We start from the raw sequence: 55,303 nt of genomic DNA on the forward strand, positions 1-55,303 counted from the left end.
CGACCCGAACCCGCGTTCGGGTCGACCCCGGTGTCGCCGCCGACGCCTCAGCGGGCCTCGGCCAGCAGCTTCTGGATGCGGGAGACGCCCTCGACCAGGTCGTCGTCGCCCAGCGCGTAGGAGAACCGCAGATAGCCGGGCGTGCCGAACGCCTCACCCGGCACCACGGCCACCTCCGCCTTCTCCAGCAGGACTTCCGCCAACTCCAGCGTGGTGGAGGGGCGCTGGCCGCCGATCTCGCGGCCGAGCAGCGCCTTGACCGAGGGGTAGGCGTAGAACGCGCCCTTGGGCTCGGGGCAGTCGACGCCCTCGATCTCGTTGAGCATCCGCACGATGGTGGTGCGGCGCCGGTCGAACGCCTCGCGCATCCTGACCACCGCGTCCAGGTCGCCGGAGACGGCGGCCAGCGCGGCGGCCTGGGCGACGTTGCTCACGTTGGAGGTGGCGTGCGACTGGAGGTTGCTCGCGGCCTTGACCACGTCCCGCGGGCCGACGACCCAGCCCACCCGCCAGCCGGTCATGGCGTAGGTCTTGGCGACGCCGTTGACGATCACGCAGCGGTCGGCCAGCTCGGGCACCAGCGTCGGCAGCGAGCTGAACTGGGCGTCCCCGTAGACCAGATGTTCGTAGATCTCGTCGGTGAGCACCCACAGGTCGTGGTCGACGGCCCACTGGCCGATGGCGCGGGTCTCCTCGGGGGAGTAGATCGCGCCGGTCGGGTTGGAAGGCGAGACGAAGAGCAGCACCTTGGTGCGCTGCGTGCGAGCGGCCTCCAGCTGCTCGACGGTGGCCAGGTAGCCGCTGGTCTCGTCCGTGTCGACGAAGACCGGCACGCCGCCGGCCAGCCGGATCGACTCCGGGTAGGTGGTCCAGTACGGCGCGGGGACGATCACCTCGTCACCCGGGTCGAGCAGGGTGGCGAACGCCTCGTAGATCGCCTGCTTGCCGCCGTTGGTGATCAGCACTTGGCCGGCCTCGACCTGGTAGCCGGAGTCCCGCAGCGTCTTGGCCGCGACCGCGTCCTTCAGCTCCGGCAGCCCACCGGCCGGGGTGTAGCGGTGGAAGCGCGGCTCCCGGCAGGCGGCCTCGGCCGCGGCGACGATGTAGTCGGGGGTCGGGAAGTCCGGCTCGCCGGCACCGAATCCGATCACGGGCCGCCCGGCGGCGCGCAGCGCCTTGGCCTTGGCGGTCACGGCCAGCGTCGCGGACTCGGAGATGGCGCCGATCCGCGCGGACACCCGGCGCTGGGCCGGCGGCGCGACGGGCGGTTGGGCAGGGGGTGGGGTTGCGGCACTCATGGGTGCATCGTTCCAGACGGCTGTGCGAGGCGGCACGCGAGTTGCGCGGGATGACCCCATACGTCACACCCGTCACGCCGGAACGCCCGGTACTTCCCGTTCGACGCCCGGCCTTTGAGCACGTACACTCCTCAGCGGTGGCGCCGGATGCGGTAGGTTGTCCGGGCCACACGGTAAAGGGTCGTAGCTCAATTGGTAGAGCACTGGTCTCCAAAACCAGCGGTTGGGGGTTCAAGTCCCTCCGGCCCTGCTGCACGAAAGTGAAAGAGCCGTCCGGGTGGCCGGGCGGCTTATGACCATGACCGGGATCGGGTGAGGACGAGTGGCTGGGATCACGGACTCCGTTGAGGCGCCGGAACCCCGGGGCGAGGGCGGCGCCGGCCGTCGCGGCCGGCGAGCCAAGAGGGGTCCGCTGGGCAAGCTCGCGCTCTTCTACCGGCAGGTCGTCGCCGAGCTGCGCAAGGTCGTCTGGCCCACCCGCAAGCAGCTGGCGACCTACGCGACAGCGGTGATCGTTTTCGTCGTCGTCGTCATCTGCATCCTGACCGTGCTTGACTGGGGATTCAGCCGAGTCATCGAGTACGTCTTCGGCTGATGTGCCATCCCTCGCAACGAAAGTCAGGAAGAAGCAGCTACCGTGTCTGACCCGAACCTGAACGACGCCTCCCCCGAGACCGAGGACGAGGCCACCGTGCGCGACGAGGTCCGCGACGAGGTCGAGGCGGACGCCGCGCCCGGCGATGTCGAGCAGGCGGAGGCTGCCGATGACCCCGCGGACGAGCCCACCGAGGCGCCCGCGGACGAGGACGAGCCCGCCGAGGCGGAGGCCGCCCCGGAGCCGGTCGACCCGGTCGCCGCGCTCCGCGAGGAGCTGCGGACCCTCCCCGGCGAGTGGTACGTGATCCACACCTACGCGGGCTACGAGAACCGCGTGAAGACCAACCTCGAACAGCGCGCCGTCTCGCTCAACGTCGAGGACTACATCTTCCAGGTCGAGGTGCCGCAGGAGGAGGTCGTCCAGATCAAGAACGGCGACCGCCGCACCATCAAGCAGAACAAGCTCCCCAGCTATGTGCTGGTCCGCATGGACCTGACCAACGAGTCCTGGGGCGTCGTGCGGAACACCCCGGGCGTCACCGGCTTCGTCGGCAACGCCTACGACCCGTACCCGCTGACCCTCGACGAGATCGTCAAGATGCTCGCCCCCGAGGTCGAGCAGCAGGCCGCCGCCGAGGCCGCGGCCGAGGGCGGCGCCCCCAGCTCCGGCCGCCGCGTCGAGGTGCAGGTGCTGGACTTCGAGGTCGGCGACTCGGTCACCGTCACCGACGGCCCGTTCGCCACCCTCCAGGCCACGATCAACGAGATCAACGCCGATTCCAAGAAGGTCAAGGGCCTGGTGGAGATCTTCGGCCGCGAGACCCCGGTCGAGCTGAGCTTCGACCAGATTCAGAAGAACTAGGCGCCACGCCGTTCCGACCCGGGTCCACGCCCCGGGTCGGAGCGCGCGGGGCCCCGTCCGTTCCGCGAGGCACCCGTCCCTTGGAGTCGAGGCATTGGACGCACAGGACGCGCGGGACGGCACTTACGACGCGCGGGACACGGCTAGGCGGCTGAGGGCGATCACCGGTGAGCTGTCGGACCGGTTCTACGAGCGGGACGACGTCGTACGGACGCTGGTGGTCGCGCTGCTCGCCGGGCAGCACTCGCTGCTGCTCGGGCCGCCGGGGACGGCGAAGTCCGAGCTCGCCCGCGAGCTGACCGGCCGGGTGGAGGGGGCCTCCTACTGGGAGATCCTGCTGTCGAAGTTCACCGCCCCGACACGGATGTTCGGCCCCATCGACGTCGCCGCGCTCGCCCGCGGCGAGTACCGCCAGGTGTACGAGGGACGCGCCACCACCGCGCATGTCGCGTTCATCGACGAGATCTTCAAGTGCTCGACGGCGGCGCTGAACGAGACCCTGGGCTATCTCAACGAGCGGATCTACCACCCGGAGAACGGCGGCGAGCCGATCCGCTGCCCGCTGATCGCGGCCATCACGGCGAGCAACGAACTGCCGGGCGGCGACGACGCCGCGGCGATCTACGACCGGCTGCTGGTGCGGATCGAGGTCGGCTACCTGGAGGAGCCGTCGAACTTCGCCGCGCTGGTCCGCTCCGCCGTCAGCCGCCCGACGCCACCCGCGCGCACCACGGTGGAACTGGCCGCGTTACAGAACGCCGTGACGGAGGCCGTCCCGGAGGTGGAGGTCCCTGACACGGTCGTGGACGCGGTCTGCGCGCTGCGCGCCGCCCTGCGCCGCGCGGAGCTGGTCGCCTCCGACCGCCGCTGGCGGCAGGCGGTGCGCCTCCTCCAGGCGTCGGCCTGTCTTGACGGCCGCGCGACGGTCACCGAGGCCGATCTCCCGGTGCTGACCCACGTGTTGTGGAACGCCCCCGACGAACGCCCGGTCGTCGAGCGCGAGGTGCTCCAGCTGGTCAACCCCGACGCCAGGGAGGCGCTCGACGTGGCGGCCACCCTCGACGCGTTGGAGAACCGGCTCGAATCCATGGCCGGCCAGTCCCGCGAGGCGCTGAGCGAGTGGGTGATCAGGGACGCCCACCAGAAGCTCGCCGTCGCGGGGAAGCGCCTGGAGCGGCTGCGCGGGGAGGCCGAGCGCGCGGGCCGTTCCACCGCCACCGTCGACCGGGTCACCGAGCGCCAGCACGCCGTCCGGGCCCGGGTGCTCACCGAGGCCCTCGGCCTGGACACCAGCATGGTGCGGGACCAGCTCCCGGGGGTCGGACAAACGCCGTGAGTCGGGCGCCGGAAGGGGGGAACGAGCCACCGGCCGCCGCGTACGCCGGTCACGGGGTCTGGCTGGCCCGTTCCGCCACCACCGTCCCGCGGCACACGTCGTGCCTGGTCGCGGACCGATTCGACCTCATGAACTGGCACGACACCCGTGCCCGCGCGTCGGCGCTGCGCGAGCTGGCGGAGGAGCTGGGGGCACGGCACGAGGGCGCCGACGACCTGGTGGCGGACGTCTTTCTCGCCGCGTACCAGGCCGGCGAGCCCAGGCCGCGCCGGCGGGCCGAGATGGACCCCTCCCGCTGGGTCAACCACCAGGTCGTCACCGCGCTGACGGAGGCGCCCGACCTCGACGAGCTGCGCCGGACCACGGCCGGCGACCCCTACGCCGCCGCGCTCGCCGTGCTCGCGCTGGCGCCGGAGCTGCGTCGGATGCTGGAGCACACCCGGCAGGCGAGGAGCTGGGCGGAGCGGGCGGGCGAGGCCGGGCGGAGCGCGGAGAACGCGGCCACCGCCGTCGCCGAGGCCCTCCGCGAAGCCGCCGACGCGGCGGACGGGAGCGACGCGGCGGACGACGCCGTGGGGCGGGCCGTCCGGGCGGCCGAGGCCGCCGAGGCCGCCTCCCGTGAGGCTGCCCACCGGGCCGCGCAGGCGCTCGAAGCGGTGGCCCCCGGCGTCCGCGCCGCCACCCGCGCCGCGACCGCGCGGGCCGTCGCGCTGGCGCGCGAGGAGGCCGCGCTGATGCTGGCCTGGGGCGTCGCGCCGGGGGAACGGGAGCGGATGCCGTTCGACCAGCGTCTCCGCCTCGCCGGGCGGCTCGGCACCAGCCGGCTCGCGCGGTGGGCCGACCTGATCGGCCGCTTCCGGCGGATGGCCGAGGGCGAGCGCGCCCGCGGGGTGCGCGACGCCTCGGGCGAGCTGGTCGGCGTCACGCTCGGCGACGACCTGTCCCGCGTCATCCCCTCCGAGCTGGCCCACCTCGGTCTGCCCGCGCTGCGCGCGGTGTTCGCCGCCCGGTATGCCGCCGGCGAGCTCATGCTCTACGACCAGCGGGGCGAGGCGCCCACCGGCCGGGGCGCGATCGTCGCCTGCGTCGACACCTCGCACTCGATGTACGCGGCCGGGCCCGACGGCGTCACCAGGGAGGCGTGGGCCAAGGGCTGCGCCCTGGCGCTCCTGGACCAGGCGCGGCACGCCCGACGCGACTTCGTCGGCATCGTCTTCTCCGCCGCCGACCAGGTCGAGGTCTTCCGCTTCCCGGCCGGCGCCGGGGGCGCCACCGGCCTGGTGGTGGAGTTCGCCGAGACCTTCCTCGGGGGCGGCACCAGCTACGAGACGCCGCTGACCGCCGCCGTCGAGGTGCTGGAGCGGGAGTACGACGACGAGGGCCGCGCGCACGGCGACATCGTGCTGCTCACCGACGACGAGTGCGCCGTCACCGAGGAGTGGGAACGCGACTGGCGCGAGGCCAGGCGTCGGCTCGGCTTCCGCCTCTTCGGGGTCGCCGTCGGCGCCCCGCACGTCGCGCGGGAGGACTCGGTGCTGCACGCCCTGTGTGACAACCTGCGCCGCGTCGAGGACCTCACCGACGTGCACTCGGCCGCCGATCTCTTCCGCGTCATCTGAACGTCGGAGGTCGGGGGAGCGCGGGCCCGAATTTTGGGCCCGGGGTGCCACCCGCTACCGTGGTGCGGTATGCCCACCGCCGGTCTGTCCGGTCCGGCCCGTTCCGACGGCGGCGGCCGTGGGCCGATCACCTCTCGTCAAGGACCCGGAGAGAGCACATGCCTCCCAAGAAGAAGAAGGTCACCGGGCTGATCAAGCTCCAGATCCAGGCCGGCGCGGCCAACCCGGCGCCGCCCGTGGGTCCGGCGCTCGGCCAGCACGGTGTCAACATCATGGAGTTCTGCAAGGCCTACAACGCGGCCACCGAGTCGCAGCGTGGCTGGGTGATCCCGGTGGAGATCACGGTCTACGAGGACCGTTCCTTCACCTTCGTCACCAAGACCCCGCCCGCCGCCAAGATGATCCTCAAGGCGGCCGGTGTGGAGAAGGGCTCGGGCGAGCCGCACAAGACCAAGGTCGCCAAGATCACGGCCGACCAGGTCCGCGAGATCGCCACCACCAAGATGCCCGACCTCAACGCCAACGACCTGGACGCCGCCTCGAAGATCATCGCGGGCACCGCGCGTTCCATGGGCGTCACCGTCGAGGGCTGACGCACCGCACGTTCGATCCGTGGCAGGGCCAGGCGCTGGCCCGGACCACGACTCCACACCACACGACTTTCCCTGGAGCAGCAGTGAAGCGCAGCAAGAGCCTCCGTGGCGCGGACGCCAAGGTCGACAAGACCCGCGTCTACAGCCCGCTTGAGGCCGTTCGGCTCGCCAAGGAGACGGCGACCGCCAAGTTCGACTCGACCGTCGAGATCGCCATGCGGCTGGGTGTCGACCCCCGCAAGGCCGACCAGATGGTCCGCGGCACCGTCAACCTGCCGCACGGCACCGGCAAGACCGCCCGGGTCCTGGTCTTCGCCACTGGTGACCGTGCGGCAGCCGCCGAGGCCGCCGGAGCCGACATCGTCGGCTCGGACGAGCTGATCGACGAGGTCGCCGGCGGGCGCCTGGACTTCGACGCCGTCGTGGCCACCCCCGACCTCATGGGCAAGGTCGGCCGCCTCGGCCGGGTGCTCGGCCCCCGTGGTCTGATGCCGAACCCGAAGACCGGCACCGTCACCCCCGACGTCGCCAAGGCCGTCACCGAGATCAAGGGCGGCAAGATCGAGTTCCGCGTGGACAAGCACGCCAACCTGCACTTCGTCATCGGCAAGGTGTCGTTCGAGGAGGCGCAGCTGGTGGAGAACTACGCCGCCGCGCTGGAGGAGGTCATGCGTCTCAAGCCGTCCGCGGCGAAGGGGCGTTACCTGAAGAAGGCCGTCGTCTCCACCACCATGGGGCCCGGCGTGCCGATCGACCCCAACCGCACGCGGAACCTGCTCACCGAGGACACCCTCGTCTGAGCGCACGCCGCGCGGTGCATGACCCCGACGTCCGTTCCGGTTCTGTCACAGAACCGGGGCGGACGTCTCTTGTCCGGTCGCCGGCTCCCTAGGGTGGGGGTCCGGGGGAGCAGTAACAGTTCGCAGTCTTCGCACTTTTGGGGGAACAATGCGTTTCGCTTACCGCGTCGCCACCGGCATCGCCGGGGTGGCCCTGCTGGCGGGGACCGCCGCCTGCGGCGGTGACGACAAGGAGGAGTCCTCCAAGGGCGCCTCGGAGAACGAGGGCGGTGGCGGCGGGGAGCAGACCGTCCAGGCGCTCCAGGCCGCGGCGGAGAACACGGCCGACGTGCGCTCCGCCAGGTTCGAGGGCGAGATGAACGCCCCGGAGGCGGCCGGCGGGCAGATGACCCTTGAGGGCGTGATGAGTTGGGACCCCACGCTCACCATGGAGATGACGACCTCCGGTGGCGAGCTGGCGAGCACCCCCGGCGCCCCGGACGAGGTCGCGGTCCGCTGGATCGACAACGTCATGTACATGCACATGGGTCCGGAGTTCGGCGCCGAGATGGACGGCCGCGAGTGGCTCTCGATGGACCTGGACGCGGTCGCGGAGATCGCGGGTGAGGCCGGCGACCCGGCCATGGCCGACGCCATGACCATGGGGCTGGAGTCGACCAACCAGAACCCCGCCCAGCAGATGGGCCTGCTGCTGAACTCCCCGGGCATCGAGGAGGTCGGCGAGGAGTCGCTGGACGGCGTCGAGACCCGCCACTACGCCGGGAACGTCACCGTCGAGGACGCCGTCGCCGGCGACCAGGGCGGCGTGACCGAGCTGCTGACCGAGGACGAGGTCGAGCAGCTGGTGGCGGCGATGGAGCAGCAGGGCATCGAGAGCTACGACATCGACGTCTGGATCGACGAGAACGACATGCCGGTGCAGGTCAGGCAGAGCTACGACACCGTCGAGGGCCCGGTCGAGTACGAGGTGCGCTACTCGGACTTCGACACCGACGTCGCCGTCGAGGCCCCGCCGGCCGACGGGGTCCTGGACTTCATGGAGCTGCTGGCCGACATGGGCGCCGAGCTCTGACGCCGCCCGGGGCGCGGCCCCGGACCCGATTTGCCTGACGGAGAGCGCCTCGCGTACTCTCCACGTAAAGCCAGAGACCGCTGGTTGTCACCGCGAGCCCCCAGGGTTCGGGGTGGCCGAAGGACCGCTCACGCGGCGACCCGCGCAGGTGTTTCGTGGAAGTACGCGTACGGCTCGTTCCGTGCGTTGACCGCCCTGAGCGCCTGCGCCAGGGCGTTTTCGTTTGTCGGACCCTTCTGCCGCGGTTGCTGTACACCTGCGGAAGAACCGGAAGGAGGGCCGGGGTTATGGCTGATTCCGACAAGGGCGCGGTCGTCGCCGACATCAAGCAGCGCTTCGAGGCGTCCAACGCGGCTGTGGTCACCGCCTACACGGGGCTCACCGTGGCTCAGCTCAAGGAGCTGCGTCGCACGCTCGGTGAGAACGCCCAGTACCGCGTGACCAAGAACACGCTGACCAAGATCGCGGCCAACGAGGCCGGGGTCAGCGGGCTGGACGAGCACCTCAAGGGCTCCACGGCCGTCGCCTTCGTGACCGGTGACCCGGTCAACGTGGCGAAGGGCCTGCGTGACTTCGCCAAGAACAACCCGGCGCTGGTCATCAAGGGCGGTGTCCTCGACGGGAAGCCGCTCGACGCCCAGGAGATCATCAAGCTCGCCGACCTTGAGTCGCGCGAGGTTCTGCTCGCCAAGCTCGCGGGCGGCATGAAGGCGTCGATGGCCAAGGCCGCCGCCACCTTCGAGGCGCCGCTCACGAAGTTCGTCCGCACCGCGGACGCGCTGCGCGACAAGGTCGAGCAGGGTGGTGCCGGCGCGCCGGCGGCCACCGACGCCCCGGAGTAACCACGGGGAGCACGTGTCTCCCCGTCCCCGGGGGGCCTCGCTCGCGGGCGGCCCGCCCGCGTCACACGTTCAACCGGCGACAGCCGACTCAAGTGGAAGGACGCCATCATGGCGAAGCTGAGCCAGGACGAACTGCTTGAGCAGTTCGCCGAGATGACCCTCATCGAGCTTGCCGACTTCGTGAAGAAGTTCGAGGACAAGTTCGACGTCGAGGCCGCCGCCCCGGCCGCCGTCGTCGCCGCCCCGGGTGGCGCGGGTGCCGCCGCCGAGGCCGAGCCGGAGCAGGACGAGTTCGACGTCGTCCTGACCGGTGCGGGCGACAAGAAGATCCAGGTGATCAAGGTCGTGCGCGAGCTGACCTCCCTGGGTCTGAAGGAGGCCAAGGAGCTGGTGGACAACACCCCGAAGGCCGTCGTGGAGAAGGTCAGCAAGGAGGCCGCTGAGAAGGCCAAGGAGACGCTGGAGGGCGCTGGCGCCTCCGTCGAGGTGAAGTGACCCCCGCGTCACTCACTCCTCCTCCCTCTTCGAGGGTCCTACCAGGGGCGACCACCCGCACGGGTGGTCGCCCTCTGGCGTTCGTCCGGAACGCCTCCTTGCCCGAGGCGTCGCGACGGGTATGGTGATCTTCGGCTTCCACCGGGTGATGCCCGTGACGGGTGGCGGTGGAGTAGGGGCCTTGACGAACCGCGGCACTCGCGCGATTCTCTGGTCGCGCGCCGATCGATCCGTGATCCGAGGCATGGAACCGTGGCGAGGCGGGAAGTGATGCGGCAGACGGGTTCGTTGCCGGCCTTCGAGGCGGCCGGCGGCGGTGCGGAAGAAGAAGGATGAGGGTGGCTCCTCGTTTGACAGGTAGGGGCGTTGGACATCAGTGGGTCTTGTGGCTACACTGACCCTTTGCGCTGCCTAGCTGCCTCCTGCCCGTCACCTTGGGGGCCGGCACGCGCGCAGAGAGTCCGAGCCCTCGGAAGGACCCCCTCTTGGCCGCCTCGCGCAACGCCTCGACGAACCACCAGAACAACGGCACCAGCACGGCACCGCTGCGTGTCTCTTTCGCGAAGATCAAGGAGCCGCTAGAGGTTCCCAATCTCCTTGCGCTGCAGACCGAGAGCTTCGACTGGCTGCTCGGCAATGACGCCTGGAAGGCCCGCGTCGAGGCCGCGCTGGAGAGTGGACAGAAGGTTCCGACGAAGTCGGGTCTGGAGGAGATCTTCGAGGAGATCTCCCCGATCGAGGACTTCTCCGGCTCGATGTCCCTGACGTTCCGCGACCACCGCTTCGAGCCCCCGAAGAACTCGATCGACGAGTGCAAGGAACGCGACTTCACCTACGCCGCCCCGCTGTTCGTCACGGCGGAGTTCACCAACAACGAGACCGGCGAGATCAAGTCGCAGACGGTCTTCATGGGTGACTTCCCGCTGATGACCGACAAGGGCACGTTCTGCATCAACGGCACCGAGCGCGTGGTCGTCTCGCAGCTGGTGCGGTCCCCGGGCGTCTACTTCGACAGCAGCATCGACAAGACCTCGGACAAGGACCTCTTCTCCGCCAAGATCATCCCCTCCCGGGGTGCCTGGCTGGAGATGGAGATCGACAAGCGCGACATGGTCGGCGTGCGGGTCGACCGCAAGCGCAAGCAGTCGGTCACCGTGCTGCTGAAGGCCCTGGGCTGGACCTCCGACCAGATCCTGGAGGAGTTCGGCGAGTACGAGTCCATGCGCGCCACCCTGGAGAAGGACCACACCCAGGGGCAGGACGACGCGCTGCTCGACATCTACCGCAAGCTCCGCCCGGGCGAGCCGCCGACCCGCGAGGCCGCGCAGACCCTCCTGGAGAACCTCTACTTCAACCCCAAGCGCTACGACCTGGCCAAGGTCGGCCGCTACAAGATCAACAAGAAGCTGGGCGGTGACGAGCCGCTGGACGCCGGCGTGCTCACCGTCGAGGACATCGTCGCCACCATCAAGTACCTGGTGCGGCTGCACGCGGGCGAGACCGAGACGGTCGTCACCGGCGGTCAGACCATCGTGGTGGAGACCGACGACATCGACCACTTCGGCAACCGGCGCCTGCGCAACGTCGGCGAGCTCATCCAGAACCAGGTCCGCACGGGTCTGGCCAGGATGGAGCGGGTCGTCCGCGAGCGGATGACCACCCAGGACGTCGAGGCGATCACGCCGCAGACCCTGATCAACATCCGGCCGGTCGTCGCCTCCATCAAGGAGTTCTTCGGCACCAGCCAGCTGTCGCAGTTCATGGACCAGACCAACCCGCTCTCCGGTCTGACCCACAAGCGCCGCCTGAACTCGCTGGGCCCCGGTGGCCTCAGCCGTGAGCGGGCCGGCCTTGAGGTCCGCGACGTGCACCCCTCGCACTACGGCCGCATGTGCCCGATCGAGACCCCCGAGGGTCCGAACATCGGTCTGATCGGTTCGCTGGCCGCCTTCGGCCGGCTGAACGCGTTCGGCTTCGTCGAGACCCCGTACCGCAGGGTCACCGAGGGCGTCGTCACCGACGCGGTCGACTACCTGACCGCCGACGAGGAGGACCGCTTCGTCATCGCGCAGGCCAACGCGCCGCTGACGGACGAGTACCGCTTCGCCGAGTCCCGCGTGCTGGTCCGCCGCCGCGGTGGCGAGATCGACTACGTGGCCGGCACCGAGGTCGACTACATGGACGTCTCGCCGCGCCAGATGGTGTCGGTCGCCACGGCCATGATCCCCTTCCTTGAGCACGACGACGCCAACCGCGCGCTCATGGGTTCCAACATGATGCGCCAGGCCGTGCCGCTGCTCCAGGCGGAGTCCCCGCTGGTCGGCACCGGCATGGAGTACCGCTCCGCGGTGGACGCCGGCGACGTGATCAAGGCCGAGAAGGACGGCGTGATCTCGGACGTCTCCGCCGACTACATCTCGGTGCAGAACGACGACGGCACGCACGTCACCCACAGGCTGGCGAAGTTCCACCGCTCCAACCAGGGCACCTCGTTCAACCAGAAGGTCCTGGTCGAGGAGGGCGACCGCGTGATCACCGGCCAGGTGATCGCCGACGGCCCGTCCACCGAGGCCGGCGAGATGGCGCTCGGCAAGAACCTGCTGGTCGCGTTCATGCCGTGGGAGGGCTACAACTACGAGGACGCGATCATCCTCTCCCAGCGTCTGGTGCAGGACGACGTCCTCTCCTCGATCCACATCGAGGAGCACGAGGTCGACGCCCGGGACACCAAGCTGGGCCCGGAGGAGATCACCCGCGACATCCCCAACGTCTCCGAGGAGGTCCTCGCGGACCTCGACGACCGGGGCATCATCAGGATCGGCGCCGAGGTCGAGGCCGGCGACATCCTGGTCGGCAAGGTCACCCCCAAGGGCGAGACCGAGCTGACCCCGGAGGAGCGGCTGCTGCGCGCGATCTTCGGTGAGAAGGCCCGCGAGGTCCGTGACACCTCGCTGAAGGTGCCGCACGGCGAGACCGGCAAGGTCATCGGCGTCCGCGTCTTCGACCGCGAGGAGGGCGACGAGCTGCCCCCCGGCGTCAACCAGCTGGTGCGGGTCTACGTCGCGCAGAAGCGCAAGATCACCGACGGCGACAAGCTCGCCGGCCGCCACGGCAACAAGGGCGTCATCTCCAAGATCCTGCCGGTCGAGGACATGCCGTTCATGGAGGACGGCACCCCGGTCGACATCATCCTGAACCCGCTGGGCGTCCCCTCCCGGATGAACCCGGGCCAGGTGCTGGAGATCCACCTCGGCTGGCTGGCCTCCCAGGGCTGGAAGGTCGAGGGCCTGGAGGAGGAGTGGCAGCAGCGACTCGCCTCCATCGGCGCCGACGACGTCGACCCGGGCACCAACGTGGCGACGCCGGTCTTCGACGGCGCCCGCGAGGACGAGCTGGCGGGGCTCTTCGGCTCCACCATCCCCAACCGCGACGGTGACCGCCTGGTCCTGCCCTCCGGCAAGGCGCGGCTCTACGACGGCCGCTCCGGCGAGCCGTTCCCGGACCCGATCTCCGTCGGGTACATGTACATCCTGAAGCTGCACCACCTGGTGGACGACAAGCTCCACGCCCGTTCCACCGGCCCGTACTCGATGATCACCCAGCAGCCGCTGGGCGGTAAGGCGCAGTTCGGCGGTCAGCGGTTCGGCGAGATGGAGGTGTGGGCGCTGGAGGCGTACGGCGCCGCCTACGCGCTCCAGGAGCTGCTGACCATCAAGTCCGACGACGTCACCGGCCGCGTCAAGGTCTACGAGGCGATCGTCAAGGGCGAGAACATTCCGGAGCCCGGGATCCCCGAGTCCTTCAAGGTGCTCATCAAGGAAATGCAGTCGCTCTGCCTGAACGTGGAGGTGCTGTCCTCGGACGGCATGTCCATCGAGATGCGTGACACCGACGAGGATGTCTTCCGCGCCGCGGAGGAACTCGGCATCGACCTGTCCCGGCGGGAGCCGAGCAGCGTCGAAGAGGTCTGACGGGCCAGGCCGGGGTGCGCGCCACCGCGCCCCCGGCTCCCCCCGGACCCCGACAGACCATTGACTGACACGACCCTGAGAGGGATTGACGAGAGTGCTCGACGTCAACTTCTTCGACGAACTGCGGATCGGCCTGGCGACGGCTGACGACATCCGTCAGTGGTCTCACGGCGAGGTGAAGAAGCCGGAGACCATCAACTACCGCACCCTCAAGCCCGAGAAGGACGGTCTCTTCTGCGAGAAGATCTTCGGTCCCACCCGGGACTGGGAGTGCTACTGCGGCAAGTACAAGCGCGTCCGCTTCAAGGGCATCATCTGTGAGCGCTGCGGCGTCGAGGTGACCCGCGCCAAGGTGCGCCGTGAGCGGATGGGCCACATCGAGCTGGCGGCCCCCGTCACTCACATCTGGTACTTCAAGGGCGTGCCCTCACGCCTGGGGTACCTGCTCGACCTGGCGCCGAAGGACCTGGAGAAGGTCATCTACTTCGCCGCCTACATGATCACCTACGTGGACGAGGAGCGTCGCACCCGCGACCTGCCGTCCCTGGAAGCCCACATCTCGGTGGAGCGGCAGCAGATCGAACAGCGCCGCGACGCCGACCTGGAGGGCAGGGCGAAGAAGCAGGAGACGGACCTCGCCGAGCTGGAGGCCGAGGGCGCCAAGGCGGACGTCCGCCGCAAGGTGCGCGAGGGCGCCGAGCGCGAGATGAAGCAGCTGCGCGACCGCGCCCAGCGCGAGCTGGACCGGCTCGACGAGGTGTGGAACCGCTTCAAGAACCTCAAGGTCCAGGACCTGGAGGGCGACGAGCTGCTCTACCGCGAGCTGCGCGACCGCTTCGGCACCTACTTCGACGGTTCGATGGGCGCCGCCGCGCTGCAGAGGCGGCTGGAGACCTTCGACCTCACCGAGGAGGCCGAGCGGCTGCGGGAGATCATCCGCACCGGCAAGGGCCAGAAGAAGACCCGCGCCCTGAAGCGGCTGAAGGTCGTCTCGGCGTTCCTCCAGACCTCCAACAGCCCGCGCGGCATGGTGCTGGACTGCGTCCCGGTGATCCCGCCGGACCTGCGTCCGATGGTGCAGCTGGACGGTGGCCGCTTCGCGACCTCCGACCTGAACGACCTGTACCGCCGCGTCATCAACCGGAACAACCGGCTGAAGAGGCTGCTGGACCTGGGCGCGCCCGAGATCATCGTCAACAACGAGAAGCGGATGCTTCAGGAGGCCGTTGACGCGCTGTTCGACAACGGCCGGCGCGGTCGCCCGGTCACCGGTCCCGGCAACCGCCCGCTGAAGTCGCTCTCCGACATGCTCAAGGGCAAGCAGGGCCGCTTCCGGCAGAACCTGCTGGGCAAGCGCGTCGACTACTCGGCCCGTTCCGTGATCGTCGTCGGCCCGCAGCTGAAGCTGCACCAGTGCGGTCTGCCGAAGGCGATGGCGCTGGAGCTGTTCAAGCCGTTCGTGATGAAGCGGCTGGTCGACCTCAACCACGCGCAGAACATCAAGTCGGCCAAGCGCATGGTCGAGCGTCAGCGCACGGTGGTGTACGACGTCCTCGAAGAGGTCATCGCCGAGCACCCCGTGCTGCTGAACCGCGCGCCGACCCTGCACCGGCTGGGCATCCAGGCGTTCGAGCCGCAGCTGGTCGAGGGCAAGGCCATCCAGATCCACCCGCTGGTCTGCACCGCGTTCAACGCGGACTTCGACGGTGACCAGATGGCCGTGCACCTGCCGCTGTCGGCCGAGGCGCAGGCCGAGGCCCGCATCCTGATGCTGTCCTCGAACAACATCCTCAAGCCGGCCGACGGCCGTCCGGTGACCATGCCCACCCAGGACATGGTGCTCGGGCTCTTCTTCCTCACCACCGACGAGGAGGAGCGCGAGATCCGCGGCGAGGGCCGGTCGTTCGCCTCGACCGCCGAGGCGATCATGGCGTTCGACGCCGGCGAGCTGTCGCTCCAGGCGAAGATCGACATCCGCTTCCCGCTCGGCACCGTCCCGCCCCGCGGCTGGACCCCGCCGGAGCCGGAGGAGGGCGAGCCGGAGTGGCAGCAGGGGGAGAGCTTCCGCCTGCGCACCACCCTCGGCCGTGCGCTCTTCAACGAGCTGCTGCCGGAGGACTACCCCTTCGTCGACCAGTCCGTGGGCAAGAAGCAGCTCTCCGGGATCGTCAACGACCTGGCCGAGCGCTACCCGAAGGTCGTGGTCGCGGCGGCGCTGGACAACCTCAAGTCGGCCGGCTACTTCTGGGCCACCAGGTCCGGTGTCACCGTGGCCGTCTCCGACATCGTGGTGCCCGAGGCGAAGAAGACGATCATCGCCGACTACGAGGCCCAGGACGAGAAGGTCCAGAAGCAGTACGAGCGCGGCCTGATCACCAAGGACGAGCGGACGCAGGAGCTGATCGCGATCTGGACCAAGGCCACGGCCGAGGTCGCGGACGCGATGAGTGAGAACTTCCCGAAGACCAACCCGATCTTCATGATGGTCGACTCGGGTGCGCGCGGCAACATGATGCAGATGCGTCAGATCGCCGGTATGCGTGGTCTGGTGTCCAACGCGAAGAACGAGACGATTCCCCGGCCGATCAAGGCGTCCTTCCGCGAGGGCCTCACCGTGCTGGAGTACTTCATCTCCACGCACGGTGCCCGTAAGGGTCTCGCCGACACCGCGCTGCGGACCGCCGACTCGGGTTACCTGACCCGTCGTCTGGTGGACGTCTCGCAGGACGTGATCATCCGCGAGGAGGACTGCGGCAGCGACCGCGGCCTCAAGCTGACGATCGCCTCCGTCGGCGCGGACGGCGTGCTGCGCAAGGCCGAGGACGTGGAGAGCAGCGTCTACGCCCGGTGCCTCGCCGAGGACATCACCGTCGACGGCAAGGTGCTGGCCCCGGCCGGCACCGACCTGGGCGACGTGCTGATCGACGAGCTGGTCAGGCACGGCGTGGAGACGGTCAAGACCCGCTCCGTGCTCACCTGCGAGTCGGCCGTCGGCACCTGCGCCATGTGCTACGGGCGTTCGCTGGCCACCGGCAAGCTGGTGGACATCGGCGAGGCCGTCGGCATCATCGCGGCCCAGTCCATCGGTGAGCCCGGCACCCAGCTGACGATGCGTACCTTCCACACCGGCGGTGTGGCGGGTGAGGACATCACGCAGGGTCTGCCGCGTGTGGTCGAGCTGTTCGAGGCCCGCACCCCGAAGGGCGTCGCGCCGATCTCCGAGTCGGCCGGCCGGGTGCGGATCGAGGAGACGGAGAAGACCAAGAAGCTCGTCGTCACGCCGGACGACGGCTCCGACGAGACCTCCTACCCGGTCTCCAAGCGCTCCAGGCTGCTGGTGGGCGAGGGCGACCACGTCACGGTCGGCCAGCCGCTGACCGTCGGCGCGGCCAACCCGCACGACGTGCTGCGCATCCTCGGCCAGCGCGCGGTGCAGGTCTACCTGGTGGGCGAGGTCCAGAAGGTCTACAACTCGCAGGGTGTGGCCATCCACGACAAGCACATCGAGATCATCGTCCGGCAGATGCTGCGCCGGGTGACGATCATCGAGTCGGGCGACGCGGAGCTGCTGCCGGGCGAGCTGGTGGAGCGCTCCAAGTTCGAGTCGGAGAACCGCCGCGTGGTGGCCGAGGGCGGGCACCCCGCCTCCGGTCGTCCGCAGCTGATGGGTATCACCAAGGCGTCGCTGGCCACCGAGTCCTGGCTGTCGGCGGCGTCCTTCCAGGAGACGACGCGGGTGCTCACCGACGCGGCGATCAACGCCAAGTCGGACTCGCTGATCGGCCTCAAGGAGAACGTGATCATCGGTAAGCTCATCCCGGCCGGCACGGGCCTGTCCCGTTACCGGAACATCCGGGTGGAGCCCACCGAGGAGGCGAAGGCCGCGATGTACTCGGCCGTCGGTTACGACGACATCGACTACTCGCCCTTCGGCACCGGCTCCGGACAGGCGGTCCCGCTGGAGGACTACGACTACGGCCCCTACCAGGGCTGAGCCGAGCGAGAAGACCGGCGGCCGGGGCGAGTTCTTCGCCCCGGCCGCCGGCCCGTTCAGGGGCTTTCGGGCCGGTCGGCGGGGTGGCCGGACCAGGCCCCCTATCACCAAACCTAGATCGTTTTGACCCGGGGCACCGCGCTGGGTACGCTCTGACCTTGTGCCTGGGGTGTTCCCTGCGCTTTTCCAGCGGCAGTCGGGACTCCGGGGTCCGCAACCACTTCCCGACGCTCCCCAGCGGGGGAACGGAAGGCCGCGGTTTTCGACACGCCCGACCGCGTGGGTCGGAGGGTGTTCCAGGTTAGCTTCATTGTGATCGGCACAGAGAAACCGGAGATACGGTGCCAACGATCCAGCAGCTGGTCCGCAAGGGCCGGCAGGACAAGGTCGAGAAGAACAAGACACCCGCGCTTGAGGGTTCGCCCCAGCGCCGCGGTGTCTGCACGCGTGTGTTCACCACCACGCCCAAGAAGCCGAACTCGGCGCTCCGCAAGGTCGCGCGTGTCCGGCTGAGCAACGGGATCGAGGTCACCGCCTACATCCCGGGCGAGAACCACAACCTTCAGGAGCACTCCATCGTGCTGGTGCGCGGTGGAAGGGTGCGAGACCTGCCGGGTGTTCGCTACAAGATCATCCGCGGTTCCCTGGACACCCAGGGCGTCAAGAACCGTAAGCAGGCCCGCAGCCGCTACGGCGCCAAGAAGGAGAAGTAACCATGCCTCGTAAGGGCCCTGCCCCGAAGCGACCGGTCCACATCGACCCGGTCTACGGTTCTCCGCTGGTGACCTCCCTGATCAACAAGGTGCTGCTGAACGGCAAGCGTTCCACCGCCGAGCGCATCGTGTACGGCGCCATGGAGGGCCTGCGGGAGAAGACCAGCAACGACCCGGTCATCACGCTCAAGCGCGCCCTGGAGAACGTGAAGCCCACCCTTGAGGTGCGCTCCCGCCGCGTCGGCGGTGCCACGTACCAGGTGCCGGTCGAGGTGCGCCCCGGGCGTTCCTCCACGCTCGCCCTGCGCTGGCTGGTCGGTTACTCCCGCGCCCGGCGCGAGAAGACGATGACCGAGCGTCTGATGAACGAGCTGCTCGACGCCTCCAACGGCCTCGGCGCCTCCGTGAAGAAGCGTGAGGACACGCACAAGATGGCCGAGTCCAACAAGGCGTTCGCGCACTACCGCTGGTAGTCGCAACCCCTATCGAGACCGAGAGAAGACTGAAGCCAGATGGCTACCACTTCACTTGACCTGGCCAGGGTCCGCAACATCGGGATCATGGCCCACATCGACGCGGGCAAGACCACCACGACCGAGCGGATTCTGTACTACACCGGTGTGAGCTACAAGATCGGTGAGGTCCACGACGGCGCCGCCACGATGGACTGGATGGAGCAGGAGCAGGAGCGGGGGATCACCATCACCTCCGCGGCCACGACCTGCCACTGGCCGCTCGATGAGGTCGACCACACGATCAACATCATCGACACCCCCGGTCACGTCGACTTCACGGTCGAGGTCGAGCGTTCCCTGCGGGTGCTCGACGGCGCGGTGACCGTCTTCGACGGTGTCGCCGGTGTCGAGCCGCAGTCGGAGACCGTCTGGCGTCAGGCGGACCGTTACGGCGTTCCGCGCATCTGCTTCGTGAACAAGCTGGACCGCACCGGTGCGGACTTCTTCCGCTGTGTCGACATGATCGTCGACCGGCTGAAGGCCACCCCGCTGGTGATGCAGCTGCCGATCGGTGCCGAGGCCGGCTTCAAGGGCGTCATCGACCTGGTCAGCATGAAGGGGCTGGTCTGGTCCGAGGAGACCAAGCTCGGCGAGATGTACGACACGGTGGACATCCCCGAGGACCTGCGCGAGCAGGCCGAGGAGTGGCACGCCAAGCTCGTCGAGGCCGTCGCCGAGAACGACGAGGAGCTGATGGAGCTGTACCTCGACGGCACCGAGCCGTCCGAGGAGCAGCTGCGTACCGCGATCCGTCGGATCACCCTCGCCTCCACCGGCGCCGAGGGCTCCACCACGATCACCCCGGTCTTCTGCGGCACCGCGTTCAAGAACAAGGGCGTGCAGCCCCTGCTCGACTCGGTCGTGCGGTACCTGCCGTCGCCGCTGGACGTCGAGGCCGTCGAGGGGCACTCGCCGAAGAACACCGAGGAGGTCATCCGTCGCCGGCCCTCCGAGGAGGAGCCGCTGTCGGCCCTGGCCTTCAAGATCGCCAGTGACCCGCACCTGGGCAAGCTGACCTTCATCCGCGTCTACTCCGGTGTGCTCCAGGCGGGCACCCAGGTGTTGAACGCGGTGAAGGGCCGCAAGGAGCGGATCGGCAAGATCTACCGGATGCACGCCAACAAGCGTGAGGAGATCGACCGCGTCGGCGCGGGCGACATCGTCGCCGTGATGGGGCTGAAGCAGACCACCACGGGTGAGACGCTGTCGGACGCGACGCACCAGATCATCCTGGAGTCGATGGACTTCCCGGCCCCGGTGATCGAGGTCGCCATCGAGCCCAAGTCGAAGGGCGACCAGGAGAAGCTGGGCGTGGCGATCCAGCGGCTTTCCGAGGAGGACCCGTCCTTCCAGGTCAAGACCGACGAGGAGACCGGCCAGACGATCATCGCCGGCATGGGCGAGCTCCACCTCGACGTGTTCGTCGACCGCATGAGGCGCGAGTTCAGGGTCGAGGCCAACGTCGGCAAGCCGCAGGTGGCCTACCGCGAGACCCTGCGTCGCGCGGTCGAGAAGGTCGACTACACGCACAAGAAGCAGACCGGTGGCTCCGGTCAGTTCGCCAAGGTGCAGATCAGCCTGGAGCCGCTGGAAGGCGACGGGTACGAGTTCGAGAACAAGGTCACCGGTGGCCGCATCCCCAAGGAGTACATCCCCTCGGTGGACGCCGGTTGCCAGGAGGCGATGGAGTTCGGCGTGCTCGCCGGCTACCCGCTGACCGGTGTGAAGGTGACCCTGCTCGACGGCGCGTTCCACGACGTCGACTCGTCCGAGATGGCGTTCAAGATCGCCGGCTCGATGGTCTTCAAGGAGGCCGCCCGCAGGGCGAGCCCGGCCATCCTGGAGCCGTTGATGGCCGTCGAGGTCACCACGCCCGAGGACTACATGGGCGATGTGATCGGCGACATCAACTCCCGCCGTGGCCAGATCCAGGCCATGGAGGACCGGGGCGGCAACAAGGTCGTCAAGGGCCTGGTGCCGTTGTCGGAGATGTTCGGCTACGTCGGTGACCTGCGAAGCAAGACCTCCGGTCGTGCGAGCTACTCCATGCAGTTCGATTCCTACGGTGAGGTTCCCAAGAGCGTCTCCGAGGAGATCATCGCGAAGGCCAAGGGCGAGTAGCCCTTAAGCTGGAGCAAAGGGCATTCGGGGGCAATTCCGCCCCCGGTGCCCGGCCCTTTAGCGAAGCGGTCAAGGGCATCCCCCTCGGGGTCCTGACCGGTTCGGTCGATATCTGAAAACCTCCCGCAAGTCGCGGGGGGCGTACAGCACCAGTCCACAGGAGGACCCCAGTGGCGAAGGCGAAGTTCGAGCGGACTAAGCCGCACGTCAACATTGGCACCATCGGTCACATCGACCACGGCAAGACGACGCTTACCGCGGCGATCACCAAGGTGCTGCACGACGCTTACCCCGAGCTCAACGAGACGTTCGCGTTCGAGAACATCGACAAGGCGCCCGAAGAGCGTCAGCGCGGTATCACCATCTCCATCGCGCACGTCGAGTACCAGACGGAGAACCGTCACTACGCGCACGTCGACTGCCCGGGTCACGCGGACTACATCAAGAACATGATCACCGGTGCCGCCCAGATGGACGGCGCCATCCTCGTGGTCGCCGCCACCGACGGCCCGATGCCGCAGACCAAGGAGCACGTGCTCCTGGCCCGCCAGGTCGGTGTGCCGTACATCGTGGTCGCCCTCAACAAGGCGGACATGGTGGACGACGAGGAGATCATGGAGCTGGTGGAGCTTGAGGTCCGTGAGCTGCTCACGGAGTACGAGTTCCCGGGCGACGATGTCCCCGTGGTCAAGGTCTCGGCGCTGAAGGCGCTCGAGGGCGACGCCGAGTGGGCGAAGACCGTCCTGGAGCTGATGGAGGCTGTCGACGGCGCGATTCCGCAGCCGGAGCGCGACGTCGAGAAGCCGTTCCTGATGCCCATCGAGGACGTCTTCACCATCACCGGCCGCGGCACCGTGGTGACCGGTCGTATCGAGCGTGGTGTCCTCAAGGTCAACGAGACCGTCGACATCATCGGCATCAAGGAAGAGAAGACCACCACCACGGTCACCGGGATCGAGATGTTCCGGAAGCTGCTGGACGAGGGTCGCGCCGGTGAGAACGTCGGTCTGCTGCTCCGCGGCATCAAGCGCGAGGACGTCGAGCGCGGCCAGGTCATCATCAAGCCCGGCTCGGTCACCCCGCACACGGAGTTCGAGGCGACGGCGTACATCCTGTCGAAGGACGAGGGTGGCCGCCACACCCCGTTCTTCAACAACTACCGTCCGCAGTTCTACTTCCGTACCACCGACGTGACCGGTGTGGTGAGCCTCCCCGAGGGCACCGAGATGGTCATGCCGGGCGACAACACCGACATGCGCGTCGAGCTGATCCAGCCCGTCGCCATGGAGGAGACGCTGAAGTTCGCCATCCGTGAGGGTGGTCGGACCGTCGGCGCCGGTCAGGTCACCAAGATCATCAAGTGAACTGACCGTTCGCGGCCTCGGCCGTGAGCTGTTCCTTCAGGGGCCCCGGGCCCGCCGCCTCGTGCGGTGGGTGCGGGGCCCCTGGCCTTGGGTGATGGGGGTGGGCTGCCCGTCGCCCGCTCGGCGCGGATTTCGACCGTTCGTCGAGTGGCGTGCTCCACGGCGTGCCCGGAGGTTGTGACGCTCCTTACATTCTGGGGGCACGTCCCCCAGAACCGACCCGGGCCGCCTTTGTAAGGAGCCGTCGATGGCGACACACTCCGCCCCCGATTCCAGCGAGCCACCCCAGCCCGCGGAGCGGGGTGACCCGCCGCCGGCCCTGCCGCCCGAGTCCGAACTGGAGGCGCGTTCGGCGGCGATGCACGACGATCCGCGGTTCCACGAGCTGCGCAGCCGGCTGCTGCGCTTCGTGGTGCCGGCGAGCATCGCCTTCTTCGCCTGGTACGTGCTGTACGTGCTGATGTCGGCCTACGCGCGCGGGGTGATGTCGACCCAGGTGGTCGGCAGCGTCAACATCGCGCTGATCTTCGGCCTGCTGCAGTTCGTCACGACCTTCGGCATCGCGATCCTCTACTCGCGCTACACCAACCGCCGTTACGACCCGCTCGCCGACGAGCTGCGGGACGAGTTGGAGGGTCAGCCGGCGGTGCCGGGCGCCAGGAAGGGAGACGACGAATGATCACCATCGCCGCGGAGAACACCTCGGACCAGCGGCTGATCACCGTCATCCTCTTCGGCTCGCTGATCGCGTTGACGCTGGGCATCACGGTCTGGGCGAGTCGGCAGACCAAGTCCGCCACCGACTTCCACTCGGGCGGACGCGGCTTCAGCGGTATCCAGAACGGGTTCGCGATCGGCGGCGACTACATGTCGGCCGCGTCGTTCCTCGGCATCGCCGGCATGATCGCGCTCTATGGCTACGACGGGTTCCTCTACTCGATCGGCTTCCTGGTCGCCTGGCTGGTGGCCCTGCTGCTGGTCGCCGAACTGCTGCGGAACTCGGGTCGGTTCACGATGACCGACGTCGTCTCCTACCGGATGAAGCAGCGGCCGGTGCGGACGGCGGGATCGGTCTCGACGCTGACCGTCTCGATCTTCTACCTGCTGGCGCAGATGGTGGGCGCCGGGGCGCTGGTGGCGCTGCTGCTCGGCATCGAGGAGGGCGAGACCTACCTCGGGATGAGCGCCGACACCGCGAAGATCGTGGGCATCGTCGTCGTCGGCCTGCTGATGATCACCTATGTCTCGTTCGGCGGGATGACCGGCACCACCTGGGTGCAGATCGTCAAGGCCGTGATGCTGATGGGCGGCGCGCTGCTGGTCGCGCTGCTGGTGCTGTCGATCTACGACTTCAACTTCGGCTCGTTGATGAACGACGCGGCCGAGGCCAGCGGGGCGGGCAACGCGTTCCTCGAACCGGGGCAGCGCTACGGCGTCGAGGTCGCGGGCGACACCTGGCAGACCCTGGTCAACAAGCTGGACCTGATCAGCCTCGGCCTCGCGCTGGTGCTGGGCACGGCGGGGCTGCCGCACATCCTGATCCGCTTCTACACGGTGCCGGACTCCAAGACCGCCCGTAAGTCGGTCAACTGGGCGATCGGCCTCATCGGCACCTTCTACCTGCTCACCCTCATCCTGGGCTTCGGCGCCGCGGCGCTGGTCGGCGCCGACGCGATCACCGCGCAGAACAGCGCGGGCAACACGGCGGCGCCACAGCTGGCCGAGGAGGTCGGCAGCCACTTCGGCGGCGACTTCCTGGGCGCGGTGATGCTGGCGCTGATCGCGGCGGTGGCGTTCGCGACGATCCTCTCGACCGTCGCCGGGCTGACGATCGCCTCGTCCTCCTCGTTGGCGCACGACTTCTACAACGCGGTGCTGCGCGGCGGGAAGGCCAGCGAGAAGGAGGAGGTGCGGGTGGCCCGCTTCGCCGCGATCGGCGTGGGCGCGGTCTCCATCGTGCTGGCGGTCTTCGCCCAGGACCTCAACGTGGCGTTCCTCGTCGCGCTGGCCTTCGCGATCGCCGCCTCGGCGAACCTGCCGGTGATCCTGCTGAGCCTCTTCTGGAAGCGGTTCAACACCAGGGGAGCGGTCGCCGGCATCTACGGCGGTCTGATCAGCTCCGTCGGCCTGGTGATCTTCTCCCCGGTGGTCTCCGGCAAGGTCGACGCCGAGGGGGAGAACCTGGCGCTGCTCCCGAAGAGCATCGACATCTCCTGGTTCCCCCTGGAGAACCCCGGGCTGGTCTCCATCCCGCTGGGGCTGCTCTGTGCCGTGGTCGGCACCCTCATGTCCCGCGAGTCCGAACCCGAGAGGTTCGCGAAGCTCCAGGTCCGGGCCCTCACGGGTGCCGGGGCTGAGCGCGCGACCAAGCACTGAGCCGGGTTCGGCTCGTTGGAGGGGGCCTCGTGCCCCCGCGCCCGGGGCCCCGCCTCCCCCGCACTTCCCCCAGGCGGGGCCCCGGGCCGCACCTCCCCGCGCCGGCGCTGCCGTGCGGCGGGGGAGCGGTGGAGTCGTTTGCCCCCGCCGGAGACACGCGCCATACTTGCTGTATGACGAATGTCGTACAGGCGGGGTCGCGAGAGGCGGTGGCACCGGATATGGATTCCTCACCCAAGGAGCCGCGTCGAGGCAAGTTGGCCCAGGTGCGGCTCCAGGCCGACGAGGTGGAGGCGCTCCAGCAGGCGATGCGGACGCTGAACCTGGGATCGACCTCCGACGCGCTCCGCGAGGGGCTCCATCTCCTGGTCAGGGAAGCGGCGGAGGCCGGGGCCGCCGCGGAGATCCGCTCCTTCTACGGGGGAAGGCCCGCGCCTTTGCCGGACGGAGTCCTCCCGCCGACGGAGGAAGAGCTGAGGGCGGCGGACGAGATGACGTGGTGAACGTCGGTCCACCCCTGCGCGGGGAGGTCTGGGGGTGTGCGCTGCCCCAGCCGCTGGGCCCTCATCCGGTCGTCGTCCTGACGGTCAACCGCGTCGCCCGGCCCCTGTCGGCGGTCACCGTCGCGCTGATCACCGGCACCACGGGTCCCCGTACCACCCACATCCCGATCGGCCCCGACTCCGGACTGACGAAGTACGACGAGTCCTATGTGAACTGCGCCGATCTCCACACGGTGGCGAAAGCCCGGATGCGTAGACGCCTCGGACTCCTCGCGCCGGGGGAGCTTCGGGGGGTCGAGGACGCCGTGCGCGTCGTGCTCGGCCTCCAGCGCTGAACGTCGCACCCCGGCCCGGCGGCTCACACGAACGGGCGGTCGCGAAAGTGTGCCCCTCCCGCACCGGCACGTGAACATGGGGGCAAGGTAGCCCCCCGATGGTGGGGGCTTTGGGCAATCGGAGGACGGAGCGGCGCCGCCCGCGTCACACTGGGCTCATGGAGGATCACCGGAGGAACGCGCCGCCCCACCTCACGATCCGGGTGACCCGGCGGGACGATCCCGTCTCGGAGGTCACCGAGGTCGACACCATCCGGGCCGCCGAGCGCTATCCGCACGTGATCGTCCGCGGCCCCGTCTTCGGCTTCGCCGAGCAACGCCCGTCCGACCGGCCGGCCTGGCGCCTCCTCGACGACGTCGACGAGGCGTTCCCCCAGCACGCGCGCGAGGCGCTCAACTCCCACCTGTGGACCCGCGCCCGCGACGAGACCGCGCCCGGCGACCCGCTGCGCGCCCGCCTGCTCGCCGCCGTCCGCACACTGGAGAACGAGCCGGTCGACGAGCTGACCGTCGACCGCGTCCGCTACCGCGTCGTGCGCGGCGACGAGTTCGCCCGCGTCGGCCCCGACGGCATCGAGGGCCCGCGCCCCACCGACCCCGACGAGCCCGTCCCCGCCGCCGACTGGCGCCGGCGGCGCTCCGTCCCGCGCCGCACCAGAGGGCTGCTCCTGGACCACGCCAGCCCCACCGGGGTCATGGAGTCCATCCAACGGATGGAGCTGCTCGCCCTGCGCTACCAGGCGCCCCGCATCCCCGCCGAGGTGCGCGCCGACTCCGCACGCGCGATCGAGACCCACCCCGGAGTCGTGTTGCTCCCCGCCGCGTTCACCTTCGCCGAGCGCCGACGCAGCTCCTGGGAGCCGATGGCCGCCCTCCAGCCCAGCCCCCACGAGGCCCGCGCCACCCTGCACGCCTACCTCGCCGAGTTCCTGCCGCAGCTGGAGCACGAGGTGCCGCCCGAGGACGCCGCCGCCTACGCCCGCGCCGCCGAGGAGTTCCGCACCGGGCCGCGCGCGGACGAGGTCACCGTCCTGGGCCGCCGCTTCCGCGTCATCCGCGTCGAGCGGATGATCCGCTTCGGCCCCGACGGGCCCGAGCCGCCCCGCCCCACCGACCTCGACCCCTACGGCCCCTGCCCGATCCACCCGCCGCTGCCCGAGTAGCCCCCCGCCCGCCGGTCCACTCCGCGCGCCCTCGGGCCGATCCGCCCGTGCGACTCCCTACACCCGCGCCCCTCGCTGGGCTAGGTTCGGCCCATGCTGGATGGCAGACGGCGGCGCAGGGCCGAGGCGGGCGACGGAAACACCGTCCGACTGCTCACCGCCGTACGGGAGTTGGACGACGACCTGCGCGAGGGACTGACCGGCCGCGGCCCCGGGCAGGCCGCCCGCAGGCTCCGCCGCCTGCTCGGCGCCGAGACCGTGCTTCTGGCCGACCTCGCCGGCCCCGTCGCCACCGCGGGACCCGCCCCCGAGGAACCCGCGGCCGGCGGCCTGCTCGCCCAAGCCTACGAACACGGCAGCCCCGTCCACCGCCCGCCCTGGTCGGCCGTCCCGCTGCTGGTCGCCGGCGAGCTCACCGGCGGACTGCTGGTGCGCGGCGGCACCGAGCCCGAGGTCACCGCCGTCGCCGCGCTCGTCGCCCGTTCGCTGGACCACGCCGCCCTGCGCCGCGCCAGGGAACGCATCGCCCAGGCCGAGCTGCGCACCCTCCGCGCCCAGATATCGCCGCACTTCCTGCACAACGCGCTCGCCGTCATCGGCGCCCGCATCCGCACCGACCCCGACCGTGCCCGCGCGCTGCTCAGCGACTTCGCCGACTACCTGCGCTACAGCTTCTCCCCGCAGGGCGACTACGCCACCGTCGCCGAGGAGCTGCAGGCCATCCAGACCTATCTGGAGCTGCAACGGGCCCGCTTCGACGACCGGATGGAGCTGACCGTGCGGATGGCGCCCGAGATCCTGCCCGTCGCCATTCCCTTCCTCGTCATCCAGCCCATCGTGGAGAATGCCGTGCGGCACGGCCTGGAACCCAAGCCGGGCCCCGGCGCCATCCAGGTCTCCGGCTTCGGCGAGGGACCGCTGTGCGTGATCGAGGTCGAGGACGACGGGGTCGGGATGACACCCGAGGTCGCCGAGGCCCTGCTCGCGGGCGAACGGCCGGCAGACCCCGGCCACCCGCTGGGCGAACCGCGCCGCCGCGTCGGCCTCGCCAACGTGGACCAGCGGCTGCGCACCGTCTACGGCCCCGAGTACGGGCTGGTCATCGAGACCGCGCCCGGCAGCGGCACCAAGGTCGTGATCCGAGTGCCCCGATTCAGACGAGGAGTGGTCGCGCATTGACCGCGGAGACCCGACTGCGCGCGCTGGTGGTGGAGGACGAGACCTTCACCCGTCGCGAGCTGGCCGCCATGCTGGCCGCGCTGCCCGAGATAGGGGACGTCCAGGAGGCGGACGGCGGGGAGAGCGCGGTCCGGCAGCTGGGGGAGACCGCCTTCGACGCGGTCTTCCTCGACATCTCCATGCCCGGACTCGACGGGATGGCCGTCGCCCGCGTCGTCGGCCGCCTCTCCACCCCGCCGGCCATCGTCTTCGTCACCGCCTCCGAGCAGCACGCCGTCGACGCGTTCGGCATCGGCGCCATCGACTACCTGCTCAAGCCGGTCCGCCCCGAGCGGCTGGCCGAGGCCGTCTCCCGCGCCGCCGCCCCGCGCCGCCCGCAGAGCGCGGCGCCGCGCCCCTCCCAGATCGACGAACTGGCCGTCGTGCAGGTCGAGAACGGCCGCCACACCGCGTTCGTGCACCGTGACGACATCCAGTACGTCGAGGCCCACGGCGACTACGTCCGGCTCCACACGGGGGAGGGCAGCCACCTGATCCGGATGCCGCTGTCCTACCTGGAGGAGGTCTGGGCGCCGGCCGGCTTCGTCCGCGCCCACCGCGGCTATCTGGTCGCCACCGGCTGGGTCCGCGACCTGTGGGTCTCCAGCTCCGCCGGACTGCTCGCCCGCACCCCCGCCGGCGACGTCCCCGTCAGCCGCCGGCACGCGCGCGCCCTGAAGGAACGGCTGCTCGCCGCCGTCAGGGACGAGGAGTCAACGTGACGCGGGGCGTGACCACCGCGCGGGCCGCCGCGTGAGCGCGCCCCGGCGGGTGCGGATCACCAGCCCCCAGACCAGGATCGCGCTGGCCCGCCGCCACCGCCCCGCCCAGCACCTGCTGCCCCCGACGATCCAGGGCCCCGACGACCGCGACACCACCGACGCGGCCCGCGCCCTCTTCGCCGACCAGCGACGGCAGGCCGCCCGCACTCTCGCGCTGCTCGGCGCCGTGCTCTTCGGCCTCAGCGGGCTGCTGGCCGCCGCCCCCGCGCTCAGCCGCGTCACCCTGGCCGGCGTCCCGCTCTCCTGGCTGCTGCTGATGGGCGGCAGCTACCCCGTGCTGCTGGCCATCGCCGTCCGCCACGTCCGCCGCGCCGAGCGCCTGGAGCGCGCCAGCGCCCCGGGCACGGGGACGGGGACGGGAACGGAACGGGCGCCGTGATCGGGCTGTTCTCCATCGGGCTGCTCTTCGTGGTCAGCGTCGTCATCGGCGTCTACGGGGTGCGCGCCGCGCGGACCACCCCGGACTTCCTGGTCGCCTCCCGCCGGGTCGCGCCCGGCTGGAACGCCATGGCGATCGCCGGCGAGTACGTCTCCGCCGCCTCGGTGCTCGGCCTGGCCGGGCTGATGCTGAAGAACGGCGTCGGCACCCTCTGGTACGCGGTCGGCTTCACCGCGGGCTATGTCGCCGTCGCCGCCCTGGTCGCCGGGCCGATGCGGCGCTCGGGCGCGTACACCGTGCCGGACTTCGCCGACTACCGGCTGGGCTCGGAGCGGATAAGGAAGCTCTGCGCGGTGATCGTGCTGGTGATCATGTGGCTCTACCTGGTGCCCCAGTTCAAGGGCGCCGGCATGGTGCTGCACGCGGTCAGCGGCACCCCCTACTGGGTGGGCGTCGTCCTGGCGGGGCTGGTGGTGAGCGTCTCCATCGCGGCGGGCGGGATGCGTTCGGCCACCTATGTCCAGGCGTTCCACTACGGGGTGAAGCTGCTGTTCATCGCGGTGCCCGCGCTGTTCCTCGTGGCGCACGCCGGGGCCGGGGCGCGCGCCGACGCGCTGCGCTTCGACGTGTCGGACGACTGGGCCAGACCGCTGCTGGACCTGGAGAGCTCCGGGGCGCCGCTGCTGGCGACCTGGTCGGTGCTGCTGGCGACGACGCTCGGCGCCGTGGGGCTGCCGCACGTGATCATGCGTTTCCACGCCAGCCCGACCGCCATGGCCGCCCGCCGGGTCGCGGTCGGCGTGATCGTGCTGCTGGGCGTCTTCTACCTCTTCCCCGCCGTCTACGGGCTGCTGGGCCGGGTCTTCACGCCCGAGCTGGTCAACGGTGGCGACACCGACATGGTGACCGTGGTGCTGCCGGGCGCGATCGTCCCCGGCGTCTGGGGCTCGGTGCTGACCGCCGTGGTCGCCGCCGGGGCGTTCGCCGCGTTCCTCTCCACCTCGTCCGGGCTGCTGATGGCGCTGGCCGGCGGGCTCTCGCACGACCTGTCCCGCGCGACCGTGCCCCGGCTGCGCTGGGCCGTCGCCGCCGGGGCCGCGGTCGCCGTCGGGCTCTCGCTGCCGGCGCGCAGCGTCGACATCAACGTGGCGGTCGGCTGGGCGTTCGCCGTCGCCGCCTCGACGTTCTGCCCGCTGCTGGTGCTGGGCATCTGGTGGCGCGGGCTGACCACGGCGGGCGCCGCCGCCGGGCTGGCCACCGGCGTGAGCGCGGCCACCGGGGCCGCGCTGGCCTCGGTGCTGACCGACGGCGGCCCGGGGTGGCTGACCGTGCTGCTGGCCCAACCGGCGGCGTGGACCGTCCCGTTGGCGTTCGCGGTGATGATCGTGGTATCGCTGCGCGGCACCGTGCCGGAGTGGGCGGAACGCGCGGTGCTGCGGCTGCACCTGCCGGGATGACCACCGGGCGGCGCGCGCGGCCGGGGAGGCGGGCTGCGCCGCAGGTGGGGGATACCGCCCGATTGGCGGGGGCGCGGTCTGCTATGGCACACTGACCAGGTTGCTCGGTAGACGGCCGATGCCGCGCGCCTCCCGCCGGGAGGACTGGAAGCGAGTCTCACTGTATTCGTCATCCCATAGACGCCCTGGTCAACGGGGCAGGGATGGAAATACCGAGATCTTCCGGGAAGCGTGAGCGGGGCTCGACACCAGGCACCCGGTGGATTACTTCCCCCCACTCCTCCCAGAGGAAACCCCTGCGGTGAATTCTGAGAACTGAGTACGACACGCCCGACCGCGTGGGTCGGAGTCGCCCAGGGGGGTGAGCCGGGTTCCAGAGCGTTGACGAAGAGAACAGGACTACGAAGTAGCCATGGCGGGACAGAAGATCCGCATCCGGCTCAAGGCCTACGACCACGAGGTCATCGACAACTCGGCGAAGAAGATCGTCGAGACGGTGACCCGCACGGGTGCGTCGGTCGCGGGCCCGGTGCCGCTGCCCACTGAGAAGAACGTGTACTGCGTCATCAAGTCGCCGCACAAGTACAAGGACTCGCGCGAGCACTTCGAGATGCGCACGCACAAGCGGCTGATCGACATCCTCGACCCGACCCCCAAGACCGTTGACTCGTTGATGCGCCTGGACCTGCCGGCCGGCGTCGACATCGAGATCAAGCTCTGAGAGGCCGGTAGAGATGACCAAGCAGATCAAGGGTGTCCTGGGCGAGAAGCTCGGCATGACCCAGGTCTGGGACGAGAACAACCGTGTCGTCCCCGTGACCGTGGTCAAGGCCGGGCCCTGCGTCGTTACCCAGGTCCGCACCAACGACAGGGACGGCTACGAGGCCGTCCAGATCGCCTTCGGTGAGATCGACCCGCGCAAGGTGAACCGCCCCCTCAAGGGCCACTTCGCCAAGGCCGACGTCACCCCGCGCCGCCACCTGGTCGAGCTGCGGACCGCCGACGCCGCCGAGTACACCCTGGGCCAGGAAGTCACGGCCGAGGAGTTCGAGTCGGGCGTCAAGGTCGACGTGACCGGTACCACCAAGGGCAAGGGCTTCGCCGGTGTGATGAAGCGCCACGGCTTCGGTGGCCTCGGCGCCTCGCACGGCACCCAGCGCAAGCACCGCTCGCCGGGCTCCATCGGCGGCTGCGCCACCCCGGGCCGGGTCTTCAAGGGCCTCCGGATGGCCGGTCGGATGGGCAACGAGCGCGTCACCACCCAGAACCTGACCGTCCACGCCGTGGACGCGGAGAAGGGCCTGCTCCTCATCAAGGGCGCGGTGCCCGGTCCCAACGGCGGCCTCGTCCTGGTCCGTTCCGCGGCCAAGGGGGCCTGAGGTTAATCATGAGTACCCCAAAGAGCATCGTCATCCTCTCGCCCGCGGGTGAGGAGGCCGGCACCGTCGAGCTTCCGGCGGAGATCTTCGACGCCCGGGTCAGCGTTCCGCTGATCCACCAGGTCGTCGTCGCGCAGCTGGCCGCCGCCCGCCAGGGCACGCACAAGACCAAGACCCGTGGCGAGGTCCGCGGTGGCGGCAAGAAGCCGTACCGCCAGAAGGGCACCGGCCGCGCCCGCCAGGGTTCGGTCCGCGCGCCGCAGTTCGCCGGCGGTGGCGTCGTCCACGGCCCCGTGCCGCGTGACTACAGCCAGCGCACCCCGAAGAAGATGAAGGCCGCCGCCCTGCGCGGTGCCCTCACCGACCGGGCGCGCCACGACCGCGTGCACGTGGTCTCCGGCGTGGTGGACGGCGACGCCTCCACCAAGGCCGCGAAGACCCTGCTGGGCAAGATCAGCGACCGCAAGAAGGTCCTGCTGGTCGCCGACCGCTCGGACAACGCCTCCTGGCTCTCGGCGCGCAACCTGCCGCAGGTGCACATCATCGACCCGGGCCAGCTGAACACGTACGACGTGGTCGACTCCGACGACGTGGTGTTCACCAAGGCCGCCTTCGACCGCTTCGTCGCCGGCCGCGCCTCCGGCGCCGTGGCGCTCGACAAGCCCGAAGGGAGCGACGCCTGATGAGTGAGGCGAACGTCGCCGAGTTCTCCAGCAAGGAGTTCTCCACCCCGCACGACATCCTGGTCAAGCCGGTCGTGTCGGAGAAGAGCTACGCGCTGCTCGACGAGAACAAGTACACCTTCATCGTCGACCCCCGGGCCAACAAGACCCAGATCAAGCAGGCCGTCCAGGCCGTCTTCGCGGTCAAGGTCGTCGGGGTCAACACGATCAACCGGCAGGGCAAGCGCAAGCGCACCCGCACCGGTTACGGCCGTCGCGCCAGCACCAAGCGCGCGATCGTGACCCTTGCTGAGGGCGACAGCATCGACATCTTCGGCGGCCCGGTCTCCTGACGGGGACCTGCCGTCCGATACCGGACGAGGACTAAGAAATGGGAATCCGCAAGTACAAGCCGACGACGCCGGGCCGTCGTGGCTCCAGCGTCGCCGACTTCGTCGAGATCACGCGGTCCACGCCGGAGAAGTCGCTGGTCCGCCCGCTGCACAGCAAGGGTGGCCGGGACAACGCCGGACGCGTCGCGGTCCGCCACCAGGGTGGTGGCCACAAGCGCGCCTACCGCGTCATCGACTTCCGTCGGCACGACAAGGACGGTGTGCCGGCCAAGGTCGCGCACATCGAGTACGACCCGAACCGCACCGCCCGCATCGCGCTGCTGCACTACGCGGACGGCGAGAAGCGGTACATCATCGCGCCCGCCCACCTGAAGCAGGGCGACCGCGTGGAGAACGGCGCCGGCGCCGACATCAAGCCCGGCAACAACCTCCCGCTGCGCCACATCCCCGTGGGTACGGTCATCCACGCCATCGAGCTCCAGCCCGGCGGCGGCGCCAAGTTCGCCCGCTCCGCCGGTGCCTCGGTGCAGCTGCTGGCGAAGGAGGGCCGCATGGCCCACCTGAGGATGCCCTCCGGTGAGATCCGGCTGGTCGACGTCCGCTGCCGCGCCACCGTTGGCGAGGTCGGCAACGCCGAGCAGTCCAACATCAACTGGGGCAAGGCCGGCCGGATGCGCTGGAAGGGCGTTCGGCCCAGCGTGCGTGGCGTCGTGATGAACCCCGTCGACCACCCCCACGGTGGTGGCGAGGGCCGGACCTCGGGTGGTCGCCACCCGGTCTCGCCCTGGGGCAAGAAGGAGGGCCGTACGCGCTCGCCGAAGAAGGCCAGCAACAAGTACATCGTCCGCCGCCGCAAGACGAACAAGAAGCGCTAGGGAGCAGGTCGATGCCGCGCAGTCTCAAGAAGGGGCCCTTCGTCGACGACCACCTGATCAAGAAGGTGGACGCGCAGAACGAAGCGGGTACCAAGAACGTCATCAAGACCTGGTCTCGTCGCTCGATGATCGTCCCGGCGATGCTGGGCCACACGATCGCCGTGCACGACGGCCGCAAGCACGTGCCGGTGTTCGTCTCCGAGTCGATGGTGGGCCACAAGCTCGGCGAGTTCGCGCCGACCCGTACCTTCCGTGGGCACGTGAAGGACGACCGCAAGTCGCGTCGGCGCTGAGCGGGGTTTGTGAATCATGACGAACTCCCCTACCAAGACCGAAGGGACGACCATGGAAGCCAGGGCCCAGGCGCGGTACATCCGTGTCACGCCCATGAAGGCCCGCCGCGTGGTGGACCTTATCCGTGGCCTTGACGCCACGGAGGCGCAGGCGGTCCTGCGGTTCGCCCCGCAGTCCGCCACGGTGCCGGTGGGCAAGGTGCTGGACAGCGCCATCGCCAACGCCGTGCACAACCACAACCACCCGGACGCCGAGACCCTGTACGTCAAAGAGGCGTACGTCGACGAGGGCCCGACGCTGAAGCGGTTCCGGCCGCGCGCGCAGGGACGCGCGTACCGGATTCGCAAGCGGACCAGCCACATCACCGTGGTCCTCGGCAGCAAGGAAGGAACCCGGTAATGGGCCAGAAGGTAAACCCGCACGGGTTCCGGCTCGGCGTCACGACCGACTTCAAGTCGCGCTGGTACGCCGACAAGCTGTACAAGGACTACGTCAAGGAAGACGTCGCGATCCGCAGGATGCTCACGCAGGGCATGGAGCGGGCCGGCATCTCCAAGGTGGAGATCGAGCGCACCCGTGACCGGGTCCGCGTCGACGTCCACACCGCCAGGCCCGGCATCGTGATCGGTCGCCGGGGCGCCGAGGCCGACCGCCTCCGGGGCAACCTGGAGAAGCTGACCGGCAAGCAGATCCAGTTCAACATCCTTGAGGTGAAGAACCCGGAGCTGGACGCCCAGCTGGTGGCCCAGGCCGTCGCGGAGCAGCTGTCCTCCCGCGTCTCCTTCCGTCGTGCGATGCGCAAGTCGATGCAGAGCACGATGAAGGCGGGCGCCAAGGGCATCAAGATCCAGTGTGGTGGCCGGCTCGGCGGGGCGGAGATGTCCCGTTCCGAGTTCTACCGCGAGGGTCGCGTCCCGCTGCACACGCTGCGCGCCAACGTGGACTACGGCTTCTTCGAGGCCCGTACCACCTTCGGCCGCATCGGCGTCAAGGTGTGGATCTACAAGGGCGACGTGAAGAACATCGCCGAGGTCCGCGCCGAGAACGCCGCCGCCCGGGCGGGCAACCGCCCCGCGCGCGGTGGTGGCGCCGGCGGTGACCGTCCGGCCCGTGGCCGTGGCGAGCGTGGAGGCCGTGGCCGCAGGCCGCAGCAGCAGAGCGCTCCCTCGACCGAGGCGCCGAAGTCCGAAGCCGCCCCGGCCGCTCCGGCCTCCGAGGGCGCCGGCGGCTCCACCCAGTCGACCGGCTCCGCCGGAGGGGAGAGCTGACCATGCTGATCCCTCGCAAGGTCAAGTACCGCAAGCAGCACCACCCCAAGCGCAGCGGCGCCGCCAAGGGCGGCACCGAGGTCTCCTTCGGTGAGTACGGCATCCAGGCCGTCACCGGTGCGTACGTCACCAACCGGCAGATCGAGGCCGCTCGTATCTCGATGACCCGGCACATCAAGCGTGGCGGCAAGGTGTGGATCAACATCTACCCGGACCGTCCGCTGACCAAGAAGCCGGCCGAGACCCGCATGGGTTCCGGTAAGGGCTCGCCCGAGTGGTGGGTGGCCAACGTCAAGCCCGGACGCGTGATGTTCGAGCTGTCGTTCCCGAACGAGAAGATTGCCCGTGAGGCGCTCACCCGCGCCGCGCACAAGCTTCCGATGAAGTGCCGGATCGTCCGGCGCGAGGCAGGTGAGGCGTGATGGCAGCCGGTACCAAGACCTCCGAGCTGCGCGAGCTGAACAACCAGGAGCTGGTTGAGAAGCTGCGCGAGGCGAAGGAGGAGCTGTTCAGGCTCCGCTTCCAGGCGGCCACCGGACAGTTGGAGAACAACAGCCGGCTGAAGGCCGTCCGCAAGGACATCGCCCGGGTCTACACCCTGATGCGCGAGCGCGAGCTGGGCATCGAGTCGGTGGAGCCGGTCGAGGCCGAGGCGGTGGAGAACGCCTGATGAGTGAGAAGACTGTGACTGAGACGACGACCGAGCGCGGCCGGCGGAAGACCCGCGAGGGCCTGGTGGTCAGCGACAAGATGGACAAGACCGTCGTCGTCGCTGTCGAGGACCGGGTCAAGCACGCCCTGTACGGCAAGATCATCCGCCGTACCAGCCGCCTGAAGGCCCACGACGAGCAGAATGCGGCTGGCGTTGGCGACCGCGTTCTTCTGATGGAGACCCGTCCGCTGTCCGCGACCAAGCGCTGGCGCGTCGTGGAGATTCTGGAGAAGGCGAAGTAACCCATGATCCAGCAGGAGTCGCGACTGCGCGTCGCCGACAACACGGGTGCGAAGGAGATCCTCTGCATCCGCGTCCTCGGTGGCTCTGGACGCCGTTACGCGGGCATCGGTGACGTCATCGTCGCCACCGTCAAGGACGCGATCCCCGGTGGCAACGTGAAGAAGGGTGACGTCGTCAAGGCGGTCATCGTGCGCGCCGTCAAGGAGCGCCGCCGCCCGGACGGCTCGTACATCCGCTTCGACGAGAACGCCGCCGTCGTCCTCAAGAACGACGGTGACCCCCGGGGTACCCGCATCTTCGGCCCGGTCGGGCGTGAGCTGCGCGAGAAGAAGTTCATGAAGATCATCTCACTCGCCCCCGAGGTGCTGTAACCGATGAAGATCAAGAAGGGCGACCTGGTTCAGGTCATCACCGGCAAGGACAAGGGCAAGCAGGGCAAGGTCATCGTGGCCTTCCCGCGCGAGGACCGCGTCCTGGTCGAGGGTGTCAACCGGGTCAAGAAGCACACCAAGGCCGGTACGACCGCGCGTGGTTCCAAGACCGGTGGCATCATCACCACCGAGGCCCCCGTCCATGTCAGCAACGTGCAGCTGGTCGTGGAGCAGGACGGCAAGAAGGTCACCACCCGGGTCGGCTACCGGTTCGACGAGGACGGCACCAAGATCCGCGTCGCACGCCGGACCGGTGAGGACATCTGATGACCACTGCCACCAGCACCGCACCGCGTTTCAAGACGCGGTACCGCGAAGAGATCGTCGGCAAGCTGCGTGACGAGTACGCCTACGGCAACGTCATGCAGGTGCCGGGCCTGACCAAGATCGTGGTCAACATGGGTGTGGGCGACGCCGCCCGCGACTCCAAGCTGATCGAGGGCGCCGTGCGCGACCTCGCCACGATCACCGGCCAGAAGCCGACCGTGACCAAGGCCCGCAAGTCCATCGCGCAGTTCAAGCTGCGCGAGGGTCAGCCGATCGGCGCGCACGTGACGCTGCGCGGCGACCGGATGTGGGAGTTCCTCGACCGTCTGCTGTCGCTGGCGCTGCCGCGGATCCGTGACTTCCGCGGCCTGTCGCCGAAGCAGTTCGACGGGCGCGGCAACTACACCTTCGGCCTGACCGAGCAGGTCATGTTCCATGAGATCGACCCCGACCGCATCGACCGGGTTCGCGGCATGGACATCACCGTGGTCACCACGGCCCCGACCGATGACGAGGGCCGCAGCCTGCTGCGTCACCTCGGATTCCCGTTCAAGGAAGCCTGAGGCGTCGCACGATGGCTGAGTATCGAAACAAGGAGGCGTAAGCGTGGCGAAGAAGGCTCTGATCGCCAAGGCCGCCCGCAAGCCCAAGTTCTCGGTGCGTGGGTACACCCGCTGCCAGCGCTGCGGCCGGCCGCACTCGGTGTACCGGAAGTTCGGCCTGTGCCGCGTGTGCCTGCGTGAGATGGCGCACCGTGGCGAGCTGCCGGGCGTCACCAAGAGTTCCTGGTAACAACGACTACGCCGTAGGTCCGGCAGGCTCCCCGCATCCCGGGGAGCCTGCGGAAACCCCGGCGAGAGAGGCCCAAGGCCGTTTCATGACCATGACCGACCCGATCGCAGACATGTTGACCCGTCTGCGTAACGCGAACTCGGCTTATCACGACACCGTGGTGATGCCGCACAGCAAGCTGAAGTCGCACATCGCGGAGATCCTCCAGCAGGAGGGCTACATCACCGGCTGGAAGACCGAGGACGCCCAGGTGGGCACCAGCCTCGTTCTGGAGCTGAAGTACGGCCCGAACCGCGAGCGTTCGATCGCTGGCATCAAGCGCATCTCCAAGCCGGGGCTGCGGGTCTACGCCAAGTCGACCGCGCTCCCGCGCGTGCTTGGCGGCCTGGGCGTGGCGATCATCTCCACGTCGAACGGCCTGCTGACCGACAGGCAGGCTCAGAAGAAGAACGTGGGCGGGGAAGTCCTCGCCTACGTCTGGTGACGGAAGGGAACGGAGGACAGCCATGTCACGTATTGGCAAGATGCCCATCCAGATTCCCGCCGGCGTGGACGTCACCATCGATGGCGCCACGGTCGCGGTGAAGGGCCCCAAGGGCAACCTGTCGCAGGCCATCGCCGCGCCGATCGAGGTGGTCAAGGGCGAGGACGGCCAGATCGTCGTCTCCCGGCCCAACGACGAGAACCGCAATCGCGCGCTGCACGGCCTCTCGCGCACCCTGGTGGCCAACATGGTCACCGGTGTGACCGAGGGATACGTCAAGAAGCTCGAAATCAGCGGCGTTGGCTACCGCGTCCAGGCGAAGGGCTCCAACCTGGAGTTCTCGCTCGGCTACAGCCACCCGATCCTGGTGGAGCCCCCGGAGGGAATCGCCTTCAAGGTCGAGTCGCCCACCCGCTTCAGCGTCGAGGGCATCGACAAGCAGAAGGTCGGCGAGGTCGCGGCGAAGATCCGCAAGCTGCGGAAGCCCGACCCGTACAAGGCCAAGGGCGTGAAGTACGAGGGCGAAGTCATCCGCCGCAAGGTCGGAAAGGCTGGTAAGTAGCCATGGCATACGGTGTCAAGATCGCCAAGGGCGACGCCCGCAAGCGGGTGGCGACCAAGCGGCGGCACATCCGCATCCGCAAGAAGATCTCGGGCACGCCCGAGCGTCCGCGTCTGGTGGTGACCCGGTCCAACCGCCACATGGTGGCGCAGATCGTGGACGACGCCGCCGGTCACACGGTCGCCTCGGCCTCGTCGCTCGACGTCTCCATCCGTGGCGTCGACGGCGCCAAGAGCGACAAGGCCAAGCAGGTCGGCGCCCTGGTCGCCGAGCGGGCCAAGGCCGCGGGTGTGGAGAGCGTCGTGTTCGACCGCGGTGGCAACAAGTACGCCGGCCGGGTGGCCGCGTTGGCCGATGCCGCCCGCGAGGCCGGGCTCAAGTTCTGAGCCGGTCCCGTCCGAAGATTCGAGAGAGGTAATTCCAATGGCTGGACCCCAGCGTCGCGGTGGCGGCGCCGGTGGCGAGCGGCGGGATCGTAAGGGTCGGGACGGTGGCTCGTCCGCCGAGAAGACCGCGTACGTCGAGCGCGTCGTCGCGATCAACCGCGTCGCCAAGGTAGTTCAGGGTGGTCGCCGCTTCAGCTTCACCGCGTTGGTCGTGGTGGGCGACGGCGACGGCACCGTCGGTGTCGGCTACGGCAAGGCCAAGGAGGTGCCGGCCGCCATCGCCAAGGGCGTGGAGGCCGCGAAGAAGCACTTCTTCAAGGTCCCCCGCATCCAGGGCACGATTCCCCACCCGATCAAGGGTGAGGAGGCGGCCGGGATGGTGCTGCTCAAGCCGGCTTCGCCCGGTACCGGTGTGATCGCCGGTGGCCCGGTGCGCGCCGTGTTGGAGTGCGCGGGCATCCACGACGTGCTCAGCAAGTCGCTCGGCTCGTCGAACCCGATCAACATCGTGCACGCCACGGTGGCCGCGCTTCAGGGCCTCCAGCGTCCCGAGGAGATCGCGGCCCGCCGCGGTCTGCCCCTCGAAGACGTGGCGCCGGCCGCCCTGCTGCGTGCCCGCGCCGGGGTGGGTGCGTGATGGCGCAGCTGAAGATCACCCAGGTCAGGTCCCGCATCGGGACCAAGCAGAACCACCGCGAGACGCTGCGCTCCCTCGGGCTGCGGCGGATCAACGACGTGGTGGTCAAGGAGGACCGGCCGGAGATCCGTGGCATGGCCAAGACCGTGCGGCATCTGGTGTCGGTCGAGGAGGTGGACTGAGATGGCGGACCTCGCCAAGGGAAACGCGTCGGACAGCCCGCTGAAGCTGCACGACCTCAGGCCGGCCCCCGGTGCCAAGAAGTCCAAGGTCCGTGTGGGTCGTGGTGAGGCGTCGAAGGGCAAGACCGCGGGTCGCGGCACCAAGGGCACCAAGGCCCGTTACCAGGTGCGTGTCGGCTTCGAGGGTGGGCAACTCCCGCTGATCCAGCGGCTGCCCAAGCTCAAGGGCTTCAAGAACCCCGCCCACAAGAACTTCCAGGTCGTCAACGTCGAGCGCCTGGCCTCCCTCTTCCCTGAGGGTGGCGAGGTGACCAAGGCGGACCTGGTCGCCAAGGGCGCGGTGCGCAAGAACGAGCTCGTGAAGGTGCTGGGCAGCGGCGAGATCTCGGTGGCGCTGACGGTGACGGTTGACGCCGTCTCCGCCTCCGCCAAGGAGAAGATCGTCGCGGCCGGTGGCTCCGTGACCGAGTTGTCCTGAAAGCCGGTGGAACATCGGTTGGTTAGCTGAGTGACCGGGGATGCCTGTCAGCGGGCATCCCCGGTCAGTCGTTCCGGCCGGGCCCATCCGCCGGTAAGGTGGCGGTCGTTGTGTCGCCGCCTGACCTGAACTGTCATATCCGTTGGACTTCAAAACCCTAACCTCCCGCGTGGCCGCAGGGGGGTGCAGGAGGAGCCGTGCTCACCGCGTTCGCCCGGGCGTTCCAAACGCCTGATCTGCGTAAAAAGCTGCTCTTCACCCTGGGCATCGTCGTGGTGTTCCGGCTGGGCCAGCACGTGCCAGTGCCAGGGGTCAGCTTTCAGAACGTCGATCAATGTGTGAAAGAGGCCGAAGCGGGCGCCGGCTCAGGGCTGTTCGGCCTCGTCAACATGTTCAGCGGCGGTGCGCTGCTGCAACTCACCGTCTTCGCCCTGGGGATCATGCCGTACATCACGGCGAGCATCATCCTCCAGCTGTTGGTGGTGGTCATCCCGCGGCTTGAGGCCCTGAAGAAGGAGGGCCAGTCCGGGCAGGCGAAGATCACCCAGTACACCCGGTATCTGACGATCGCCCTCGCGGTGCTCCAGGCCACCGGCCTGGTCGCGACGGCGCGCAGTGGCACCCTGTTCCCGCAGTGCACGGTGGCCAACGACATCATCCCCGACGACTCGATCTTCACCACGCTGGTGATGGTCGTCGCGCTGACCTCGGCCACCGCCCTCATCATGTGGATGGGCGAGCTGATCACCGACCGGGGCATCGGCAACGGCATGTCCATGCTGATGTTCGTCTCGATCGCCGCGGGCTTCCCCGCCTCGCTGTGGCAGATCAAGCAGCAGGGCAGCCTGGCCGGTGGCTGGATCGAGTTCGGCACCGTGGTCGCGTGCGGTCTGGCCATGGTGGGCCTGGTCGTCTTCGTCGAGCTGGCCCAGCGCCGCATCCCGGTGCAGTACGCCAAGCGCATGATCGGTCGCCGCTCGTACGGCGGCACCTCGACCTACATCCCGCTCAAGGTGAACCAGGCCGGCGTGATCCCCGTGATCTTCGCCTCGTCGCTGCTCTACATCCCGCAACTGCTCGTGCAGTTCGCCGGCAACGACTCCGGTGGCTGGACGGACTGGGTGGAGCGGTACTTCGCCGGCGGTAGCCACCCGTACTACATCATCACCTACTTCCTGCTGATCGTCTTCTTCGCCTTCTTCTACGTGGCCATCACCTTCAACCCTGAAGACGTGGCCGAGAACATGAAGAAGTATGGTGGTTTCATCCCGGGTATTCGGGCGGGCCGGCCTACGGTCGAATATCTGAGCTATGTGCTGAACAGGATCACCTGGCCTGGTTCGCTGTACCTCGGCCTGATCGCCCTGGTGCCCACGTTGGCTCTGATCATGTTCGACGCCCAGCAGGACTTCCCGTTCGGCGGCACCTCGATCCTGATCATCGTGGGTGTCGGCCTGGAGACCGTTCGTCAGATCGAGAGCCAGCTCCACCAGCGAAATTACGAAGGGTTCCTCCGCTGATGCGCATCGTCCTCGTCGGTCCGCCGGGCGCGGGCAAGGGTACTCAGGCCGCACTCCTGGCCGAGCAGCTCTCCATCCCGCACATCTCCACCGGCAATCTCTTCCGGGCCAACATCAGCGAGGGCACCGAGCTGGGGCAGCGGGTCGAGTCCATCCTCCGCGAGGGTGGGCTCGTCCCCGACGAGCTGACCATCGCCATGGCCGCGGATCGGATGGCGCAGGAGGACGCCCAGGCGGGCTTCCTGCTGGACGGCTTCCCGCGGAACATCGGCCAGGCGAAGGCGCTCGACGCCTCCCTGGCCGAGGCCGGGCAGAAGCTCGACGCCGTGCTGGACCTTGAGGTCCCCGAGGACGAGGTGGTCAAGCGGATCGCCGGCCGCCGGATGTGCCGTCGGGACAGTGCCCACGTCTTCCACGTGGAGTACAACCCGCCGCGCGCGGAGGGCGTCTGCGACATCTGTGGCGGCGAGCTGTACCAGCGGGACGACGACCAGGCGGAGACGGTCCGCAAGCGGCTCGCGGTCTACCACGAGGAGACCGAGCCGATCATCGACTACTACCGTGCGCAGGGCCTGGTCTCCACGATCTCGGCCCTCGCCCCGGTGCCCGAGGTGACCAGGCGGGCCCTGGCGGTTCTGCCCGGCCTCGGCTGAGTCGACGCCGCTGGTGACCGCCGGCCAGGGGGCCGGCTGACGGCCGGCCCGAGGCCGGCGTGGGAAAGGAACCTTCCGATGGTGGAGATCAAGACCCCGGAGCAGATCGCCCGGATGCGGGCCGCGGGTCTGGTGGTGGCCGAGATACACCGCAGGTGTGCCGAGGCCGCCGTGCCGGGGGCCACCACCGCCGATCTGGACCGCGTCGCGGCCCAGACGCTGGCCGACCACGACGCCAAGCCCAACTTCCTGGGCTACGGCGGCTTCACCGGCAACATCTGCACCTCGGTCAACGACGTGGTGGTGCACGGCATCCCCGACGAGAAGACGGTGCTGAAGGACGGCGACCTGCTCTCGATCGACGCGGGCGCCATCATCGACGGCTGGCACGCGGACGCCGCGATCACCGTCTTCGTCGGGGGCGACGCCGAGACCGAGCGGCCGGCCCCGCTGGCCGCGCTCAACAAGGTGACCGAGGACTCCCTGTGGGCCGGGATCGCCGCGATGCGCAAGGGCAACCGGCTGGTCGACGTCTCCCGCGCCATCGAGAGCCACATCCGCCGCCAGCCGCAGCCGGCCAGCGGCAAGTACGGGATCGTCGAGGGCTACGGCGGGCACGGCATCGGCAGCGAGATGCACATGGACCCGCACCTGCTGAACTACGTGGACCGCAGGCGCGGGCGCGGCCCGAAGCTGGTCCCCGGCTTCTGCCTGGCGATCGAGCCGATGCTGACCCTGGGCACCCCCAAGACACATGTGCTGGCCGACGAGTGGACGGTCAAGTCCAACGACGGCACCTGGGCCTCGCACTGGGAGCACTCGGTGGCGATCACCGAGCAGGGCCCCCTGGTGCTGACGGCCGTGGACGGCGGCAAGGCACGGCTGGCGGCGCTGGGCGTGACGGTCGCTCCCGATCCCTTGGCATGATGATCTCCCTCCTGGGGAATGAATCACCGATTCGTCTTTTCGGGTGGGGCGTCGTAGACTGACACGTCGGTCCTGGCGCACCCGTCTGCCCAGGACCATCCAGGTAGCCGATCCCGGAAGGTGAAGCGCTCAAGCATGGCCAAAAAACAAGGGGCCATCGAGATCGAGGGCACGGTCGTCGAGTCTCTCCCGAACGCGATGTTCAAGGTGGAGCTCCAGAACGGGCACCAGGTCCTCGCGCACATCAGCGGCAAGATGCGGATGCACTACATCCGTATTCTTCCCGACGACCGGGTCGTGGTGGAGCTGTCTCCCTACGACCTGACGCGCGGGCGGATCGTCTACCGCTACAAGTAGAACCCAAGAGTCAGATCGAGACCCGGAGAGCCTCAGTCCATGAAGGTCAGGCCGAGCGTCAAGAAGATCTGCGACAAGTGCAAGGTGATCCGCCGCCACGGGCGAGTCATGGTCATCTGCGAGAACCTGCGCCACAAGCAGCGCCAGGGCTGACGCACCGCACGACCCCGCAGCTTCGCCGCGACGCGAGCGACAACAAGAGACGCAGACACCCGACCCCTCGCTCAGCGCGGGGACGACACCCCCGGTCGGAGGCCGGGGACCCGGCTCGTAAGCCCTTCGAGTCTTACGGGAACGGTGCTGCGGCAGACCTCCGAGCAATCATCAGGAGCCACATACATGGCACGCCTCGCAGGCGTTGACCTCCCGCGCGAGAAGCGCATCGAGGTCGCCCTCACCTATGTCTTCGGCATCGGCCGGACCCTGGCCAAGGAGACCCTGGCCAACACGGGCGTCAGCCCGGACACCCGCGTGCGCGACCTTGCCGAGGAGGACCTCGTCAAGCTCCGCGAGTACGTGGACAACAACATCCAGACCGAGGGTGACCTCCGCCGGGAGATCCAGGCCGACATCCGGCGCAAGGTCGAGATCCAGTGCTACGAGGGGCTGCGTCACCGCCGCGGTCTGCCCGTGCACGGCCAGCGGACCAGGACCAACGCCCGCACCCGCAAGGGCCCGCGTCGCGCGATCGCCGGCAAGAAGAAGCCGGGCAAGAAGTAGTCCGCCAGGACGTAGACCACCGGTCCGTCACTGGCAGGACCGACCACCTCCACGGGAGTGAGACACCTCTATGCCTCCAAAGGGCCGTACGGCCGGCGCCAAGAAGGTGCGCCGGAAGGAAAAGAAGAACGTCGCTCACGGGCACGCTCACATCAAGAGCACGTTCAACAACACGATCGTCTCGATCACCGACCCGACCGGGAACGTGATCTCCTGGGCCTCCGCCGGCCACGTCGGCTTCAAGGGCTCGCGTAAGTCGACGCCGTTCGCCGCCCAGATGGCCGCGGAGAACGCCGCTCGGCGCGCGCAGGAGCACGGGATGCGCAAGGTGGACGTCTTCGTGAAGGGCCCCGGCTCCGGCCGGGAGACCGCGATCCGTTCGCTCCAGGCCACCGGCCTGGAGGTCGGGTCCATCCAGGACGTCACCCCCACCCCGCACAACGGCTGCCGCCCGCCCAAGCGCCGCCGCGTCTGAGCCAGCAGAAGTAGGAGACACCAAGACAATGGCGCGTTACACCGGGGCCGACTGCAAGCGTTGCCGTCGGGAGAAGCAGAAGCTCTTCCTCAAGGGAGCTAAGTGCGAGAGCGCGAAGTGCCCGATCGAGATCCGTCCTTACCCCCCGGGTGAGCACGGACGCGGGCGCACCAAGGACAGCGAGTACCTGCTGCAGAAGCGCGAGAAGCAGAAGTGCGCGCGCATCTACGGCATCCTGGAGAAGCAGTTCCGGGGGTACTACAACGAGGCCAACCGCCAGTCCGGCAAGACGGGTGAGAACCTGCTCCGCATCCTGGAGTCCCGTCTCGACAACGTGGTCTACCGCGCGGGTTTCGCCAAGTCCCGCGACCATGCCCGTCAGCTGGTCCGGCACGGTCACATCCTGCTGAACGGCCGGAAGACCGACATCCCCTCCGCGCGTGTGTCGCCGAGCGACATCGTCGAGGTGCGGGAGTCCTCGCGGGAGCTGACCCCGTTCCAGGTCGCGCAGGCCGAGGCCGGCGACAAGACCGTTCCGGCGTGGCTGGAGGCGGTGCCCGCGCGGCTCCGCGTCCTGGTCCACTCGCTGCCCGAGCGCCAGGTGATCGACACCCAGGTGCAGGAGCAGCTGATCGTCGAGCTGTACTCGAAGTAACGAAGTAACGAAGTAACGAAGTAACTCGGGTGACCCGTGGTGACACGGGTCACAGCGGTCGTCGCCGGGTGGGCCAGCTCACTCGGCGACGACCGTACCCTTGGGGGGAGACCCCCGTTCTCTGGCGGTTCTTTCGCACACATCGTCTGGCTCGGCATCAAATAGCGGGTGCCGAAGACTGGAGTTCACCTCATGCTGATCGCTCAGCGTCCCTCCCTGACCGAAGAGGTCGTGGACGAGTTCCGTTCCCGGTTCGTCATCGAGCCGCTGGAGCCGGGCTTCGGCTACACCCTCGGCAACTCCCTGCGGCGCACGCTGCTCTCCTCGATCCCCGGTGCCGCGGTCACCAGCATCCGGATCGACGGGGTCCTGCACGAGTTCACCACCGTGCCGGGGGTCAAGGAGGACGTCACCGACCTGATCCTCAACATCAAGCAGCTCGTGGTCTCCTCGGAGCACGACGAGCCCGTGGTGATGTACCTGCGCAAGCAGGGCCCCGGCCTGGTGACCGCCGCCGACATCGCGCCGCCGGCCGGTGTCGAGGTGCACAACCCCGACCTGGTGCTCGCCACCCTGAACAACAAGGGCAAGCTGGAGATGGAGCTGACCGTCGAGCGCGGTCGCGGCTACGTCTCCGCGGTGCAGAACAAGCAGGTCGGCCAGGAGATCGGCCGCATCCCGGTCGACTCCATCTACAGCCCGGTGCTCAAGGTCACCTACAAGGTGGAGGCGACCCGAGTCGAGCAGCGGACCGACTTCGACAAGCTGATCGTCGACGTCGAGACCAAGGAGTCCATGCGGCCCAGGGACGCCATGGCGTCGGCCGGCAAGACCCTGGTCGAGCTGTTCGGCCTGGCCCGCGAGCTGAACGTCGACGCCGAGGGCATCGACATGGGGCCGTCCCCGACGGACGCCGCGCTCGCCGCCGACCTGGCGCTGCCCATCGAGGAGCTGGAGCTGACCGTTCGCTCCTACAACTGCCTCAAGCGCGAGGGCATCCACTCCGTCGGCGAGCTGGTCGCCCGTTCCGAGGCCGACCTGCTGGACATCCGGAACTTCGGCGCCAAGTCGATCGACGAGGTCAAGGCGAAGCTGGCCGGCATGGGCCTGGCCCTGAAGGACAGCCCGCCCGGATTCGACCCGACCACCGCCGCCGACGCGTTCGGCGCCGAGGACGAGGGCGACACCGGCTTCGCGGAGACCGAGCAGTACTGAGCGTGTGCCGGGGCGGAACGTGACCGCCCCGGACCGCCGTTGACTTCCGGGGCAGCCGCCCCGGGCGACCTGACACCGGTACCTGACACGGCCGGTGCAGAGATGACAGGAGAGAGTCATGCCTCAGCCCACCAAGGGCCGCAGGCTGGGCGGCAGCCCCGCCCACGAGCGCCTCATGCTGGCGAACCTCGCCACCGCACTCTTCGAGCACGGCCGCATCACCACCACGGTGGCCAAGGCCCGCCGGCTGCGCCCGGTGGCCGAGCGGCTGATCACCAAGGCGAAGAAGGGCGACCTGCACAACCGTCGCCAGGTGATGCAGACCGTCCGGGACAAGAGCGTGGTCCACACCCTCTTCACCGAGATCGGCCCCCGGTACGAGAACCGCCCCGGCGGTTACACCCGGATCACCAAGATCGGCCCGCGCCGCGGCGACAACGCGCCCATGGCCGTGATCGAGCTGGTCGAGGCGCTGACCGTGCAGCAGAACGCGGTGGGCGAGGCCGAGGGCGCCACCCGTCGCGCGGCCAAGGAGCGGGAGACCGCCGCCGAGCAGCCGGCCGCGACCGAGGCCGAGGCCACCGAGGCCGAGGCCAAGGACGAGCAGGCCGAGGAGAAGGCCGAGGAGAAGAAGGAGGACTGAGTCCTTCCGACTCAGTCCCTCGGTTTTCCCCGGGTTTCTGGTTTGACGGCTTGATGGCTTGACGGCTTGACGGACTGACTGGTTCGACGGGCCCGCACCCCGCCTGGGTGCGGGCCCGTCGGCGTTGAGGAGGCGGCGTGGGCGAGGAGCCCGAGTCCGGACGGGTGCGGGTGCGGCTCGACCTGGCGTACGACGGGCGGGAGTTCTCCGGCTGGGCGCGGCAGCGCGGCAGGCGCACCGTGCAGGAGGAGCTGGAGGACGCGCTGCGGGTCGTGACGCGCGCCGAGCGCCCGTGGGAGCTGACCGTGGCCGGCCGGACCGACGCCGGCGTGCACGCGCGCGGGCAGGTGGCCCACGTGGACCTGCCCGCCGAGGTCTGGGAGGAGCAGCGGGAACGGCTGTTGCGGCGCCTCGCCGGGCGACTGCCGCACGACGTGCGGGTCTGGCGGGTCTCCGAGGCGCCGACCCACTTCAACGCGCGCTTCTCCGCGCTCTGGCGGCGTTACGCGTACCGCGTCAGCGACCACCCGGGCGGCGTCGACCCGCTGCGGCGCGGGCACGTGCTGTGGCACAACTGGCCGCTGGACGTGGCGGCGATGAACGAGGCGTCGGCACGGCTGCTCGGCGAGCACGACTTCGCGGCGTACTGCCGCCGCCGGGAGGGCGCGACCACCATTCGCCGGCTGCTCACCCTGGACTGGACGCGGGGGGCGGACGGCGTGATCGAGGGCACGGTGCGGGCCGACGCGTTCTGCCACAACATGGTGCGGGCGCTGGTCGGCGCGCTGCTGTTCGTCGGGGACGGCCACCGGCCACCGGAGTGGCCGGCGCGGGTGCTGGCCGGGGGAGTGCGGGACTCGGCGGTGCACGTGGTGCGGCCTCACGGGCTGACGCTGGAGGAAGTCGCCTACCCGGAGGACGGGCTGCTGGCCGACCGCAACCGGGAGGCGCGGACGCTGCGTACGCTGTCGGTTTGACGGGGGGCGACTACTGACCTTGCCGGTCCGGGTGGGGTGTCGTCCTCGGCCCGGTGGTGGGTTGCTCGCGCAGTTCCCCGCGCCCCTTCTCGGCCGGTGGGCGGCTTTGGGGGCGCGGGGAACTGCGCGGTGCATTTGTGGCGGGCCGCAGTCGACTACGGTGCCGCACCGGCGAGGTGGGTTGTCGGCGTGAGCCCGGTGGTGGGTTGCTCGCGCAGTTCCCCGCGCCCCTTCTCGGCCGGTGGGCGTTCGCTGTGAGGTGCGGGTTGTCTTGTCGGCGGGGTCGGGCCCCGTCAGGGGCGCGGGGAACTGCGCGGTGCATTTGTGGCGGGCCGCAGTCGACTACGGTGCCGCACCGGCGAGGTGGGTTGTCGGCGTGAGCCCGGTGGTGGGTTGCTCGCGCAGTTCCCCGCGCCCCTGCACTGCCGGCGCGGTGCATTTGTGGCGGGCCGCAGTCGACTACGGTGCCGCACCGGCGAGGTGGGTTGTCGGCGTGAGCCCGGTGGTGGGTTGCTCACGCAGTTCCCCGCGCCCCTGTACTGCCGGCGCGGTGCATGGGTGGCGGGGCGCGGTCGACCGTGGTGCCGCACCGGCGAGGTGGCTGGCCGGAGGCTACTCCTGGGCGCGGCGGCGTTCCTCGACGATGGCGCTCGCCGAGGCGGACGCCTGGGCCTCGCCGCGCTTGATGATCTGCGAGAACGCCTGGTCGTTGCCGTCCCGTGCCGCCTGCTGGGCCGCCGTGCCGTCGCCGCTGTCGGGGCTGCCGTCGGTGTTGCCGGCGATGGTCAGGTAGACGTAGCGGCCGACCTGGTTGCGGGTGGTGCGGCAGCCTCCGCCGTCGCAGAGGGAGCCGGCGTCGCCGCCCTGGAGCGCCTGGAGCTGGCCGGTGAGCCCGTCCGTGCCGTGCAGGCCGGCGGCGGCCTCCTCGCTGGGCAGCTGGGCGACGCCGACGGTCACGGCGACGCCGCCGCCCGCGTAGGTGGCGCGCAGCAGGCCGGTGCAGCCGGCGTCGGCCAGCGCGGAGGCGACCGCGCCCGAGGTCAGCGAGGCGCAGTCCTCGGCGCCGTCGGTGTCGACCAGCGCGTAGGAGCGGTCGGCGACCTCCAGCGGGTCCTCGCCGAAGAAGTCGCCGGCCTGGAACGGCGCGACGTCCTTCTCGGGGTCGCTGATGAACTCGCGGGCCGAGGGCACCGGCGGCAGCGTGGTCTCGGCGAACGTCGGCTCGGCGTCGTCGGACTCGTCGGCGCTCTCCGGGAGGGTCGCCGAGGGGCTTGCCGTCCCGCCGCCGTCGTCGTCACCCTGGCTGACAATGGCGAGGGCCACCACGACGCCGATGACGACGGCGGCGCCCACGCTCGTCCCGATGACCGTCCAGCGCTTCTTGGCGCGCTGCCGGTCGGCGTCGGCGGCCAGCTGGTCCCAGTTCGGCCGTGCGTCTCCCCCGGGAACCCACTGGGGTCCCCCCTGCCCTTGACTCATGGCCCGCAGTTTAGTGGGGGCGCGCCGTGCCCGAGGCGCCGGAGCGTGCCGTTCTGGTCGCCGTGTGGGAACGGATTGGCAACGGGCGGTCCGGAGGGCGCGTCGCGGCGAGGGCGGGCGAGGGCGGGGGCGGAGGGCTCGTTTTGACCCTTCTGGTGGGGGCGCGGTATTCTGCCTGGTCGATAATGCGTTTGGCTTGCTCTATCTCACGTGAGGGGCCCAGCGCCGGTCCACCAGGACGGTCGCCAGCGGACGGCACCCCGGTTTGCGTCACCGGGAGCCGACGGTTCTGCTGATCGCCGGGTGGCCTTGTCAGGATCCACTCACTGAAAAGCGAAGGCTACGACCCGTGCGTACGTACAGCCCCAAGCCCGGCGACGTCCAGCGTCAGTGGCACGTCATCGACGCCGCCGATGTCGTGCTGGGCCGCCTGGCCTCCCAGGCCGCCACCCTTCTGCGGGGCAAGCACAAGCCGGTGTACGCGCCGCACGTTGACACCGGTGACTTCGTCATCATCGTCAACGCCGACAAGGTGCACCTGTCCGGCAACAAGCGGACCCAGAAGCTCGCCTACCGTCACTCCGGCTACCCGGGCGGTCTCCGCTCGGTGCGCTACGGGGACCTTCTGGAGCAGAACCCGGAGCGCGCCGTCGAGAAGGCCGTGCGCGGGATGCTCCCGAAGAACACCCTGGGCCGTCAGATGCTCTCCAAGCTGAAGGTCTATGCCGGCCCCGAGCACCCGCACGCCGCCCAGCGGCCGGTGCCGTTCGAGATCACCCAGGTCGCGCAGTAGTCCGGCCACACCCTCAGACTGAAGAAACATCTCAAGGAGAATCGTGGCCGAGACCACCACCGAGAACCTGGACGCCGAGGTCCCCGAGGTCGAGGAGTACACCACCGAGAGCGCGAGCGAGGACTTCGCCGCCTCCGGCGAGGAGCTGAACGCTCGCTTCGGTGACCCGCTCCCCGGCGCCGGGACCGGCCGCCGCAAGAACGCCATCGCCCGTGTCCGGATCGTCCCCGGCAGCGGCAAGTGGCGCATCAACGGGCGCACCCTGGAGGGGTACTTCCCCAACAAGGTGCACCAGCAGTCCGTGAACGAGCCGTTCAAGGTGCTGGAGCTGGACGAGCGCTACGACGTGGTCGCGCGCATCGCCGGCGGCGGCATCTCCGGGCAGGCCGGCGCGCTGCGCCTCGGCGTCGCCCGCGCGCTGAACGAGGCGGACGTGGAGAACAACCGCGGCCCGCTGAAGAAGGCCGGCTTCCTCACCCGTGACGCCCGTGCGGTGGAGCGGAAGAAGGCCGGTCTGAAGAAGGCTCGTAAGGGCACGCAGTACAGCAAGCGGTAATCGCTCGCGGGATTTTGCTCACGCCCCGGCAGCACTTCCGTGCTGCCGGGGCGCCCCCTTTTGTAGGGTCCACAAGGGAACAACGGTCTCGGGGCCGCGTTGGTGAACTCGGAGGAGAAACAGTGGGACGACTCTTCGGTACGGACGGTGTACGTGGTGTCGCCAACGCGGATCTGACGGCCGAGCTGGCGCTCGGCCTCTCCGTGGCGGCGGCGCGGGTGCTGACCGTGACGGAGAGCCAGGAGAGTATGTGCGGGCGTCGGCCGACGGCCGTCGTCGGGCGCGACCCCCGGGCCTCGGGCGAGTTCCTGGAGGCGGCCGTGGTCGCCGGGCTGGCCAGCGCGGGCGTGGACGTGCTGCGGGTGGGCGTGCTGCCGACGCCGGCCGTGGCGTACCTGACGGGTTCGCTGGGGGCGAGCTTCGGGGTGATGCTCTCCGCGAGCCACAACCCGATGCCGGACAACGGCATCAAGTTCTTCGCGCGCGGCGGCCACAAGCTGGCCGACGAGCTGGAGGACCGGATCGAGTCCCTCTACCGCGAGCACGCCGCCGGCCAGCCGTGGGACCGCCCGGTGGGCGCGGGCGTCGGCCGGGTCACCGAGCACACCGAGGGCTTCGACGCCTATGTGGCGCACCTCGTCGGCGTGCTGCCCAACCGCATCGACGGCCTGCGGATCGTCGTCGACGCGGCGCACGGCGCGGCGTCCCGCGTCGCGCCGGAGGCGTTCGCCCGCGCCGGGGCCGACGTCGTCAGCATCGGCGACGCCCCGGACGGGCTCAACATCAACGACGGCTGCGGCTCCACCCACATGGACGCGCTGCGCGAGGCGGTCCTCGCCCACGGGGCCGACCTCGGCATCGCGGTCGACGGCGACGCCGACCGCTGCCTGGCCGTCGACCGCACGGGCGCCGAGGTGGACGGCGACCAGATCCTGGCCGTGCTCGGCGTGGCGATGCGGGAGGCCGGCACGCTGCGGGAGGACACCGTGGTCTCCACCGTGATGTCCAACCTGGGCTTCACGCTGGCCATGGAGCACCAGGGGCTTCGGGTGCGGCAGACCGCCGTCGGCGACCGCTATGTGCTGGAGGAGATGCGGCGCGGCGGCTACTCCCTCGGCGGCGAGCAGTCGGGGCACGTGATCGTGCTGGACCACGCGACCACGGGCGACGGCTCCCTCACCGGGCTGATGCTGGCCGCCAGGGTGGCGGCGACCCGCCGGCCGCTGGCGGAGCTGGCGGGCGTGATGACGCGGCTGCCGCAGGTGCTGATCAACGTGCGGGACGTGGACCGGGCGCGGGTCGCCGACAGCAGGGAACTGGCCGAGGCGGTCGCCGAGGCGGAGCGGGTGCTGGGCGAGACGGGCCGCGTGCTGCTGCGCCCCTCGGGCACCGAGCCGCTGGTGCGCGTCATGGTCGAGGCGGCGGACGCGACGCAGGCACGGACGGTGGCCGGCGGTTTGGCGGACGTGGTGAAGTCGGCGCTGGGCTGAAGCGCGGCGCGCTGGCTTGGGCGGGGTTGTCGTCCTCGGCCCGGTGGGTGGTTGCTCGCGCAGTTCCCCGCGCCCCTGGTTGTGGTGGGCGTGGTCGGTCGGGTGCGGGTTCGCGTTCGGCAGGTGGCGGCCTGCTTGGGGGCGCGGGGAACTGCGCGGTGCATGTGTGGCGGGGGTTGGTCGACCACGGAGCTTCGTGGCTGGGTGGGTTGTCGGGTGCGCCCCGGTGTCGGGTTGCTCGCGCAGTTCCCCGCGCCCCTGTCACGCCGGTGGGCGGCTTGGGGGCGCGGGGAACTGCGCGAATGCTGTGTGGCGGGCCGCAGTCGACTACGGTCCTTGCCGGTCTGGGTGGGTTGTCGGCGTGAGCCCGGTGCATTCTTGGCGGGCGCGGACGACCGATCGCGTGCGCCGGCCCGGTGGGTGGTCGCCTCCGCAAGAAAAGTCAGAGCTTGCGGAGGCGGAGGCCCTGGACCTTGTGGTCGGGGCCCTTGCGCAGGACCAGGGAGGCGCGGCCCCTGGTGGGGGCGATGTTGTCGACGAGGTTGGGCCCGTTGACCTCGCGCCAGATGTTCCGCGCGAAGTCCAGCGCCGCCTCCTCGGAGATCTCCGCGTACTTCCGGAAGAACGACAGCGGGTCCTGGAACGCGGTGGCGCGCAGTGCCAGGAAGCGTTCCAGGTACCAGGACTCGATGTCGCCGACGCGGGCGTCGACGTAGACCGAGAAGTCGAAGTAGTCGGCGACCCCGACGCGCCCGTGCGGCGGCTGCTGGAGGACGTTGAGCCCCTCCAGGATCAGGATGTCGGGCCGTTCGACGGTCTCCCGTTCGCCCGGCACGATGTCATACACCAGGTGCGAGTAGACGGGGGCGCTCACCTCGGGCCGGCCGGACTTCACCTCGGCGACGAAACGGGTCAGCGCCCGGCGGTCGTAGGACTCGGGGAAGCCCTTGCGGCGCATCAGCCCGCGCCGTTCCAACTCGGCGTTGGGCAGCAGGAACCCGTCCGTCGGCACCAGCGCGACCCGGTACTCCTCGGGGCCCTGCGCCAGGAGCGCGCGCAGCAGCCGTGCCACCGTCGACTTGCCGACCGCCACGCTGCCGGCGATGCCGACGACGAACGGCGTCGGCGGCTGCGGCCCGCCGAGGAAGCCGCCGACCCGGGCGCGCAGCTGGCGGGCCGCGTCGATGTGCAGCCGCAGCAGGTCGCAGAGGGGAAGGTAGACGTCCCGGACCTCGGTCAGGTCGATCACGTCGCCCAGCCCGCGCAGCCGCTCGACCTGCTCGGCGCTGAGTGGCGAGGCCGAACGGTCCCTGGGCCGGCTCCAGTCGGCGCGGGAGAGGTCCACGTAGGGGCTGGGGCGTGCGGAACGCGTTGAGCGCCCGTGGGTGCGGGGGCTGCCGGAGGCGCCGGGGCTGCCGGGGGTGTCCGGGGCCGCGGGGCGTCGGCGGTGCTCGGAGGGTGAGGTTGCCACGTTCCTCATTGTCGCGTCCGGCTTGGCGCCCCGTGCGGGCGCCCCGATACGCTGCCGACATGTGCGGGATCGTGGGGTACACGGGTGTCCAGTCCGCCCTCGACGTGGTGCTGGCCCAGCTCGGCCGGGTGCGCGCGCCCGAGCACGACGCCTGCGGCGTGGCGGTGCTGGCGGACGGCGGGTTGGCGTGTTCCCCGGCGGCCGATTCGCTGCCGGCCCTGACGACGGCGCTGCGCGGCCACCCGCTTCCGACGGCCGGCAGCGGCATCGGCCTCAGCCGCCGGGCCGCCGGGCCGCCGGGCGAGGCCGGCCCGCAGCTCGACGAGGCGGGCCGGGTGGCGGTCGCCGTGCTGGGCGAGCCGTCGAACGGGCCCGCGCTGGCCGCCGAGTTGGCCGAACGCGGCCACGCGCTGCGCACCGGCGGCGTCGGTGAGGTGGTGGCGCGGCTGCTGGCCGAGGCGTTCTCCTCGGCGTACGAGCCGGCGGAGGCGACGCGGCAGCTGTGCCGCACGCTGGAGGGCGACTTCGCGCTGCTGGCGCTGCACGCCGACGCCCCCGACACGGTGGTCGCCGCCCGGCGCGGCCTGCCGTTGACGGTGGGGCTGGGCGCGGGGGAGGCGCTGCTCACCTCGGACGAGGCGGCGCTGGAGGCGCAGCCGCCGGGCGAGGTCGTCTCGCTGGCCGGCACCCCGGGGGAGCAGGTCGTGGTGGTGCGCCGGGAGTGGGACGAGGTGCGGTGCGAGGTCACCGACGCCGAGGGGGGCGTGTTGCGCGCATGATCGTCGGGGTGGGCATCGACGTGGCGGAGATCGAACGGTTCGCCGCCTCGCTGGAACGGACGCCGGGGCTGGCGCGCAGGCTCTTCGTCGAGGCGGAGCTGCTGCTGCCGAGTGGGGAACGGCGCGGCGTCGCGTCGTTGGCGGCCAGGTTCGCGGCGAAGGAGGCGGTGGCGAAGGCGCTGG

General features: G+C 69.7%; 64 protein-coding genes and 1 tRNA gene (1 of these 65 cut by a window edge). 62 read left to right on the forward strand and 3 right to left on the reverse strand.

Translation table 11 applies throughout. The features are described from left to right. Positions 1–47 precede the first annotated feature (47 nt). Positions 48–1,298 (reverse strand): pyridoxal phosphate-dependent aminotransferase, encoded by a 1,251-nt coding sequence (locus tag FH715_RS15630; protein WP_139645690.1) that lies wholly within the window; start codon positions 1,296–1,298, stop codon positions 48–50. A gap of 177 nt (positions 1,299–1,475) precedes the next feature. Between FH715_RS15630 and FH715_RS15635 the strand changes: the two genes are divergently transcribed. The 57 genes from FH715_RS15635 (at position 1,476) to truA (ending at position 48,552) form a co-directional block, all read left to right on the forward strand. After that, positions 1,476–1,548 (forward strand) — tRNA-Trp (locus FH715_RS15635). Positions 1,549–1,629: 81 nt separating this feature from the next. Further along, positions 1,630–1,893 (forward strand): preprotein translocase subunit SecE, encoded by a 264-nt coding sequence (gene secE / locus FH715_RS15640; protein ID WP_246108789.1) that lies wholly within the window; start codon positions 1,630–1,632, stop codon positions 1,891–1,893. A gap of 42 nt (positions 1,894–1,935) precedes the next feature. Beyond that, complete coding sequence (gene nusG, locus FH715_RS15645) at positions 1,936–2,757, forward strand: transcription termination/antitermination protein NusG (protein WP_139645694.1); 822 nt, start codon at positions 1,936–1,938, stop codon at positions 2,755–2,757. Positions 2,758–2,851: 94 nt separating this feature from the next. Beyond that, positions 2,852–4,093 carry an AAA family ATPase gene (locus FH715_RS15650; RefSeq protein WP_139645696.1) on the forward strand — a complete coding sequence of 414 codons (1,242 nt, stop codon included), beginning with the start codon at positions 2,852–2,854 and terminating at the stop codon, positions 4,091–4,093. Between the two features lie 128 nt (positions 4,094–4,221). Then, positions 4,222–5,712, forward strand: coding sequence for a VWA domain-containing protein (locus tag FH715_RS15655; protein WP_139645698.1), 1,491 nt, complete (start codon positions 4,222–4,224; stop codon positions 5,710–5,712). 158 nt (positions 5,713–5,870) lie between these two features. Beyond that, positions 5,871–6,305, forward strand: a complete 435-nt coding sequence (gene rplK / locus FH715_RS15660) for a 50S ribosomal protein L11 (RefSeq protein ID WP_139645701.1) — start codon at positions 5,871–5,873, stop codon at positions 6,303–6,305. 83 nt (positions 6,306–6,388) lie between these two features. Further along, positions 6,389–7,105 carry a 50S ribosomal protein L1 gene (rplA, locus tag FH715_RS15665; RefSeq protein WP_139645704.1) on the forward strand — a complete coding sequence of 239 codons (717 nt, stop codon included), beginning with the start codon at positions 6,389–6,391 and terminating at the stop codon, positions 7,103–7,105. A gap of 148 nt (positions 7,106–7,253) precedes the next feature. Further along, a complete protein-coding gene (locus FH715_RS15670) occupies positions 7,254–8,177 on the forward strand; it encodes an SCO4651 family lipoprotein (protein WP_139645705.1) in 924 nt (307 codons plus the stop codon). Positions 8,178–8,464: 287 nt separating this feature from the next. Continuing rightward, a complete protein-coding gene (rplJ, locus tag FH715_RS15675) occupies positions 8,465–9,019 on the forward strand; it encodes a 50S ribosomal protein L10 (RefSeq protein WP_139645707.1) in 555 nt (184 codons plus the stop codon). A gap of 108 nt (positions 9,020–9,127) precedes the next feature. Beyond that, the gene (rplL, locus tag FH715_RS15680; protein ID WP_139645709.1) at positions 9,128–9,514 is read left to right on the forward strand and encodes a 50S ribosomal protein L7/L12; all 387 of its coding nucleotides are present in this window, start codon (positions 9,128–9,130) and stop codon (positions 9,512–9,514) included. A 485-nt stretch (positions 9,515–9,999) separates the two neighbouring features. Beyond that, positions 10,000–13,485, forward strand: coding sequence for a DNA-directed RNA polymerase subunit beta (gene rpoB / locus FH715_RS15685; protein WP_139645711.1), 3,486 nt, complete (start codon positions 10,000–10,002; stop codon positions 13,483–13,485). A 94-nt stretch (positions 13,486–13,579) separates the two neighbouring features. Then, positions 13,580–17,479 (forward strand): DNA-directed RNA polymerase subunit beta', encoded by a 3,900-nt coding sequence (locus tag FH715_RS15690; RefSeq protein ID WP_139645713.1) that lies wholly within the window; start codon positions 13,580–13,582, stop codon positions 17,477–17,479. A gap of 341 nt (positions 17,480–17,820) precedes the next feature. Then, complete coding sequence (gene rpsL / locus FH715_RS15695) at positions 17,821–18,192, forward strand: 30S ribosomal protein S12 (RefSeq protein WP_062207506.1); 372 nt, start codon at positions 17,821–17,823, stop codon at positions 18,190–18,192. A gap of 2 nt (positions 18,193–18,194) precedes the next feature. Next, positions 18,195–18,665, forward strand: a complete 471-nt coding sequence (gene rpsG / locus FH715_RS15700) for a 30S ribosomal protein S7 (RefSeq protein ID WP_139645715.1) — start codon at positions 18,195–18,197, stop codon at positions 18,663–18,665. Positions 18,666–18,704: 39 nt separating this feature from the next. After that, positions 18,705–20,828 (forward strand): elongation factor G, encoded by a 2,124-nt coding sequence (gene fusA, locus FH715_RS15705; RefSeq protein ID WP_139645717.1) that lies wholly within the window; start codon positions 18,705–18,707, stop codon positions 20,826–20,828. 170 nt (positions 20,829–20,998) lie between these two features. Beyond that, the gene (tuf, locus tag FH715_RS15710) at positions 20,999–22,192 is read left to right on the forward strand and encodes an elongation factor Tu (protein WP_139645719.1); all 1,194 of its coding nucleotides are present in this window, start codon (positions 20,999–21,001) and stop codon (positions 22,190–22,192) included. A 247-nt stretch (positions 22,193–22,439) separates the two neighbouring features. Then, the gene (locus tag FH715_RS15715) at positions 22,440–22,871 is read left to right on the forward strand and encodes a DUF485 domain-containing protein (RefSeq protein WP_139645721.1); all 432 of its coding nucleotides are present in this window, start codon (positions 22,440–22,442) and stop codon (positions 22,869–22,871) included. Next, entirely contained in the window at positions 22,868–24,568 is a 1,701-nt protein-coding gene (locus tag FH715_RS15720) for a solute symporter family protein (protein ID WP_211367664.1), read from the forward strand. The genes FH715_RS15715 and FH715_RS15720 overlap by 4 nt, the downstream gene beginning before the upstream one ends. A 221-nt stretch (positions 24,569–24,789) precedes the next feature. Then, on the forward strand, positions 24,790–25,071 hold the full coding sequence (locus FH715_RS15725) for a hypothetical protein (RefSeq protein ID WP_246108768.1): 282 nt from the start codon (positions 24,790–24,792) through the stop codon (positions 25,069–25,071). Then, positions 25,068–25,406 (forward strand): type II toxin-antitoxin system PemK/MazF family toxin, encoded by a 339-nt coding sequence (locus tag FH715_RS15730; RefSeq protein ID WP_246108769.1) that lies wholly within the window; start codon positions 25,068–25,070, stop codon positions 25,404–25,406. Before FH715_RS15725 ends, FH715_RS15730 begins: the two co-directional genes overlap by 4 nt. Positions 25,407–25,564: 158 nt before the next feature. Next, entirely contained in the window at positions 25,565–26,569 is a 1,005-nt protein-coding gene (locus FH715_RS15735) for a DUF5954 family protein (protein WP_139645724.1), read from the forward strand. Positions 26,570–26,662: 93 nt separating this feature from the next. Beyond that, a complete protein-coding gene (locus FH715_RS15740) occupies positions 26,663–27,748 on the forward strand; it encodes a sensor histidine kinase (protein WP_139645725.1) in 1,086 nt (361 codons plus the stop codon). Further along, positions 27,745–28,509, forward strand: coding sequence for a LytR/AlgR family response regulator transcription factor (locus FH715_RS15745; RefSeq protein ID WP_281290756.1), 765 nt, complete (start codon positions 27,745–27,747; stop codon positions 28,507–28,509). The genes FH715_RS15740 and FH715_RS15745 overlap by 4 nt, the downstream gene beginning before the upstream one ends. Positions 28,510–28,540: 31 nt before the next feature. After that, on the forward strand, positions 28,541–28,948 hold the full coding sequence (locus FH715_RS15750; RefSeq protein ID WP_139645727.1) for a hypothetical protein: 408 nt from the start codon (positions 28,541–28,543) through the stop codon (positions 28,946–28,948). Further along, a complete protein-coding gene (locus FH715_RS15755; protein ID WP_139645729.1) occupies positions 28,945–30,405 on the forward strand; it encodes a sodium/solute symporter in 1,461 nt (486 codons plus the stop codon). The genes FH715_RS15750 and FH715_RS15755 overlap by 4 nt, the downstream gene beginning before the upstream one ends. 412 nt (positions 30,406–30,817) lie before the next feature. Next, positions 30,818–31,126 carry a 30S ribosomal protein S10 gene (gene rpsJ / locus FH715_RS15760; protein ID WP_016473429.1) on the forward strand — a complete coding sequence of 103 codons (309 nt, stop codon included), beginning with the start codon at positions 30,818–30,820 and terminating at the stop codon, positions 31,124–31,126. Between the two features lie 13 nt (positions 31,127–31,139). Then, positions 31,140–31,784 (forward strand): 50S ribosomal protein L3, encoded by a 645-nt coding sequence (rplC, locus tag FH715_RS15765; RefSeq protein WP_139645731.1) that lies wholly within the window; start codon positions 31,140–31,142, stop codon positions 31,782–31,784. Positions 31,785–31,792: 8 nt separating this feature from the next. Next, positions 31,793–32,467, forward strand: a complete 675-nt coding sequence (gene rplD, locus FH715_RS15770) for a 50S ribosomal protein L4 (RefSeq protein ID WP_139645733.1) — start codon at positions 31,793–31,795, stop codon at positions 32,465–32,467. Further along, entirely contained in the window at positions 32,467–32,799 is a 333-nt protein-coding gene (gene rplW, locus FH715_RS15775) for a 50S ribosomal protein L23 (RefSeq protein WP_097230391.1), read from the forward strand. Before rplD ends, rplW begins: the two co-directional genes overlap by 1 nt. Positions 32,800–32,837: 38 nt before the next feature. After that, on the forward strand, positions 32,838–33,674 hold the full coding sequence (gene rplB / locus FH715_RS15780; protein ID WP_097230392.1) for a 50S ribosomal protein L2: 837 nt from the start codon (positions 32,838–32,840) through the stop codon (positions 33,672–33,674). An 11-nt stretch (positions 33,675–33,685) separates the two neighbouring features. Further along, a complete protein-coding gene (rpsS, locus tag FH715_RS15785; RefSeq protein ID WP_097230393.1) occupies positions 33,686–33,967 on the forward strand; it encodes a 30S ribosomal protein S19 in 282 nt (93 codons plus the stop codon). A 52-nt stretch (positions 33,968–34,019) separates the two neighbouring features. After that, positions 34,020–34,367, forward strand: coding sequence for a 50S ribosomal protein L22 (gene rplV, locus FH715_RS15790; protein ID WP_139646026.1), 348 nt, complete (start codon positions 34,020–34,022; stop codon positions 34,365–34,367). After that, the gene (gene rpsC / locus FH715_RS15795) at positions 34,367–35,236 is read left to right on the forward strand and encodes a 30S ribosomal protein S3 (RefSeq protein ID WP_139645735.1); all 870 of its coding nucleotides are present in this window, start codon (positions 34,367–34,369) and stop codon (positions 35,234–35,236) included. The genes rplV and rpsC overlap by 1 nt, the downstream gene beginning before the upstream one ends. 2 nt (positions 35,237–35,238) lie before the next feature. Next, entirely contained in the window at positions 35,239–35,658 is a 420-nt protein-coding gene (rplP, locus tag FH715_RS15800; RefSeq protein WP_062207475.1) for a 50S ribosomal protein L16, read from the forward strand. After that, positions 35,658–35,906: a 50S ribosomal protein L29 gene (rpmC, locus tag FH715_RS15805; RefSeq protein WP_097230397.1), complete on the forward strand. Its 249-nt coding sequence runs from the start codon at positions 35,658–35,660 to the stop codon at positions 35,904–35,906. The genes rplP and rpmC overlap by 1 nt, the downstream gene beginning before the upstream one ends. Then, a complete protein-coding gene (rpsQ, locus tag FH715_RS15810; protein ID WP_097230398.1) occupies positions 35,906–36,190 on the forward strand; it encodes a 30S ribosomal protein S17 in 285 nt (94 codons plus the stop codon). The genes rpmC and rpsQ overlap by 1 nt, the downstream gene beginning before the upstream one ends. A gap of 3 nt (positions 36,191–36,193) precedes the next feature. Next, positions 36,194–36,562: a 50S ribosomal protein L14 gene (gene rplN, locus FH715_RS15815; RefSeq protein ID WP_097230399.1), complete on the forward strand. Its 369-nt coding sequence runs from the start codon at positions 36,194–36,196 to the stop codon at positions 36,560–36,562. Between the two features lie 3 nt (positions 36,563–36,565). Continuing rightward, positions 36,566–36,889 (forward strand): 50S ribosomal protein L24, encoded by a 324-nt coding sequence (rplX, locus tag FH715_RS15820; RefSeq protein WP_097230400.1) that lies wholly within the window; start codon positions 36,566–36,568, stop codon positions 36,887–36,889. Further along, positions 36,889–37,452: a 50S ribosomal protein L5 gene (rplE, locus tag FH715_RS15825; protein ID WP_139645736.1), complete on the forward strand. Its 564-nt coding sequence runs from the start codon at positions 36,889–36,891 to the stop codon at positions 37,450–37,452. The genes rplX and rplE overlap by 1 nt, the downstream gene beginning before the upstream one ends. Positions 37,453–37,495: 43 nt before the next feature. Further along, positions 37,496–37,681, forward strand: coding sequence for a type Z 30S ribosomal protein S14 (locus FH715_RS15830; protein ID WP_097230640.1), 186 nt, complete (start codon positions 37,496–37,498; stop codon positions 37,679–37,681). Positions 37,682–37,766: 85 nt separating this feature from the next. Continuing rightward, positions 37,767–38,165, forward strand: coding sequence for a 30S ribosomal protein S8 (gene rpsH, locus FH715_RS15835; protein WP_139645739.1), 399 nt, complete (start codon positions 37,767–37,769; stop codon positions 38,163–38,165). 22 nt (positions 38,166–38,187) lie between these two features. Continuing rightward, the gene (gene rplF, locus FH715_RS15840) at positions 38,188–38,727 is read left to right on the forward strand and encodes a 50S ribosomal protein L6 (protein WP_139645741.1); all 540 of its coding nucleotides are present in this window, start codon (positions 38,188–38,190) and stop codon (positions 38,725–38,727) included. 2 nt (positions 38,728–38,729) lie between these two features. Next, the gene (gene rplR, locus FH715_RS15845) at positions 38,730–39,113 is read left to right on the forward strand and encodes a 50S ribosomal protein L18 (protein WP_139645743.1); all 384 of its coding nucleotides are present in this window, start codon (positions 38,730–38,732) and stop codon (positions 39,111–39,113) included. A gap of 37 nt (positions 39,114–39,150) precedes the next feature. Then, on the forward strand, positions 39,151–39,750 hold the full coding sequence (gene rpsE / locus FH715_RS15850) for a 30S ribosomal protein S5 (RefSeq protein WP_139645745.1): 600 nt from the start codon (positions 39,151–39,153) through the stop codon (positions 39,748–39,750). Further along, positions 39,750–39,932, forward strand: coding sequence for a 50S ribosomal protein L30 (gene rpmD, locus FH715_RS15855; RefSeq protein WP_139645748.1), 183 nt, complete (start codon positions 39,750–39,752; stop codon positions 39,930–39,932). The genes rpsE and rpmD overlap by 1 nt, the downstream gene beginning before the upstream one ends. A gap of 1 nt (position 39,933) precedes the next feature. Beyond that, positions 39,934–40,410 (forward strand): 50S ribosomal protein L15, encoded by a 477-nt coding sequence (gene rplO / locus FH715_RS15860; protein ID WP_139645749.1) that lies wholly within the window; start codon positions 39,934–39,936, stop codon positions 40,408–40,410. A gap of 197 nt (positions 40,411–40,607) precedes the next feature. Continuing rightward, positions 40,608–41,930 (forward strand): preprotein translocase subunit SecY, encoded by a 1,323-nt coding sequence (gene secY, locus FH715_RS15865; protein WP_139645751.1) that lies wholly within the window; start codon positions 40,608–40,610, stop codon positions 41,928–41,930. Next, complete coding sequence (locus tag FH715_RS15870; RefSeq protein WP_139645753.1) at positions 41,930–42,583, forward strand: adenylate kinase; 654 nt, start codon at positions 41,930–41,932, stop codon at positions 42,581–42,583. Before secY ends, FH715_RS15870 begins: the two co-directional genes overlap by 1 nt. 78 nt (positions 42,584–42,661) lie before the next feature. Next, complete coding sequence (map, locus tag FH715_RS15875; protein ID WP_139645755.1) at positions 42,662–43,510, forward strand: type I methionyl aminopeptidase; 849 nt, start codon at positions 42,662–42,664, stop codon at positions 43,508–43,510. A gap of 135 nt (positions 43,511–43,645) precedes the next feature. After that, positions 43,646–43,867, forward strand: coding sequence for a translation initiation factor IF-1 (gene infA, locus FH715_RS15880; protein WP_003948620.1), 222 nt, complete (start codon positions 43,646–43,648; stop codon positions 43,865–43,867). Between the two features lie 39 nt (positions 43,868–43,906). Beyond that, the gene (gene rpmJ, locus FH715_RS15885) at positions 43,907–44,020 is read left to right on the forward strand and encodes a 50S ribosomal protein L36 (RefSeq protein WP_049567412.1); all 114 of its coding nucleotides are present in this window, start codon (positions 43,907–43,909) and stop codon (positions 44,018–44,020) included. A 186-nt stretch (positions 44,021–44,206) separates the two neighbouring features. Further along, entirely contained in the window at positions 44,207–44,587 is a 381-nt protein-coding gene (gene rpsM / locus FH715_RS15890) for a 30S ribosomal protein S13 (protein ID WP_139645758.1), read from the forward strand. Positions 44,588–44,657: 70 nt separating this feature from the next. Further along, a complete protein-coding gene (rpsK, locus tag FH715_RS15895) occupies positions 44,658–45,062 on the forward strand; it encodes a 30S ribosomal protein S11 (RefSeq protein WP_016473404.1) in 405 nt (134 codons plus the stop codon). Positions 45,063–45,090: 28 nt separating this feature from the next. Next, on the forward strand, positions 45,091–45,717 hold the full coding sequence (gene rpsD / locus FH715_RS15900; protein WP_139645760.1) for a 30S ribosomal protein S4: 627 nt from the start codon (positions 45,091–45,093) through the stop codon (positions 45,715–45,717). Between the two features lie 192 nt (positions 45,718–45,909). Beyond that, positions 45,910–46,932, forward strand: a complete 1,023-nt coding sequence (locus FH715_RS15905; protein WP_097230413.1) for a DNA-directed RNA polymerase subunit alpha — start codon at positions 45,910–45,912, stop codon at positions 46,930–46,932. 118 nt (positions 46,933–47,050) lie between these two features. Further along, a complete protein-coding gene (gene rplQ / locus FH715_RS15910; protein WP_139645761.1) occupies positions 47,051–47,575 on the forward strand; it encodes a 50S ribosomal protein L17 in 525 nt (174 codons plus the stop codon). A 137-nt stretch (positions 47,576–47,712) separates the two neighbouring features. Then, positions 47,713–48,552, forward strand: a complete 840-nt coding sequence (gene truA / locus FH715_RS15915; protein WP_139645763.1) for a tRNA pseudouridine(38-40) synthase TruA — start codon at positions 47,713–47,715, stop codon at positions 48,550–48,552. A gap of 612 nt (positions 48,553–49,164) precedes the next feature. Here the strand turns inward: truA and FH715_RS15920 are convergent. Further along, a complete protein-coding gene (locus FH715_RS15920; RefSeq protein WP_139645765.1) occupies positions 49,165–50,031 on the reverse strand; it encodes a hypothetical protein in 867 nt (288 codons plus the stop codon). 349 nt (positions 50,032–50,380) lie between these two features. Between FH715_RS15920 and rplM the strand changes: the two genes are divergently transcribed. The 3 genes from rplM (at position 50,381) to glmM (ending at position 52,870) form a co-directional block, all read left to right on the forward strand. After that, entirely contained in the window at positions 50,381–50,824 is a 444-nt protein-coding gene (gene rplM, locus FH715_RS15925) for a 50S ribosomal protein L13 (RefSeq protein WP_097230417.1), read from the forward strand. Between the two features lie 43 nt (positions 50,825–50,867). After that, entirely contained in the window at positions 50,868–51,380 is a 513-nt protein-coding gene (gene rpsI / locus FH715_RS15930) for a 30S ribosomal protein S9 (protein ID WP_139645767.1), read from the forward strand. Between the two features lie 122 nt (positions 51,381–51,502). Beyond that, the gene (gene glmM, locus FH715_RS15935) at positions 51,503–52,870 is read left to right on the forward strand and encodes a phosphoglucosamine mutase (RefSeq protein WP_139645769.1); all 1,368 of its coding nucleotides are present in this window, start codon (positions 51,503–51,505) and stop codon (positions 52,868–52,870) included. Positions 52,871–53,312: 442 nt separating this feature from the next. On the opposite strand, the gene coaA is transcribed toward glmM, so the two are convergent. Continuing rightward, positions 53,313–54,215 (reverse strand): type I pantothenate kinase, encoded by a 903-nt coding sequence (gene coaA / locus FH715_RS15940; RefSeq protein WP_246108790.1) that lies wholly within the window; start codon positions 54,213–54,215, stop codon positions 53,313–53,315. 185 nt (positions 54,216–54,400) lie between these two features. On the opposite strand from coaA, the gene FH715_RS15945 reads away from it, so the two are divergent. Both FH715_RS15945 and FH715_RS15950 read left to right on the forward strand, forming a co-directional pair. Beyond that, positions 54,401–55,120: a class II glutamine amidotransferase domain-containing protein gene (locus tag FH715_RS15945; RefSeq protein ID WP_139645773.1), complete on the forward strand. Its 720-nt coding sequence runs from the start codon at positions 54,401–54,403 to the stop codon at positions 55,118–55,120. Then, positions 55,117–55,303 carry the 5' portion of a holo-ACP synthase gene (locus tag FH715_RS15950; RefSeq protein ID WP_139645775.1) on the forward strand. The gene runs 188 nt beyond the window's last position, so only the first 187 of its 375 coding nucleotides appear in the window; its start codon is at positions 55,117–55,119; its stop codon lies beyond the right edge, outside the window. Before FH715_RS15945 ends, FH715_RS15950 begins: the two co-directional genes overlap by 4 nt.

Source organism: Streptomyces sedi (assembly GCF_006335015.1).
In the GTDB taxonomy this organism is placed as follows: Bacteria; Actinomycetota; Actinomycetes; order Streptomycetales; family Streptomycetaceae; genus Streptomyces; species Streptomyces sedi.

Coding starts and splice junctions, on each gene's coding strand:
- rplP (WP_062207475.1), top strand. CDS start 35,239: ATGCTGATCCCTCGCAAGGTCAAGTACCGCAAGCAGCACCACCCCAAG.
- rplR (WP_139645743.1), top strand. CDS start 38,730: ATGGCATACGGTGTCAAGATCGCCAAGGGCGACGCCCGCAAGCGGGTG.
- rplV (WP_139646026.1), top strand. CDS start 34,020: ATGGAAGCCAGGGCCCAGGCGCGGTACATCCGTGTCACGCCCATGAAG.
- rpsD (WP_139645760.1), top strand. CDS start 45,091: ATGGCGCGTTACACCGGGGCCGACTGCAAGCGTTGCCGTCGGGAGAAG.
- rpmJ (WP_049567412.1), top strand. CDS start 43,907: ATGAAGGTCAGGCCGAGCGTCAAGAAGATCTGCGACAAGTGCAAGGTG.
- rplO (WP_139645749.1), top strand. CDS start 39,934: ATGGCGGACCTCGCCAAGGGAAACGCGTCGGACAGCCCGCTGAAGCTG.
- rpsH (WP_139645739.1), top strand. CDS start 37,767: ATGACCATGACCGACCCGATCGCAGACATGTTGACCCGTCTGCGTAAC.
- FH715_RS15725 (WP_246108768.1), top strand. CDS start 24,790: ATGGATTCCTCACCCAAGGAGCCGCGTCGAGGCAAGTTGGCCCAGGTG.
- rpsK (WP_016473404.1), top strand. CDS start 44,658: ATGCCTCCAAAGGGCCGTACGGCCGGCGCCAAGAAGGTGCGCCGGAAG.
- rplX (WP_097230400.1), top strand. CDS start 36,566: ATGAAGATCAAGAAGGGCGACCTGGTTCAGGTCATCACCGGCAAGGAC.
- rpmD (WP_139645748.1), top strand. CDS start 39,750: ATGGCGCAGCTGAAGATCACCCAGGTCAGGTCCCGCATCGGGACCAAG.
- FH715_RS15905 (WP_097230413.1), top strand. CDS start 45,910: ATGCTGATCGCTCAGCGTCCCTCCCTGACCGAAGAGGTCGTGGACGAG.
- rplL (WP_139645709.1), top strand. CDS start 9,128: ATGGCGAAGCTGAGCCAGGACGAACTGCTTGAGCAGTTCGCCGAGATG.
- FH715_RS15715 (WP_139645721.1), top strand. CDS start 22,440: ATGGCGACACACTCCGCCCCCGATTCCAGCGAGCCACCCCAGCCCGCG.
- rplE (WP_139645736.1), top strand. CDS start 36,889: ATGACCACTGCCACCAGCACCGCACCGCGTTTCAAGACGCGGTACCGC.
- map (WP_139645755.1), top strand. CDS start 42,662: ATGGTGGAGATCAAGACCCCGGAGCAGATCGCCCGGATGCGGGCCGCG.
- rpsM (WP_139645758.1), top strand. CDS start 44,207: ATGGCACGCCTCGCAGGCGTTGACCTCCCGCGCGAGAAGCGCATCGAG.
- FH715_RS15630 (WP_139645690.1), bottom strand. CDS start 1,298: ATGAGTGCCGCAACCCCACCCCCTGCCCAACCGCCCGTCGCGCCGCCG.
- rplD (WP_139645733.1), top strand. CDS start 31,793: ATGAGTACCCCAAAGAGCATCGTCATCCTCTCGCCCGCGGGTGAGGAG.
- rplW (WP_097230391.1), top strand. CDS start 32,467: ATGAGTGAGGCGAACGTCGCCGAGTTCTCCAGCAAGGAGTTCTCCACC.
- rpsC (WP_139645735.1), top strand. CDS start 34,367: ATGGGCCAGAAGGTAAACCCGCACGGGTTCCGGCTCGGCGTCACGACC.
- rpsJ (WP_016473429.1), top strand. CDS start 30,818: ATGGCGGGACAGAAGATCCGCATCCGGCTCAAGGCCTACGACCACGAG.
- rpsG (WP_139645715.1), top strand. CDS start 18,195: ATGCCTCGTAAGGGCCCTGCCCCGAAGCGACCGGTCCACATCGACCCG.
- rpmC (WP_097230397.1), top strand. CDS start 35,658: ATGGCAGCCGGTACCAAGACCTCCGAGCTGCGCGAGCTGAACAACCAG.
- rplN (WP_097230399.1), top strand. CDS start 36,194: ATGATCCAGCAGGAGTCGCGACTGCGCGTCGCCGACAACACGGGTGCG.
- rplC (WP_139645731.1), top strand. CDS start 31,140: ATGACCAAGCAGATCAAGGGTGTCCTGGGCGAGAAGCTCGGCATGACC.
- rplJ (WP_139645707.1), top strand. CDS start 8,465: ATGGCTGATTCCGACAAGGGCGCGGTCGTCGCCGACATCAAGCAGCGC.
- FH715_RS15655 (WP_139645698.1), top strand. CDS start 4,222: ATGAACTGGCACGACACCCGTGCCCGCGCGTCGGCGCTGCGCGAGCTG.
- FH715_RS15670 (WP_139645705.1), top strand. CDS start 7,254: ATGCGTTTCGCTTACCGCGTCGCCACCGGCATCGCCGGGGTGGCCCTG.
- fusA (WP_139645717.1), top strand. CDS start 18,705: ATGGCTACCACTTCACTTGACCTGGCCAGGGTCCGCAACATCGGGATC.
- infA (WP_003948620.1), top strand. CDS start 43,646: ATGGCCAAAAAACAAGGGGCCATCGAGATCGAGGGCACGGTCGTCGAG.
- rplK (WP_139645701.1), top strand. CDS start 5,871: ATGCCTCCCAAGAAGAAGAAGGTCACCGGGCTGATCAAGCTCCAGATC.
- FH715_RS15740 (WP_139645725.1), top strand. CDS start 26,663: ATGCTGGATGGCAGACGGCGGCGCAGGGCCGAGGCGGGCGACGGAAAC.
- FH715_RS15920 (WP_139645765.1), bottom strand. CDS start 50,031: ATGAGTCAAGGGCAGGGGGGACCCCAGTGGGTTCCCGGGGGAGACGCA.
- FH715_RS15735 (WP_139645724.1), top strand. CDS start 25,565: ATGGAGGATCACCGGAGGAACGCGCCGCCCCACCTCACGATCCGGGTG.
- rplQ (WP_139645761.1), top strand. CDS start 47,051: ATGCCTCAGCCCACCAAGGGCCGCAGGCTGGGCGGCAGCCCCGCCCAC.
- rplF (WP_139645741.1), top strand. CDS start 38,188: ATGTCACGTATTGGCAAGATGCCCATCCAGATTCCCGCCGGCGTGGAC.
- FH715_RS15945 (WP_139645773.1), top strand. CDS start 54,401: ATGTGCGGGATCGTGGGGTACACGGGTGTCCAGTCCGCCCTCGACGTG.
- FH715_RS15720 (WP_211367664.1), top strand. CDS start 22,868: ATGATCACCATCGCCGCGGAGAACACCTCGGACCAGCGGCTGATCACC.
- rpsE (WP_139645745.1), top strand. CDS start 39,151: ATGGCTGGACCCCAGCGTCGCGGTGGCGGCGCCGGTGGCGAGCGGCGG.
- FH715_RS15870 (WP_139645753.1), top strand. CDS start 41,930: ATGCGCATCGTCCTCGTCGGTCCGCCGGGCGCGGGCAAGGGTACTCAG.
- rpsQ (WP_097230398.1), top strand. CDS start 35,906: ATGAGTGAGAAGACTGTGACTGAGACGACGACCGAGCGCGGCCGGCGG.
- rplB (WP_097230392.1), top strand. CDS start 32,838: ATGGGAATCCGCAAGTACAAGCCGACGACGCCGGGCCGTCGTGGCTCC.
- rpsS (WP_097230393.1), top strand. CDS start 33,686: ATGCCGCGCAGTCTCAAGAAGGGGCCCTTCGTCGACGACCACCTGATC.